Below are 56,865 nucleotides of genomic sequence, written 5' to 3' on the forward strand. Positions count from 1 at the left end.
GGCGCAGGGCGTGAAGAAGGCAGGCACGCTCGATCGCGTGAAGGTGATCGAGGCGCTGGAATCGGGGATCAGCATCGACGCGCCCAGCGGCAAGGTATCGATCGATCCGGCGACCCATCACTGCGTGCTCAACGTGAGCATCGCGCAGGTGAAGAGTCACAAGCTCGACATCGTTCAGACGTTCCAGAACCAGCCTCCTGTCGATACCAGCGCGGTGTGCAATCTCATCAAGAACCCGCGCGACAACCAGCAATACGTGATCAAGCTTTGAGGCGCGCGCCGCGCCTTCATGGAGAGGAGCTACGATGGATCTTGCCGCGATCGTTGTGATTCAGGTGCTCTACGCCATTGCGAGTCTCGTCGTGATCTCGTCGGGGCTTGCGGTCATCTTCGGCATGATGAAGGTGATCAATCTCGCGCACGGCGAATTCATGATGCTGGGCGCGTATGCGGCTATCGAGGCGATCCGCTTCGGCGTGAATCTGTGGGTTGCGATTCTCGTCGTCGCGCCGCTCGTGGTCGCGCTGATCGGCGTCGTGCTGGAACGGGTCTTCATCCGGCGCCTGTACGGCCGCATGATCGACACGATGCTGGCGACCTGGGGGCTGTCGCTGCTGCTGATCGGTGTCGTCACCTCGATTGCGGGTAATACGACAGCCGGCATTTCCGCGCCGCTGGGCAACTTCGCTATCGGCGGATACTCGGTGAGCAGTTATACGCTCGTCATCATCGCAGTCGCCGTGGTGCTCGGCGTCGCGCTGCGGTGGGTGTTGCTGCATACGTCGCTTGGTCTCATCGCGCGCGGCACGATGCAGAATCCGCAAATGGCCGACGCGCTGGGCATCGCGCCCGGCCGCGTGTATTCGGCGACCTTCGCCATCGGCGCAGCGCTGTCGGGACTCGCGGGCGCGTTGCTCGCGCCGATGACGGGCGTCGTGCCGACCATGGGCGGCGCGTTTATCGCCAAGGCGTTCATCACGGTGATCGGGGGCGGGCCGGCGATCGTTGCGGGACTGGTCAGCTCGTCGATGCTGTTCGGCGCGATCAATCAGGTCGCCACCTTCGCGTCGACGCCCGTGCTCGGCGAGGTCGCGCTGCTCGTTGGCGCGATCGTGATGCTGCGGCTTCTGCCGCGCGGCATCACCGGCCGCTTTTTCAAGGGGGCATTGTGATGACGCCAGTCAACGCGAACCGCACGATTCCCGTTGCCGATGCACTCTCGCGTTTCTCCCGGTCGTGGAAGAGCGCGGCACTCGCGCTCGCGGTCGGCTCGATCATGTTGATCGTGCTGCCGCGCGTACTCGATGACTTCGCGCTCGTGCAGGCAACCGTCTACGCCGTCATGGCGATACTCGCGCTGAGTCTCGGCTTCGTGTGGGGCTTTGGCGGCATACTTTGCTTCGGCCAGTCGGCGTTCTTTGGTCTCGGCGCTTACACGTATGCGATCGCCGTCACCAATATGGGCGACAGCACGGTGCCGTTCATGCTAGCCATCGTGTTGCCTGCGGCCTTTGCGGCGGTACTCGGCTATCTGATCTTCTATGGGCGGCTCTCGGACGTGTACATGGGCGTGATCACGCTCACCGTCACGCTGATTCTCTTCAACCTCGTCAACTCGACGGCCGGACCGGAGTGGAAGATCGGCAATGCGGCGCTCGGTGGTTTCAACGGTATTCCCAACATCGCGCCGCTCAATACGCCGGGCAACATCGACGATGTGATCAGTCCACGCGGACTGTTCGAGCTGTCGCTGGCGGCGCTGCTCGGCGTCTATTTTTTGCTGCGAGTGCTGCTCGCGTTCAAGATGGGGCGGGTAATCGTCGCGAGCAAGGAGAACGAACAGCGTCTGCTGCTGCTCGGCTACGACTCGCGCGTCTACAAGCTGTTGACCTTCGTGCTGGGCGCGGCCATCGCAGGGCTGTCCGGCTGCCTCTTCGCGAACTGGGGCGCGTTCACGAGTCCCACGGTGTTCGGCCTCGCGCAATCCGCGCAGATCATCATCTGGGTCATCGTGGGCGGGTTGGGCACGCTCGTCGGACCCGTGATCGGATGCGTGGCGATCCAGTGGCTCACGACGCAGATCGGCACGCAGCAGACCATCAATTCCAACCTCGTGCTCGGCGCCATTCTCGTCGTGTTCGTGCTGATGGTGCCGAAGGGCATCGTGCCGAGTCTTGGCGAGCTTGGCATGAAGCTCTTTGCCGCGGCCCGGCGCACACGCCGTTCATCGGACGACGCACGCAACGTCGCGCAGGACGATACACATAGCGCATCGCGCGAGGAAGCCGCATGACGCAGCCGCTACTGGAAACACGCAAGCTCAATGTCCGTTTCGGTGGCGTGCATGCGACGCGCGATATCGACTTCACGCTCGCCGAGGCGGAGTTGCGCTGTGTCATCGGGCCGAACGGCGCGGGCAAGAGTACGTTCTTCAAGCTGCTTACGGGTCAGGTCAAGCCGACATCGGGCGAGATCCTGTTTCGCGGCAAGGATATCACCGCGATGCAACCGCATGAGCCGGCGCGTCTGGGCATCGGTATCAAGACGCAGGTGCCGAGCCTCTTCAACGGCCTGTCGGTGTGGGACAACGTGTGGCTGGCGGCACGGCGGGTGAACACACCCTTGCAGACCGAACGCGTGACGCGGGAAGTGCTGGAGCGCGTCGGCCTGCTCTCGCATCGCGACGCGATCACCGGCTTGCTGGCCCACGGCGAGCGCCAGTGGGTCGAACTGGCTGTCGTGATCGCCGCCGACCCGCCGCTGATTCTGCTGGACGAACCCGCAGCGGGCATGAGCGACGCGGAAGTGGCTCGCACGGCTGACCTGATACTCGAGATCAACCGGCGCCATGCCCTCGTCGTGGTGGAACACGACATGAGCTTCATCCGACGCATTGCAAAGAAGGTCACGGTGCTGCATCAAGGCGCGATTATTCGCGAGGACACGCCCGAGCGCATCATGAGCGATCCGTTCATCCAGCAAATCTATCTGGGCAAGAAGCCGCATTGACGGGAGGCGCGATGCTTGAAGCAAACGGCTTGTGTGCGGGCTACGGCGCCATTCCCGTGCTATACGGCGTGACGTTGTCCGTCAGGAGCGGCGAAGCGGTCGGCATTCTCGGGCACAACGGCATGGGCAAGACGACCTTGTTGCGCACGCTGATTGGCGCGCTGCCCGCGACGGCGGGCACCATCCGCTTCAACAACGACGATGTGACCACGCTTGCGCCGCACGCGCGCGCGAAGCGAGGCATGGCGTATGTCCCTCAGGGGCGCGAGATTTTCCCGACGCTGTCTGCCTACGACAACTTGCGGCTCGGCCTCGTGAAGACAGGACGTAAGCCCGAAGCGGCGATCGACGCGCTACTCGAAGATTTTCCGCGTCTTCGGCCTCTGCTGGACCGGGCCGGCGGGGCGCTCTCGGGTGGCGAACAGCAACTGCTCGCACTGGCGCGCGCGCTGGCGGGCGAGCCGTCGATGCTGCTGCTCGATGAACCCACGGAAGGCATCCAGCCTTCGATCATCGAGGAAATCGCTGAGACGCTCGTGTCGTTGCGCGAAAAGCGCGGCCTGACGATCGTGCTCGTCGAACAGAATCTCGACTTCATCGCCGCCGTATCGCAGCGGGTGCTGGTGATCCGGCGCGGACGTATCGGCGATGAAATTCCGCGCGAGCATCTGACCGACCTCGACAAGGTCAGCGAGTACACAGGGGTGCATGCCTAGGCGCTCTTCAGTACATCGAGCGCGGCTGCACACGCGCCTTGCAATTGCTCGCGCATCAGATCCTGAACGTCCGCCGTACGGTTGACGATCGCATCGCGAATCCGCACCGCCTGCTCATACGATGCGCGCATCCGTCCGCCACGTGACATCGCGATACGCCGCAAGCGGCGCACAGGGCCGATCAGTGCGGCATGGTTCTGTTGCAGCGTGCGGTTGTCGGCGATCGTCATCACGATCGTATAGAAGCGATCCAGTGCATCGACATAGCTTGCGGGGTCGTCTGACTCGACGCTCGCCTGCATCGCGCTGATCACGTCATCCAGTTGCGCCGCGCCGAGCGCCGTGATGCGCTCCGACGCAAGCTGCACCGCGAGACATTCGAGCGCGGCGCGCACCGTATAGATCTCTTCGACATCGCGCAGCGACACCGCGCGCACATAAGCCCCCACACGCGGCAGGATCGTCACCAGCCCTTCGCGCTCCAGTTGCGCGAACGCTTCGCGCATCGGCGTGCGGCTGACATTCAGCTGTTTCGCGACCTGCACTTCCGATAGCCGGCTGCCCGGCGCAAGCACTCCCTCGACGATGGCCTCGCGCAACGCGGGTACGACCACGCCGTCGCTCAACGAATCGCCCGTGGTATCCAGCGTGCGCAGCCGCGCGTGATAGCGCGTGGCGATCGACTCCAGAGTAGGCGCATGGCGCGCGGGCGCTTTTTTAGATGCTGTTTTTGCGGTAGGCATTGACACCTCGAAATTCTGTGAATACGCTGTATACAGATTATACATCAGGAGACGACATGGATCGTGGTCCATTGCAGGCCCCCGTTCTGATCGAACAGACGGGCGACACGCTCACCTTCACATTGAACCGGCCGGACGCCGGCAATGAAGTGTCAGGCGCGATGTTCGACGCGATGTCGGCCGCGTTGCGTAGCGAGGCCGTCGAGCCCACGGCGCGCGTGTTGCGCCTCCGGGCGAATGGCGACGTGTTCTGCACGGGCCGCGAGCGGGCGGGGCGGGACGCCGTGTCGATACGCGCCGAAGTCGCGCGGCTGATCGAACTGAAGCGGCTGTTGCGCAACACGTCGCTGATTTCGATTGCGCAGGTGCAGGGCGATGCGCTCGGCTTCGGTTTCGGGCTCGCCATTCTGTGCGACTTCACGCTCGTCGCGTCGTCGACGCGACTCGGCTTTCCGGAGATGCGCTCTGGCCTGCCACCCGCCGCGATCATGGCCTATCTCGGCCGCTATGCGTTGCCCAAGGCGGTGTTTCCGATGGTGCTGTTCGGCGACGCGATCACACCCGAACTTGCCGTGCAGGCGGGCCTCGTCACGCGCGTGTGCGAGCCAGCGAATCTGCATGCCGAAGCGGATGCGCTAGCGGAACGCATTTTCTCGCTCGACGAAGCGGGTGCAAGGCAATGCAAGGCGTTTTTTCTCGCGGCACAGGAAAGCAGCGTCGAACACAACTTCCGCAGCGCAACCGATATGTTGACAGTCAATGCGTTGCGGCTGATGCAGAGCCGCTGAACACGGTAATGCATCTCTCACGCGATACAACACGACGTGCTACGGCGCGTGCGTCACTGAACGGGGACGTCACGCGACTTTGACACGTCGACAGGAGACAGACATGTACGTCAACGCAGGGCCAAGGCTCGACCGCTTGCCGATGTCGGGATTTCACCGGCGCATCATGTGGCTGATCGGCATTGGCATGTTTTTCGATGGTTTCGATATTTACGTGGCGTCGACGGTGCTCGGTGCGACGCTCAAGAGCGGCTTCTCCACGCTCGGACAGAATGCGCTGTTCGTGTCGCTGACTTTTCTCGGCATGATGCTCGGTTCGTTGGGAACCGGCTTTCTCGGCGACCGCTTCGGGCGCAGGTTCACCTATCAGGCGAACCTTGCGGTATTCGGACTGGCGTCGCTCGGTGCGGCGCTCGCGCCGAACATGGGTGTGCTGATCGCGTGCCGCTTCGTCATGGGACTCGGCCTTGGCGCGGAAAACGTGGTCGGTTACTCGACGCTGACCGAATTCGTGCCACCGCAAAAGCGCGGCAGGCTGCAGGGCCTGATGGCTGTCTTCGTGGTGTCGGGTTTGCCTGTCGCGGGGCTGATCGGCTTGCTGCTGATTCCATCGTTTGGCTGGCGCGCGATGTTCGTGCTCGGTGGACTTGGCGCGCTCGGCGTCTGGTATGCGCGCAAGGCCTTGCCCGAGTCGCCGCGCTGGCTCGATTCCGTCGGACGGCACGACGAAGCCGACGCGATCCTGCGTCGCATTGAAGCCGAAGTGACGGCGGCGCGAGGTGGCGAGCCGCTGCCGGCTCCCGTTTCGATGAAAGCAGGCTCGGCCGCGCCGCAAGTGCTCACGTTCGGTTCGCTTTTCAGCGGCGCGATGCTGCAGCGGATGATCGTCGGCTGCGTGACGCTGGTGGTCATCAACACGCTGTTGTACGGCTTCGTGACCTGGCTGCCGACGTTCTTCGTGCATCAGGGCTTCAGTATCGCGAAGTCGTTCGGCTTTGCGCTCGTGATGTCGCTCGGTGCGCCGATCGGCTCCGCAATCGGCGCGCTCACGGCCGATGCATGGGGCCGCAAGCCGACCATCATCGGTTCGTCGTTCGCGGCGATTCTATTCGGCGCGATGTATCCGTTCATCACGAGCCCTGTGATTCTGCCTATCGTCGGACTGCTGTTGACCATTCCCATCTACGTGCTGGTCGCGCTGCTGTTCGCCGTGTATGTGCCCGAACTTTTTCCGACCGAAGTGCGGCTGCGCGCGTCTGGCGTCTGCAACACGCTTGGGCGTGGCGCAACCATCGTGACGCCGTTCATCGTGGTGGCGCTGTTCGCGCAGCACGGCGTCGTCGGCGTGCTTGCCTTGATGATCGGCCTGCTCGCCGTGCAGATCGTGGTGGTCGCATGGCTCGGCGTCGAGCCGACGGGACAACGCCTCGAAGATCTTCAACCAGAAGACACACTCGCGCGCGACGCGCTTCATGCCGACGCGCACGCTTCGCCTCTCAAGTGAACAAACAGGAATGACGCAATGGATACGACGAACACCCAGCACTACGACGCACAATTGTTGATCGACGGCGAATGGACGGATGCCGAGAAGAACCATACGCTTGATATTGTCAATCCCGCGACGGGCGAAGTGATCGGCGCACTGGCGGCTGCGTCGGCGAACGACGTCGACCGCGCGGTGCAGGCGGGGCACCGTGCCTTCGAAGGCGGCGCGTGGCGCGACATGCCGATCCAGCAACGCGCGCGCGTGCTGAACCGCTTTGCCGATCTGTTCGAAGCGGATCTCGAACAGTTCTACAAGCTGGAGACACTGAACAACGGTCGCCCGATCTCCGAAACGCGCGCGCAGATTTCGCGGTTGCCGCAGTTCTACCGGTACTTCGCCGCGCTCGCCCTCACGCGCCGCAGCGACGTGATTCCCATTGAAGGACCGTACCTGTGCTACACGCAGCGTGTGCCGCTCGGCGTGGTCGCGCTGATGACGTCGTTCAATCATCCGTTGATGATTCTTTCGAAGAGCCTTGCGCCCGCGCTTGCGACGGGCAATAGCGTGGTCATCAAGGCATCGGAGCAGACGCCGCTGACAACCGTCCGGCTCGTGAAGCTGTTGCAGGAAGCGGGCGTGCCCAGGGGCGTCGTCAACGTGGTGAACGGCGAAGGGCGCGAAGCGGGCGCGGCGCTGGCACGGCATCCGCTCATCCGCAAGGTCGTGTTCACGGGCGGCACGGAAGTGGGCCGCACGATCGGCGAGGCGGCGGCGCGCAATTTCGCGCTGACCACGCTGGAACTGGGTGGCAAGGGCGCGGTGATTCTGTTCGATGATTTCGACATCGAGCGCGCGGTGAACGGCGCGGCGTTCGCGGCGTTCATCGGTGCCGGCCAAACCTGCGTGTGCGGCGCGCGCATCCTGGTGCAGAAGTCGATGTACGCGGAATTTCTCGAACGCTTCCGCGTGAAGGCGGAAGGTATACGAGTCGGCGATCCAGCCGATGCAAAGACCCAGCTTGGGCCTGTGATCTCGGATCGTTCGAGGCAACGCATTCTGGCGATGCTCGAGCGCGCGAAGGAGGCGGGCGCGAAAGTGCTGACGGGTGGACGCGTGCCGCAAGGATTGACGTCGGGCTACTTTCTCGAGCCGACGGTGATCCATGACGCCAGCCCGCAATCGGAGATTGGTCAGGACGAGGTGTTTGGGCCCGTCACTGTCGTCATGCCGTTTGAAGACGAAGCCGATGCAATCCGTATCGCCAACGGCACGCAGTTCGGCCTGGCTGCTTCCATCTGGACGCAGGACGTCGCACGCGCGCATCGGGTTGCGGGCAAGCTCGAGTTCGGCATGGTGTGGGTGAACGATCATCACCGGCTTGATCCTGCATCGCCGTGGGGCGGGTTTAAGAACAGTGGCGTCGGACGCGAGACGGGCGTCGAATCGTTCGATCAGTTCAGTGAGCCGCGCGCGGTGACGATCAACACCACGGGCAAGACAGTCGACTGGTATGCGGACGATGGTCAGTTGAAGCGGCTGAACTAACGGATAAGCGGGGTGAGTGGACGTGGCAGATCGTCAAGGTCTGCTCGTCCCGACATAGTTCGATTTGCCAGGTGAATGACCTTCCGCGGCGCCGCTCTGGTGCCCATCAGTCTGCGTAACGCAATCCGGGCGTCTTCAAAGGCTCGCGCATCTGCGTAAATACAAAATAACCGGATCGGCGACCAGGGAAAACGATCAATAAAAATCGAGGTCCCATTCCCGGATTTATGTTTGAGTGACCGTTGATATCAACGGCGTCACGCGAGCATGTCATTTCCAATCGGGGAACTGATCACATCTGTAAATCAATTCAGTAAACAATATGCGTTGGTCGCTCATTGACGCGGTATTGACATTCCGAAAAGCGACTTTCGTCGACCGGTCATGCGATCATGCACAATCTTGGGTATATCCCTTGTGATTGTGTACAAAACATTAAAAGAAGAATGAAACCATTGACGCAGCGAGAGAAACAGATCGTTTTGCTTATTGGAAATGGCTTACGGGGAGACCAGATTGCCGCCTCGTTGAAAATATCACCGCAGACGGTTCGAAAGCATCGCGCCAATATCGCGCAAAAGCTCGGGCTTTCAACGACCGTCCAGTTGGTCTCCTACGCCGTGACTGTTGCGCAATCGTCTTCAATGAATCCTTTTCCCCATCATTGCTGCAACACTCGGCAAACGTGAGATAGACGTACTGCGCCTCGTCGCTGCCGGATTGACGAGCAAGGAAATCGGGAAACAACTAAAAATCAGTCCCCGCACAGTCAGCAAGCATCGCGAAAACCTGATGCGAAAACTCCAGATCCATGACATGGCCGGCTTGATGCGGATTGCAAATTCACTGTGCTAATTGCCGGTCAATCGCGCTGCATAACGGACGTTTTCACACTACGCATTCTGAGGTATTTCTCTGAGCTATGAATAGCGCCATTGTGCTGACAACGGCACGCAGCAATTTGTGTGACCGCTATTCGGTTAATCCAGACGGAGAAAAGCCATGAATGCACCCGAACAAATCCAGCAACTTCATAATCAGGTTGCAGCGGCCGCGACCTTTTTTGGCGAGACGTTTCCCGAGATTCATCCGAATTACTATCCGGGGGCAGCGGCTGCACCTGTTGCACCACCGCCACCCGTCGACCAGAACACAGCCGGGCTGTTCAGCGCGGTGCAACTGAGCCGGGACGTTCCTGCCAATGTGCAGGCCGATCTGGAAACGGCGAGCCGCTGTATGTTGAACCTGACTTCGCTCGGTACTACGTATTGCCAGAGCCGGGCTGCAAAGGCGAACAATCCGGATCTCCTTTTCGACACTTCCGTCTGGAAACAGGTTCTGGTCAATTATCCGCTTCTTGGCCCGTTCAGCTTCCAGAACACGGGGTACAAAAAGACGATACGCGGCGTCGAACTGTCGTCGGAATTCCTTCAGTCGATCCTTGGCTTCGCGACCAAAGGGCCTCTGCTGGGCGCCTTCCAGTCGTTTATCGGATCGTTCGGCCAGAAGATCAGTGCGGGTGTCGATTCGTCGAGCAAGCCCTTCCATTTCGCGTCCAACACGGTGTTCATCGACGCGCAACAGGTCGGAAACACCTTGATGGTGATGCCGCACCTGAAGATGTACTTCTGCGATTTCACTTCCAAGGACAGAAAGGTCTACTCCAGTTGCGCGTCGGCAACGCTGATCGACGTCGACCTGCAGTACATCGAGGTCGACGCAATCTGGAACTTCGAGCTGTACAAGAGCGACGCGACGGTCAGGGCGGCATTCGACAAACTCGTCGGAGCGTCGGCCGTCAACAAGATCGAAGAAGCCACGACGTTCTTCAGCGACACGGTTAGCTAAGGCGTTTTTATCGGCCTGTCGAGGCGTCTCGCGGGCCGGCTCTGGCCGGCCCGCGACCCCTGTCTTCGCAAGCACGTTCAGCGCATCGATTTTGGGAGAACCACAATGAGTACAACGCCTCAATCGGCCTTCTTTCTGATCGCGAATGACAGTGACGATCTGCAAACCAGTCGCGACAGAACGCTCGATATCTTTGGCCTTGTCGATGGCCATGCCACGTCGCGCATGCAACCCGATGTGCCTGACTCTTATCAGTCTATCGCCCGGCAGGCGTTGCTGCGGATCCCGGCGCTCGGTCCATCGACGGGCAGCAGGTCTTCCGAGCAATCCGTGTCGTGTCTGGAAGGCGTGGCAAGGGTGCTAGGGAGGATGCCGTTCAGCCGGCCAGAGCAGCAAGTGAACTTTCTCGTTGAGCAGGGTTTGATTCCGCCTGACGACGAGTCTGAACAGGTTGCGCTGACGCTCTATTGCGGCGAGGTCTCGCCGGCTATCGTACACGGCGGTCCGACGATCCGCGTGTGGTTCGCGTTCGTCAACTGGACGCGCGGCGCCTATCCCGGATCGGGCGGTTCGATCTCGTGCGACGCAATCGGTGCAAGCGTTCTGGACAACTGGTTCACAGCCAATGCCAAGGCGTGGGCGACGATGACCAAAGCGGGAAATGGGCAAGCGGTTCGCGAATCCCATCGCCTTCTCGAATTGCCTGCACAAGACGACTGAAGAGCCAGATCCGTACGTTGTTTCGCTTATCAAAACGAGGTGAAGGAAATGCGTACTTCTCAAATTACGTTGAATCGTGTCACGCGTCGAATTGCGAGGCGCGGCGCGATAGGACTTGTGTGGTGTGCGGCTTCATTGGCGACGGTGTCGGCCGTCGCGCAAACCTGTCGTCCGCCTGCCAATGGACGTTGGGCGCAATGGCTGGACGCGCAGGAGGATGCGGGCGGCCATGCGCTTGCGTGTCACGTTGGTGTTTCAGTGAACGGACTCATAGGCCGCTTGACGAATCGCGGTGGTCACAATGGTCCCGCGTGCGCACCAAACGGAAATGCCGCGAGCGCGTGGTCGGATCGATCTGCATTGCTGAATGCGTTGAGACCTGTCATCGATCAGGAAGGGGATCGTTATGCAGACGGCGCTGCCGGAGATTACGTCATCAACGGTGTTGCGCGCACCACGGTGGGAACGGTTGTCAGCGCATCGGATGATGGCAAGAACCGCTCGCCCTGTCACGAAAACAAAGGGTACGTCTGCCAGAAGACGACGACATGGGTTGCAATCGTGCGTAAGACGCCGGGCGACTGTTATCTCTTAACGGCGTATCCGCGTTGAACCGGCAGGCTTGTGTTTCGCGATTTAAAGGCTATGCAAGATTGATCGCTACTTTATGGAGGTGAGCTATGAGTGCGGACGACAAAGAACTTCTTCAGACGCTCGTGAAGATTCTGCAAGTTGCGGGCGCGGCAGTCAACGGCAATGCGTCGGATGGTGACGAGCAGAAAGACAACCCGGTAGCGGCGTCGGCGGTCCCACAGGGCGAAGCGCCATCGTGCTCGATAAAGACGCTTCCCGACCGGCTTTTCGTACCGGCGGCCCAAACAGCAGTCAAGGTGAATCCCGTCAATGCCCCCGCGCTTGCTGTGTCGTCGATGCTTGCTGCGAACGTGCCCTTCGAGCCGATGGCCATCGCAGTCATGACGTCAAAGTACTGGGGGCCGACGCCGCGTCAACTGACGGTGAACTTCCTGGAAAGCACGCCCGCTGATCTTCGTGCGCGCATTCTGAGTCACATGAATGCGTGGGCGCGGGTATCGTGCGTCACGTTCGTCGAAACGCAGGGGGCGGCGGACGTTCGCATTTCTCGTGGCCCGGGAGGATACTGGTCGTATCTCGGCACGGACATTCTTCATATCCCTAAAGATCGGCCGACGATGAATCTGGAAGGGTTCACGATGAATACGGCGGAGTCGGAATACCTGCGTGTCGTTCGACACGAAACCGGGCACACGCTGGGCTTTCCGCACGAGCATATGCGCCAGGAACTGGTCGCGCGGATCGATCCGCAAAAAGCCTACGACTTTTTCTACCGGCAGTACGGCTGGAACAAGACGGCAGTGGATCAGCAGGTGCTCACCGCGCTTGATCAGCAGTCGATCTTCGCAACCCCGCCCGATCAGACGTCGATCATGTGCTATCAGCTTCCAGGAACCATCACCAAGGATGGACAGCCTATTCAGGGCGGCCTGGATATCAACGGCACGGATTACGCGTTCGCCGCGCAGATCTATCCGAAACCGGCGTCCAGCACAATGGATAAGCCAGACGCTGCGCAGAAGCCATCTGCGGATCGGGACGCCTGGAGCGCGTCGGAAGATGTGGAGGTAACGGTGTGAGGAAGCTATATTCTTCTGTCAGCCAAACGGGACTTGCAAGTGAGCGACGATGAGTCGATTGATAGAGCTGAGACTAACGGACTCGCTACCCGGGACATTGCATATTGAAGCCGGCGATGTTCTCATCGTGCCAGCGATGGGTGGGCACGTCCTTTCCGGGGCGGACGTGCTCGAATTTTTGGGCCCATTTCTTCCCGGCGTGATGGGGGAGGACGGACACGTCATCACGCCAGCGGGTCTGCCAAACGGGATCATGTTCGTGGCGCGGCGCGCGGGCCATGCGACGATTGATCTCGTTGCGGGAGACTGGCAGGCCCAACGGTTCTTCATCCTCGAAGTCGTCGTAGCGGCGAGCGGTTCGTGATGGCCGTTGAAGGTGACGGGCGGGTTTGCGTAAGCAACGCTTATGGATAGAAAAAGCGGCAGTTCAGACACGGCATTCCCATGTTGGCGGCAGCGCGTCTCATCACGGGCCGCTCTCACTATGGCGCGCGTCACCGCCGCGATCCTATCGTCAATCTGCTCGCCGTCATGGCGGTCGACTCAACGAACATGTTGCGCATAGATTTCGCGGTAGTTCCACCCCTCGTCGAAAATGAGTAGCCTGCCGCATCTTCCGAGAGTGCGATTCCTTCAGGTCGGACCTGGGTTTCTGTTTGCAATCCCCTGCAAACACTGCGACGCGAGGGCTTTCTCGACTTCCTGTACGGTCTTTGACGCAGGTCTATGCGGGAACCTGGTTTCATCGACGCGAGCGCAGACCAAGGCACAGAACGCAAGACAGAGCGACCTTCCCACTGACTGCGAAAGAGTTTCCCTTTTCCGCTCTGTTTTGCAGAGTTCGGCAAATATACACTCGCTCCAACCTTGCACGAACTGAGCCGCTGAGTTCCTGGTTTTTTCGTCACATCCAGATCGTTTCGGGAAATCGTCCTCTCCCTGTGGACTGTGTCGCGTCGCGGTGACGCTGATACGGCCCATCTGTCGCAGCCATTTATCCGGGTCAGGCATCGGGCACGCCTTGAGGCTTGAGCGCGGACATGTTCTGCGTGCCCTCTTGCCACGGAAAAGAGTGAGGACTCGTCGGCCGAGTCGAACGAACTACAAAATCAAAGATGTAAGGTAGGACTACTACTAATGGAGGAGAGATGAGAAAGATATTTTGTGGACTTGTCGCGCTAACAGCGACCGCATCGGTAAGCGCGCAGAGTAGCAACGTCACGCTGTACGGTATCGTTGACAACGGCCTTCAATACGAGACCGGACTCCCCAAAGGCCATGTGTTTGGTGCGCAGAGTGGAGGTTGGGCCCAGTCCCGCTTCGGCCTTAAGGGAGCGGAAGACCTTGGCGGCGGTACTCAAGCGATTTTCCAGCTCGAGTCGCGCCTGAATACGCAAAACGGCACATTTGCAAACGGCTCTTTCTTCGAGGGTCAAGCCACAGTAGGGCTGCGTAATGAGACCTGGGGCCAGGTGAAGGCCGGCAACATGGGCTCGGCTGAAATCAGCCAGTATTCGGGGGACGTCGACCCGCAGGAGACAAAGAAGTACGCGATCGGGACGCTGGTGCGGGGCCGGATTTTTTCTCAGGCAGCCAACGGCATCGAATATCTGTCGCCGAAAATTGCTGGCTTTACGCTGCAAGGTCAGTATGACCTGACAAACTCTACGAAGTGGAACGCCGGCAACCCAGGTAGTGCGCCGGGTCAACTGGGCACGTCGAGCGGTCTAGGCAGCGCGCAGGGGCGTTCTGATGGCATCAAATTGTCGTATCAGGCGGCCGGTCTTTACTGGCAGGCGACGTATGACGAGGTTCGCGATCCGAATGGACAGTTCAGCAATGTCTATCTTGCCTCCCGGTCGATTCTCACAGGTGCCACCTATGCAATCGGTCCTGTTCTGCTCGTACTCGGTTACCAGCATCTGAGTGCGCCCGACGCATCCAATGCGGGGTATTTCGGCACGGCGGCCGCCCCCGCACTTCCCACCGGCGCAACATTGCCGACCAGCGTGAATCACGAATGGCTTGGCGCAATCTGGCAGACGACATCAGCACTCGCGGTGACAGGTGCCGTTTATCACGCGAACGCCAATCATGGCAACGGTAACGGGACGCTGTACACCTTAGGTGCAAACTATTCGCTGTCCAAGCGAACGCTCCTTTACAGCGAACTAGCCTACCTCCATAACAGTTCGACCTCGAATCTCGGTTTGGACAGTGGGCTCTATGGTCCGAACAGCAATAACGACCCGATCAATGGCAGTCCGACCAGTACCAATCCGAACTACGGGAAAAGCCAGTTCGGCGTAGTTACCGGCATTGCAACGCGGTTCTGACAGCGCAGAAAGGGTTCGGGCGGCACTCGTCGCTCAAACCCATTTGCTGGGCATCAACGAAATCGGCTCGCAATGTGTTCTGGAATATTCTCAGGCGTTACGACGACCACTGATGATGACGGCGATACAGCCGACGCCGGCAAGAGTTTATGAAAATGCATGACGTGCTGGCATGCCGAGCGCATGTCCTGTCGAATCTCGTGATGCAAGATCGCCTGTATCTTGCCTTCTCGGAGAAGTCGAACGTTATCCCTGTCGAGGTCGTGTCCGATAAAGCGAACGGGAGACTGCTGTCTTGCTTCGATTGCCCTGAGAATGGCGACGTTGCCGCCTCCCATGGAATAGACAGCGTCGATCTTCTTGTGTGTGGCGATGACATTGAGAACCCGCTCTTCAGTGAGCGAGTCGAGGCCATGACCACCGCTGGCATCGATCAACGTGAGCTGCGGTTGACGCGCCCTCAACGCGCGCCGGAAGCTTATTTCACGTTCCTCTTCGCCGCGGAAGCGCTCGTCGCTCATCGTTATCAAAACGTTTCCCGGCTGCGGAGCCAGCCATTGGGTAATGAGGTATGCCGCGGTGGCCCCGGCGACACGATTGTCCAGTCCGGCATAGGCAATGCGCCCCGACAATGGGACGTCCGTGAAGGTCGTGATGACAGGAATACCGCTCCGTTGCAACTCGCCTATCGCTTCTGCGATTTCGGGAACGTCGCGTGCCTTCAAAAACACGCCATGGCTGCCTCGTCGTCCAATCGACCGAAGCGTCTCCAGGACTTCATCCGTTGTCATCGTCTCGCGTAAGTGGAATCGCGGTCGAAAGACGGCAGGGTGTAGCACCGGCAGTTCGGCTTCGAGCGCGCTTCTTATCTCGTCGGCAAATCGCGCAGGCGCTTCTACGACTACGTCAACAATCAGCTTTCGCCCGGTGGTCGCGAGTTGCAGTTCCTGCTTCTCGAGTTCCCTGATGGCCTGCTCAACGCGCTTGCGGGTGTGTTCACGAACGTGGGCACGATCATTTAGCACCCGGTCGACAGTGGCAACACCGAGCCCCGCCTGAAGTGCGATCTCCTTGATAAGGAAGCGATGAGCCATATGGCACCTCACAATTGATGGATTATTGATGGATAAATGATACTCCAGACTCGTCCTCAACGACTATGCTTGAGGCGCAATGGAGAGAGACGCGAACACTGGGACAGGAAAGCCCTTTACACGGATGTTACAGGCGCATTCGCCCGTCCATCATGGGTTATCGGCCAACATATGTGCGCTGGTCGAAAAATTTCTAAGCCTCGCACACGATCGTCCATCCAGGGTAATCCCTCTTATTGATGGATTGTTGATAGATATCTCTTCTCGCATTGCTGAAAAGACGGTCTTCTATTCGCCGGTGGCGAGGACGTTCTGAAATGTGCTGATCGACAAGACCCGCCTTGCCGATATCGAGCAAATGACCTGGATGGTGTACCCGGATGGACCAGTTCAAGGAATTACAGCTGTTCGTTGAAGTTGCTGAAACGGGAAGTATCAGCCGGGCTGCGGAAGTCACGGACCTATCTATCTCCGCGGCGAGCCGCTACCTGATCTCGCTGGAGAGTCGACTCGGCGTGCAGTTGGTGCGCAGGACAACACGAAACCTCTATCTCACCGACGCTGGCGCTGAGTTTCATCGGCGTTGCAAATCCATACTGGCGGACCTCGGTGAAGCTGAGTCGGTAATCAAGGAAGCAACCGTACGGCCAAGTGGCGTACTTCGCGTGACAGCATCGCTTTCGTTTTGCATGTTGCACATTGCCCCCATGCTTCCGGAATTCACTGCGCGCTACCCGGAAATCACAGTCGATGTAATCGCAGCCAATCGCTACTACGACATCATCGAGAATGGCATTGACGTTGCCGTTCGCACGAAGGTCTTCGAAGCCGACAGCAACATCACAATACGGCGGCTTGCTTCGACGCGGCGAATATTGGCTGCAGCTCCCTCATACATCGAAGCTAATGGCTCACCACGGTTTCCGGCAGAGTTGGGAAGGCACAGATTGTTGAACTATGGGCTCGCCGACAATCCGCGAGAGCTTACCTTTCAGCGATGTGGCGAGTCGGTCGTCGTCAAGGTCAAGCCGCTACTTGAATCCAATGACGGCCAGATACTTAGAGTTGCCGCGTTGGACGGCATGGGCATTCTCGTGCAGCCCAAGTACATCGTATTTGACGACCTGAAAGCCGGCCGCCTCATACCCGTGTTGAACGACTGGGACCTCCCCAGACTCACGATGAACATTGCTTTCCAGACCCGCACGCATATGCCCGTGAAGGTTCGTCTGTTCATCGACGCGCTCGTGGAGCGTTTCCAGCAGAACGAATATGAGCGGCATTGGACGGCGTAATCCGGTGAGCGACCACAATGGAACTCCGCCCAGGTTCAGTTTCCCACCAACCGCGAAAGAGATTCCCTTTTCAGCTCTGTTTTGCCGGGTTCGACGAATATAGACTCGGTTCCAGGTTGTACGAAAACATTGACGGAGACACCCCATGCAGCAGCCAGCCTCATCGATCTTGCAGTCGGACTCGCCTTATTTCGGCGAAGCTCACTCAGCAGACGTGGTGAACGCCCGTATGGGCGAGCATATCGATGCGCGACTGCGGCAGGTCATGACAGTTCTGGTCAAGCATCTGCATGCCGCGGTCAAGGAAATTGAGCCGACGCACGAAGAGTGGTTCGCTGCTATCCGCTTCCTGACGGAGACAGGTCACATGTGTACCGACTGGCGGCAAGAATACATCCTGCTCTCGGACGTTCTCGGCGTCTCGATGCTGGTCGATGCTATCAATCATCGTCGTCCCAGCGGTGCTACGCCGAATACGATTCTGGGTCCGTTCTACATCGCCAACGCACCCGAATATCCGAACGGCGCGAACATCTGTCTGGATGGAAAGGGCGAACCCATGATTGTCGAAGGCCGGGTAACCGATATCGAGGGAAACCCGATTCCGAACGCGAAGCTCGAAGTGTGGCAGACGAACGACGACGGCTTCTATGATGTGCAGCAGAAAGGCATTCAGCCGGATTCGAATCTGCGCGGCGTTTTTGCGTCGGATGCTGAAGGGCGTTACTGGTTCAAGTCCGTCAAGCCCCGTCACTATCCGATTCCCTCGGACGGTCCTGTTGGGAAACTCCTCGGCGCAATGGGTCGGCACCCGAATCGTGCTGCTCACCTTCACTTCATCGTGACCGCGCCTGGCTTTGACCCGGTCATCACTCACATCTTCACGCCCGACTGCCCATATCTTTCCGAAGACGCAGTGTTCGGTGTCAAGCGTGAACTCATCGCCGAATTCAAGAAGATCGACGACCCGGAAGCGGGTGGACGCGTCGGGTTCTCATCGCCGTTCTGGACTGTGTCGTGGGATTTCACGCTCGCGACGTCCGGCAAGCACACGCGGGCAATTCCTTAGTCGTTTGGCACGCAGTGTGTGCCTTCGAAAAACCGATGACATTGAGAGACACAGGAGTACTACATATGAACGCGAAGAAAGAATTGCTGGCTGCGTACTGGACCCTTGCCGGCGACGTTTATCCGTGTGCAGCGAGCGAAATTAGCCCGTTCCCGCTTCGTGAGCGCTGCGAAGCGGCAATGCGTGCGGGCTGGAGCGGCATCGGTCTCATCCTCGATGACCTCGAGTACAGCATCGAGAAATACGGGCTGTCGGGCGTCAAGAACATTCTCGACGACACAGGCATGAAGTACTTCGAGCTCGAAATTCTCATGGACTGGTACTTCGACGGCGAGGCGCGTGCCAAGTCGGACGATTGCCGTCGCCGTTTCATCGAACTCGGTGGAGAACTGGGCATGCGCAATCTGAAAGTCGGCGCGAGCCCATTCGACAAAAATCCTGCCGACTTCGCCCGCATGACCGACGAATTCGCAAAACTTTGCCAGGACGTGGCGACCGTTGATGCCACGGTAGCAATCGAATTCATGCCTTTCTCTCCGATCCGGAACATCGCGGAAGCGCTGATCGTTGCGGAAGGCGCCAACCAGCCCAATGGTGGCCTGATGGTCGACCACTGGCACGTAGCTCGCGGTGGCAGCCCTTATAGCGAGGTCGCTCGAATCCCGGCGCGCTTCATCAAGGGCGTGGAGATGGACGACGTTGGCGCGCAGGTCAAGGGTTCGCTGTTCGACGACTCGACGTTTAACCGCCAGCTTTGCGGCGAAGGCGCAGGCGACTGTCCCGCCTTTGTCGATGCGCTGGAGCAGGCAGGCTGCACGCTCCCGTACTACGGCGTGGAACTCATCTCCGAGGTACACCGGAAATTCCCGCTCGACGAGATGGCAAAGCGCGCTTTTGATTCCACCGTCGCGCAGTTCCCGGCAAAAAGTACGACTGCCGCCTGAAGCGCTTGACCTTAACCGACAAAGTATCTTTGGAGACTCACATGATTCGAATCGCCGTACTCGGTGCCGGCCGCATTGGTCGCATTCACGCTGGCAACGTCGCCGCTAGTCCGAATGCACAACTGGTCGTGGTGGCAGACCCGGTTGAAAGTGCAGCAAAATCGTTGGCTACCCGTCTGGGCTGCGAAGCCTCGACGGATCCCGCGGGCGTGCTCGAACGCAAAGATATCGATGCGGTCGTCATCGGCACGCCGACGGACACGCACATCACGTTCATGCTTGAAGCCGTCAGGCGCGGCAAGGCTGTTCTGTGTGAGAAGCCCATCGACCTCGACATGGAAAAGTCGCTTGCCGCGGCAAACGAGGTCGAGCGCCAGGGTGGCCGCGTCATGCTCGCTTTCAATCGACGTTTCGACCCGACGTCGCAAGCATTCCGCGACGCGATTGACGCGGGCGACGTTGGCGATGTGCGCCAGGTCATCATTTCGAGCCGCGACCCGGGCATGCCTCCCCGCGACTATGTCGAGCACTCGGGCGGCATCTTCCGCGACATGGTGATCCACGACCTGGATATGGCGCGCTGGTTGCTCGGCGAAGAGCCCGTCGAGGTAATGGCGATGGCCAGCCGCCTCATCGACGAGTCGCTCGAAAAACTGACCGACTTCGATACGGTGATGGTGCAGTTACGGACCGCGTCGGGCAAGCAATGCCATATCAACTGCTGTCGCGAAGCCGTGTACGGCTACGACCAGCGCATGGAAGTCTCGGGTTCGAAGGGAATGCTCCTTCAAGAGAATCTTCGACCGTCGACGATTCGGCGCTGGTCCAAGGAAGCGACCGACGTTCGCGAGCCGCTGCTCAACTTCTTCCTGGAGCGCTACGAGGCTGCGTACAAGGCGGAGCTCGAAGCCTTCGTCGATGCGCTGAACACGAACTCGCCGCTGCCGACGTCCGTGCAGGACGGTCTGAAGGCGTTGCGCCTGGCGGATGCGGCACTCGAGTCCGCGCTGTCGGGCAAAGCCGTCAAGGTGTAACCAGGAATCCGGAGGAGATAAGTCATGACCCGAAAGATTGGTCCCAACGAAACGCTCGGCGTGGCATGTCTTGGCATCACTCACCCGCACACGTCCGGGCGAGTCAAGGCTATCCAGCGTCGTACCGACGCGAAGATGCTCGGTGCGTGGGATACGAGCCCGCTGCTGACGCCGTTTGTCGACGCGCTCGGTCTCGAAGCCCGTTCGAAGGAAGACATCCTGGCAGACGAGAACGTTCATGTCGTGCTCGTCCACTCCAAGAGCGAGAAGATGGCCGACTTGACCATCGAGGCGCTCGAAGCCGGCAAGGCTGTTTTGTGTGAAAAGCCGGCAGGCCGCAGTTCGGCGGACGCAAAACGTATCGTTGACGCTGTGGAGCGCACGGGCGGCCTCGTCCAGGTCGGCTACTGCTGGCGCTTCGCGCCTTCCGTCGACGCCATGCAGACCGCGCTCAAAAGTGGCCGTCTCGGCAAAGTCGTGCAGGTGCGCGCACACGGTGGGTGCTCGCATGATGAGGCGGGTACCCCGCACATGACTCAACCCGGCGATATCGGTGGTGCGGTTTTCGTTATTGGCTGTCACCTGATCGACCGCATTCTTTTGCACTTCGGTGTACCGCGTTCGGTGAATGCCCGCATCACGAAGTTCCCTAACTTCCACGGCGACGAATCGCGCGAAGACGCGGCGGGCGCGGTGCTGAACTATGAAGACAAGATTGTCAGCGTCGACTTCATGTCCTGGGACGTTTTGCCGTGGACGGAAAGCTGGGACATCACCGCCTACGGGACGGAAGGCATCATGTCTTCCCGCTCGCTGCCCGCGAGCTACAAGATTTATGACGCGGGCAAGGGCGACCATCCGGAGGGCTGGACCGAGTGGCAAGAGACCAGCTTCCCGGAAATCTGGGCGACTAAAAAGACGGAATATTCACCCGACATCGCTGAAATCGGCAATCCGGTGTACTTCGACCGCGAGTCGAAGGAATTCTTCGACGCATTGCGCAACGGCACGCCGTCGGTTGTGCCCGCCACGCAGGCATACAACATCAGTCGTGTCATCGAGGCCATGTTCGCTTCTTCGAAAGAGGCGGGTGCCGAGGTCTTGATCGGCTAACAGGTAAACAGGCTGATGCCCGCGCGGCATCAGCCAGGTATTATTCCGCGCTTCATAAGCCGGAAATGTAAATACGGATTCCTAAATAGGAGACAGCATCATGAAGATTTTGAAGAGTGTCGCGGTCATTCTGGCTGCTTCGGCAGCGTTTGCAGCAACCTCCGGTACTGCTTTCGCTCAAGCGAAAGGCGTGGTTGGGATCTCGCTGCCGGACAAAACCGAATCCCGCTGGATTACCGACGGGAAAAGCATGGTCGACGCATTGAAGGCGAAAGGCTACTCAGCCGACCTGCAGTATGCAAACTACGACGTTCCGACCCAGGTCAACCAGGTCGAGAACATGCTCGCGAAGGGTGTCAAGGCGCTCGTCATTGCGCCTATCGACGGCAAGACCTTTTCGGACGCGCTGGCGCTTGCCCAGAAGAAGGGTATCAAGGTCATCTCATACGACCGCCTGATTAGCCAGACCAAGGACGTCGACTACTACGCCACTTTCGACAACTACGGCGTCGGCGTTCTGCAAGCGCAGAGCATCGTCAGCGCCTGGCAGAAGGCCGGCAGCAAGACCCCGTTCAACATCGAAGTGTTCGGCGGGTCCAGCGACGACAACAATGCCCGTATGGTCTACGCGGGCGGCATGTCGGTCCTGAAGCCATATATCGACAGCGGCAAGTTTGTGATTCGGAGCAAACAGATGGCCTTCGAAAAAGTTGCCACACGTAACTGGGATGGCGCGACCGCTCAGGCCCGGATGGACAATTTGCTGAGCGCATTTTATGGCAAGGACCACCTCGACGCGGTCTGGGCGCCGAATGACGCGCTGGCCATTGGCATTATCTCGTCGCTCAAAGGCGTGGGATACGGTTCGGGGCAACAGGCAATGCCCGTCATCACGGGACAGGACGCGGACGTTCAGAACGTCAAGAACATCGTTCGCGGTGAGCAGACGTCGACGGTGTTCAAGGACACGCGCAAGCTGGCCGGCGTCGCAGCGGACATGGTCGACAACGCATTGAGCGGCAAGCAGGTGCCCATCAACGACACGAAGAGCTACAACAACGGCGCGAAGGTTGTTCCGACCTACCTCGTGAAGCCGATCCTGGTCGATAAGGCTAACTACCAGTCGGAATTGGTCACCAGCGGCTACTACACGCAGGCCCAACTCAAGTAATGCATCGGAACGTCAGCGTGGCGGGATTCTCTAGCGGGACCCGCTTCACGCAGGCGCGCCGCCGAGCGTGACCAATCAGAGGAATTTGACCATGGATACCATTCTGGAGATGCGCGGAATTCAGAAGAGCTTTGGCGCTGTCAAAGCCCTGAATAACGTCAATCTGAGGGTCCGTCAGGGCGAGATTCACGCCATTTGTGGAGAAAATGGCGCCGGAAAATCGACCCTGATGAAAATCCTCAGTGGCGTCTATCCACACGGCTCTTATTCTGGCGACGTCCTTTACGACGGTCAGGAACGGGCGTTCGCCGATATTTCCGATAGCGAGGCGGTCGGCATCATCATCATCCATCAAGAGCTCGCGCTCGTACCGATGCTCTCGATTACCGAGAACATCTTTCTCGGTAACGAGCAGTCGAAGCGCGGCATCATCGATTGGCAGGTATCGCGTGCGAAGGCCAAGGGACTGTTGGCGAAGGTAGGGCTCACGGACTCGCCGGACGCACCTGTCGGCACGCTCGGGATTGGCAAGCAGCAGCTCATCGAGATTGCGAAGGCATTGTCGAAAGAGGTTCGTTTGCTCATTCTCGACGAGCCTACGGCAAGCTTGAATGAGAAAGACAGCGACACGCTTCTCACTCTGCTGCTCGAGTTGAAAGCGCGTGGCGTCACGTCAATCATCATCTCGCACAAGCTCAACGAAATTTCGCGCGTCGCGGACGGTATCACAGTCATTCGCGACGGCTCGACGGTCGACGCACTCGATTGCAGTGTGGAGAGTGTGAGCGAAGACCGCATTATCAAGGCGATGGTCGGCCGGGAAATGTCCGACCGCTATCCGCCGCGCACACCGAATATCGGCGAGGTGATTGTCGAAGTCAAGGACTGGCGTGTCCAGCATCCCACGCAGCGAGACCGCGCGGTGATCAAAGGTGTGAACCTGACGGCGCGCAAGGGTGAAATCGTCGGTATCGCCGGGCTGATGGGTTCCGGGCGTACAGAACTTGCGATGAGCGTCTTTGGTGGCACCTACGGGCAAGACATCACGGGCCAGGTGCTGATGCATGGAAAGCAGGTCGATGTTTCCTCGGTACAAAAGGCCATCAAGGCGGGCATCGCTTACGTGACGGAGGACCGGAAAGGCAACGGTCTGCTTCTCGACGACAACATCAAGCGAAACATCACGCTGGCGAACCTGTCCGGCGTCTCCAGGATGGGTGTCGTCAACGAGCACGAGGAGACAACAGTTGCGACCGAATTTCTCAAGAAGCTTCGAATCCGCGCGCAAGGCGTCACCCACGTCGTTGGCAACCTCTCGGGCGGTAACCAGCAGAAAGTCGTGCTGAGCAAATGGCTGTTCTCCGAACCTGAGGTGCTCATCCTTGACGAGCCCACGCGAGGCATCGATGTAGGGGCGAAGTACGAGATCTACAACATCATCAATCAGGCGGTTGCGGCAGGTAAGTGTGTGGTCATGATTTCCTCAGAAATGCCCGAACTTCTCGGCATGTGTGACCGCGTCTATGTCATGAACGAAGGCCGGTTTGTCGGCGAATTCACCGCAGAAGAAGTCTCGCAGGAAAAGATCATGCGAGCGATCATGCGAAATGGAGGCATCGAAAATGCGTAAGGCACTCTCTCCGGTGGCCGTCGAAGGCGGCGAGGTCAAGAACAGCGAAGTCTTCGGAATGGTCAAGCGTCTGGGCAGCGAATATGGCCTGCTCCTGTCGCTCGTCATCATCATGGTGTTCTTCCAGATTGCGACCAATGGCGTGCTGATGCAGCCGCTCAACCTGACCAATCTGGTGCTTCAGAACAGCTACATCGTCATCATGGCGCTCGGGATGCTCATGGTGATTGTCTCGGGGCACATCGATCTTTCTGTCGGCTCGACGGCGGGTCTGGTGGGCGCCCTGGCAGCGGTGTTGATGGTCCAGTACGAGGTCAACTATGTTTGGGCGACCATCATCTGTATTGCAGCCGGCGCGCTGATCGGCGCTATGCAAGGTTACTGGATTGCATTCTGGCGGATGCCTTCGTTCATCGTGACGCTGGCCGGGATGCTGGTGTTCCGTGGCTTGACAAACCTCGTGCTGCAGGGCCAGTCCATTGGCCCGTTCCCGGAAGCATTCGGCGCGATGAGCTCGGGTTTCATCCCTGACCTCTTTCACGGACAGGCGCTTCATATCACGTCGATTCTCCTCGGTGTGTTTGTCGGTGCGCTTTTCTTTGTGATTGAGCTTCGGCATCGCGCTGGCGCGGCAAAGCATGGCGTCGAAAGCAGTTCTTTCTCAATGTTCGTGACGAAGAATGTCGTCCTTACGGCGCTGATTGTGTTCTTCTGCTACCTGCTCGCATCCTATCGTGGCTTGCCTACCGTGCTCGTCATCATGGGTGTGTTGATTGGCGTGTACACGTTCATCATGAATCGTACGACCATTGGCCGCCGCATCTACGCAGTTGGCGGCAATGCGAAGGCCGCGCGACTCTCAGGCGTCAGCGTGCCGGCAGTGAGCTTCCTGACTTTCGTGAACATGGGCGTGCTTGCCGCATTGGCAGGGCTGATCTTCGCCGCTCGTCTGAATAGCGGCACGCCGAAGGCTGGCACCGGGTTCGAACTCGATGTCATTGCAGCATGCTTCATTGGTGGAGCGTCTGCATCCGGTGGCGTCGGGAAGGTCGTCGGCGCGGTGGTGGGCGCGTTCATCATGGGCGTGATGAACAACGGAATGTCCATCATGGGCATCGGTGTGGATTATCAGCAGGTTATCAAAGGCATCGTTCTGCTCGCGGCAGTGTTCGTCGACGTGTACAACAAGAACAAGGCGTAACTGCTTTCTACGTTAGACCAGCTTTAGAGCCTGGCAGGGGCCGTATAAGCAACGTGCCTCTTGCTTGAACGCGTACTGGGTCATGAGATTGCATCTCGAGAATTTGACCTGTTCAACAGCAACATTAACGGAAGCAAATATGGTCAAGCATATCGTGATGTGGAATGTTCGCGGTGACACGCCCGAGCTAAAGAAGGAGTCAGCGATGCTCGTGAAGTCGGCTTTCGAGAGTCTGAGTGGGAAGATTCCCGGGCTTACCAGGCTCGAGGTGGGGCTGGACGTAAGTGCCGTCGACTATGCATGCGATGTCGTGCTGTACACGGAGTTCGAAACCCAGGAATCGCTCGACGCATACGCCTCGCACCCTGAGCATCTGCGGGTGAAGCAGGTCGTCGGTGACATTCGTATCGCTCGCCACCAGGTCGACTACGTTTAGGCGAACTGCACCGTATGACGACACAGGGAGCTAATCTCATGTATGAGTTCACCTATACCACGCAGGCGTCGAGAGTTGTGTTCGGCGCCGGAAGCATGAAGTTGATTCAACAGGAAGTCGAGACGTTGGGCGCACGGCGGGCGTTGGTTCTTTGTACCCCGGAACAGAAGGCTCAGGCGGAGGTAGTCTCGGCTCTTCTCGGTCCTTCCAGTGCGGGAGTCTTCGACGGCGCCCAGATGCATGTTCCCATCGAGAACGCCCGCCGCGCGCGAGAACATGCGAAGTCAGTTGACGCGGACTGTGCCGTTGCGATTGGCGGCGGATCGACGATTGGTCTCGGCAAGGCCATTGCGCTTGAATCGTCGTTACCGATCATCGCGATACCGACGACGTATGCCGGGTCGGAGATGACGCCCATCTACGGCATTACCGAAAATGGCCTGAAGAAAACGGGCCGCGATGCGAAGGTCATCCCGAAGACAGTCCTGTACGACCCGGAATTGACAATGGGGCTCCCGGTTCGTCTTTCGATAGTCAGCGGCCTCAACGCGATCGCCCATGCCGCCGAAGGGCTGTACGCCAAGGACGGAAATCCCGTCATGTCGCTGATGGCGGAAGAGGGCATTCGCTCTCTTGCCATCGGCCTGCGTGGAGTGAACAAGAACGGCAAGGACAAAGCGGCGCGCAGCGAATGTCTCTACGGTGCGTGGCTGTGCGGGATGGTGCTCGGCAATGTTGGCATGGCGCTTCATCACAAGCTGTGCCACACCTTGGGTGGAACATTTAACCTGCCTCATGCGGAGACGCACGCAATCGTGCTGCCTCATGCTCTAGCTTACAACAGTCCCGTTGCGGATGAGGCTATGGAGCGGATTGCCAGGGCATTGAACGTAGCGTCGGCGGCCGACGGCCTTTACCAACTCAACGAAGAGCTTGGGGTTCCGCGAGGCCTTCGCGAGATTGGGTTGAGGGAAACGGACCTCGATCATGCGTGCGAGGTGGCATTGTCAAACCCATACTGGAACCCGCGACCGATTGATGAGAAACCGCTCAGGGCACTGCTGCAGCGTGCCTGGGAAGGCGCACGCCCGTCCGCGTAATTTTTGGAAGGCGGGCGTCTGGCAGGCACACGGCAGCGTTAGTGACACGAATCGAATACGCGGGCAATGAATTTATGTCATACCATTGCGGACACGCTGGGGAACAGAAGCGTTTTCAAAGAATGCATCAGGCCGATGACGCGAGTCGATCTACCCCTATAGCACCAAATCTGGCGCCGCCATTACATAAACATGTCATGCAGCCTGCACTTCCGGGCGCCGATCCCGGCGGTATAATTTTTCTCCGGCACGGCCGCGTGAGCGTCGCATCCAGCGACATCATCGCGGGCCGGCTGTCCGAGGTCAGGGGAGGCGCCTCCTGACAACAGAGGGGTTCGATGGAATCCGCAGGTGAACTGGTGTATCTGGTTGACGACGACGAACGGGTGCGAGAGGCACTCGCTGCGTTGCTGCGTGCAAACGGAAGAACTGTCCACGCGTTCAACTCCGGCAGAGCATTTCTCGACACACCGCGTCAAAAAGCCGTTGCATGTCTGATCCTCGATATGAGAATGCCGGGCTTGAGTGGCCTGGACGTCCAGAAACTGGTCAGCGCGGACGCTCATATCCCCGTCATTTTCATCACGGGGAGAGGGGATGTGCCATCCACGGTGCTGGCCATGAAGGGCGGCGCGGTTGACTTCCTCACCAAGCCCATCGACGAAGACGCGTTGCTCAACGCGGTCGATGCGGCGCTCGCCAAAGCCCATGTGCTTCGCGCGGAGGCGGCTGATACAGCGGCGCTCCACGCGCTCTATCAATCGCTGACACCTCGTGAGCAGGAACTCTTGCCATTACTCGTTAGCGGCTTGCTCAACAAGCAGGCGGCGGCCGTCCTTGGTATCACCGAATACACCGTCCAGGTACATCGAGGCCACATCATGAGAAAAATGCGCGCAGATTCATTCGCCACGCTGGTCAGGCAGGCAAGCAAACTGCAGCTTGAAGCATCGCCGACACGATAGTCCAGAGCCTGGCGCCAGTGCCAGTTCCTTGTTGGACCCATGAGCCGGAAAAACAATGTGCGCGTCCGCGGTTCGAACCGTTGCCGTGATTGATGATGACCGTCGCGTCCTGGCGGCACTGGCCAACCTGCTGGCTTCTGGCGGGTATGGAACACGGGTCTATGAATCCGCAGTGGATTTCTTTTCCGAGGGTTACTCGGGCCTGTTATGTGTTGTCACCGACCTGGGAATGCGGCACATCGACGGCATTCAGGTGCTCGATAGAACGGTTCAGTCGGGCGCCACCACGCCCGTCATCGTTATCACAGGCAAGCCGACCGGGCATACGGAAGACTACTATTTGCAGAGAGGCGCATTGGGTTTCTTCCGGAAACCTGTCGATGGCGACGCGCTGCTAGACCTGCTGGATAGAATTTAAGTAAGCCTTGGGGAAACACAACTCGCCGCGCGATTTACACCATCCCTTACTAAGGCGACACTACATATTCATGTAATGCGCGGGGCTTCATTGCCGCGCTATTGTTGCGAACTCGACGCTTTGCCCGGGGGCTGCACGCCTTGAAACGACACGTTCCATTCGCCAAAGACTCACATGCAAAGCGTGCGCGCGGGACGGCGGCGATCGCCGCGGTTCTCGTCTCGGGGTGCGCGAATTCGCCATCCCTCAGCGTACTCGGCGCGTACTTTCCGGACTGGCTGTTCTGCCTCGTCGCGGGCGTGGTGCTCACGGTCGTCGTCCATCTGATCGTCAAACGCATGCGGGCCGAGCTTGTCTTGTGGCCCGCGGCGGTGGTGTATCCCACGCTTGTCACTTTCCTTTCACTCGCTGTCTGGTTGATGCTGTTCCAACATTGATCTTCAGGTAATGCAATGGCGACAACTGCCAACCGGACAAAGAAGCGCGCGTGGCCGGCCATCATCCTGGTCGTGCTGACGCTGCTATTGGTGGTCTTCGTGATCCGCCAGCTGGAACGCGCGCCGCGCACCGACGACGCCTATGTCTACGCGGATACCATCGACGTCGTACCTGAGGTGAACGGCCGTATCGTCGAGTTGCCCGTGCATGACAACCAGGCGGTGAAGCAGGGCGATCTGCTGTTTCGCATCGATCCGCGTCCGTATCAGGATGCGCTGACGCGGGGCAAGGCGTCGCTCGTTGCGCTCGACAGGCAGATCGAGTTGACCCAACGCACTGTCAATGCGCAGCAGTACAACGCGGAGTCGGTGCGCGCGGCTGTCGAGCGCGCGCGAGCCGCAGCCGCTCAGGCGTCCGATACGCTACACCGCATGGAGCCGCTGTTGTCACACGGTTATGTGTCGGCGGAGGACGTCGACCGTGCGCGCACCGCGCAACGCGCCACGCAGGCCGAACTCAGCGCCGCGCAACTGCAGGCGCAGCAGGCGGCAGCGGCGGTGAGCGGCGTCGATGCGCTGGTCGCGCAACGCGCCGTTGTCACGGCGGAGATCTCGCTTGCGGAATTGAACCTCGAGTATGCGACGGTGCGAGCGCCTTTCGACGGACGCATTGTGTCGTTGAAGACGGCAACGGGCCAGTTTGCAACGGCGCTCAAACCTGTGTTCACGTTGATCGATACGCGCCACTGGTACGTGGTCGCGAACTTTCGTGAGACGGAACTCAAGGGCATCAGGACGGGGACGCCCGCGACGGTCTATCTGATGAGCGATACGGGCCAGCGCTTTCGGGGCACCGTCGATTCGATCAGTTACGGCATCGCGTCCGACGAAGCCGGTCTCGCCTTGCCCGGCGGATTGCCGCGCATTCAACGCACGCTTAACTGGGTCCATGTGTCGCAGCGGTTTCCGGTCAAGATCCGCGTGGACGATCCGAACCCCGAGCTGTTCCGCGTCGGCACGTCGGCGGTGGCGGTGCTGCACCCGGGCAACGACGGCGCAAGCCATTGAGGAGCGCCCATGGCCGCCGCCGACTACTTGCCCGCTATGCCCATCAAGCTGCGCAATGCAGGCGATTTCCTGACCCGCGAGCTTGCGCCTTTTCCTGGTCGGCTCAACGTGATGTTGCGTTGCATGCTGACCAGCGCAATCGTGATCGTCGCATCGATGGCGCTCGAAGTGCCGGAGCTTCCGCTGTCGCTGCTGGTGGTGTTTTACGTCACGCAGGCGAACGTGGTGGTGACGCGGTTGGTCGGCATCATGTTCATGGTCGGATCGACGCTCGCCATTGGCCTGTCGATCCTGCTGCTGAAATTCACATTCGATTATCCGTTGCTGCGCATCGTCGTCGCGAGTGTGGTGTTTTTCGGCAGCGTGTATCTGCTGCGCGTTCTGAAGATCGGCGTGGTGTTTTTCATCGTCGCGATTGTCGTGATCTATGTGCAGAGTTTCGTCGATCAGACCGATCAGGCCGACCTGCTGATTCGCGCCGTGTTGTGGGTATGGGTCGCCGTCAACTATCCGATCGCGCTGGCGCTCGTGGTCAATACGCTGCTGTTGCCCGCCGAACCGCAGTTGCAGCTCAAGGCGGAAATCCATCGGCAGCTTGCGGCGCTGGACATACGTCTGACGCAACTGATCGACAACACGCCGAACGTCACGCCGATCACGCTAGCGGCCGTCCAGCAAGGCGCGCTGACGTTGCAAAAGCTGTTGCGGTTCACGACGATGCGAGACGCGCATTTTCGCGAGCATCAGGCGGCGCAGCTTGCATGCATCGCGACCGTGTCGCGTCTCTATCGCGGCGCGAGCGAGTTGCCCGATACGTGGCCGGCGCCGTCGCCGGCGCGGCGTGCGATGTTGTCCGAGTTGCGGGCGAACGTCCGGGCACTCGACGAAGCGGTGATGTCGGGTGAACCGTATCGTCACGTGAGCACCGCGACACCAGAAGAGCACAATGCAGCCGATACGATTCCCGCCGCAGGCGAGTTGCAGCGCGCGCTGCATGCGTACGCGGATCTCGCCGCGCGAGGTGCGGAGACGGGCAAACCGGCCGCCGCCGAACCGATGGTGGCGCCCGATGCATGGACCAATCCCGCGTACCTGCGCTTTTCGTTGAAGACGCTGCTCGCCGTGCTGGCCTGCTACGTGTTCTACAACGCGGTCGACTGGCAAGGCATACACACGATCATGCTGACCTGCGTGATCGTCGCGCTGCCGAGCCTCGGCGCATCGACGCAGCGTGCGCTGCTGCGCCTGACGGGGGCCGCCATTGGCAGTGCGCTGGCGCTTTTCATGGTGGTGTTCGTCATTCCCCATCTCGACGATATCGCCGGCCTGCTGTTGATCACGCTGCCCGTCGCCGCGCTCGGGGCGTGGATATCGGCGGGCTCGGAGCGGATCGGCTACGCGGGCATCCAGGTGATATTCACGTTCTCGCTCGCCGTTCTCGGGCAGTTCGGCCCAACCACCAATCTGACTGAGATCCGCGACCGGATGGTGGGCATTCTGCTGGGCGTCGGTGTGGCGACCTTCGTGCAGATGTCGTTCTGGCGGGAAGGCGAGGGCGACGCGTTGCGGCAGAGACTCGCTACCATGTTGCGCGCGATCGCCGCACAACTGCGCATGCCCAGCGACGATGCAGGGGACGAGTTGCCGTACGCGCAGCGCCAGTTGCAGGCATGGGCGGTATTGGCCGATTGCGAGGCGACGCTCGCGCGTGTTGCACTCGAACCCGGCTGGCAGGAAGCCGAGCATGCGCAATGGACATTGCGCGCGCAAACCGTGCTCGCGCAGGGACGCGAGATCATGCTGGCAGGCGATGCGCTGCGCAGTACGCTGGTCGCGCAAGCGGGAGCGTCGAACTCGCAAACGGTCGATACCGTGCGCTCGACGCAAGAACAGGCGCGCGTCGAACTCAACCGGTACGCGGACGAGCTTGCGGCCAGCCCGCCCGACGCCCGCGCGCCGCGACGCAGCGAGATCGCTGCACAAGAAGCTGTCGAAGCGGCGGATAGACCGCTCATCGCCGCAGCGGACGAACTGTCGCGGCAAGTCGCGGGGTTGCCGGACTGGCGTGCCGAGGTACAGGACGGGGCGTCCGTTGCGGCGCCCTCATCACAGCCCATATGAACATGAATCAGCGATCGGTTTTGCGTGATGGGCGGTGGCGTCGACGCGTGTTATGCGTGGCGTGGCTATCGTCCGCGCTGTCGGGATGCGCGCTGATCCATCACGACACCACGCCTTATACGGAGATTGCCCCTGAACAGATCAATCTCGCGGACGACATCCATCTCGCGCGCGATGGCTGGCCCGCCGCGCGCTGGTGGACACGGTATGGCGATGAGCAACTCGACGCGCTGATCGATCAGGCGCTCGCCAACGCCCCGACGATGGTGATTGCGCGCACGCGCGTCGCGCAGGCCAGGTCGGATGTCGAGCTGGTCAGCGCAGGAACGGGCTTGCAGGTGGTCGCGCTGGCGTTGCTGGATCGCGAGCATGTTTCCGCAAACGGCTTTCTTGGCCCGTTCGCACAGAATGAACCGGCTTTGGGGCTGACGGGGCCGTGGTACACCGAGGGCGTTGTCGGATTGGGCGCGAGCCTGAATGTCGATCTCTGGGGCAAGCAGCGCGCACAGGTCGCCGCATCGCTCGGCGTGAACAACGCGCGGCTCGCCGAGACGTCTGCCGTCGAACTCGAAATCTCGGCGGATGTGGCGCAGCTTTACTACGGCATTCAAACGACTTATCAGCTCATCGATCTGCTAAACGAACTGCACGAAACAGCAGAGTTCGCAGTGCAGGCACACGAGGCGCGCGCCGCGCGCGGCCTCGAAGCACGCACCTTGCTCGAAGAAGCGCGAGCGCAGCAACTGGCCGTCGAACGGCAGATCGTGTCGGCGCAAACGCAGATCAAGCAGTTTCGCGAATCGATGCGGGCGCTGGTCGGCGCGGGCCCCGATGGCCTGCCCGCCATCGAGCCCGTCGCGCTGCCGCGCTCGCAGGCCGCGTTGCCGCCGGCGCTTTCGTATGAACTGCTGGCCCGGCGCCCCGATCTGCAGGCGATGCGCTGGTATGTCGAATCGTCGTTCGACCGGATCGATGCGGCCAAGGCGGCGTTCTATCCGAGCTTCGACATCAAGGCGTTCTTTGGCGTCAATGCCTTGCATCTCGCCGACCTTTTCACGCATGCGAGCCAGCAGATCAATCTGATTCCGGGCCTGTATCTGCCGATCTTCGACGGTGGCCGGCTCAACGCGAACCTTGGCGGCGCACGCGAGGGGAGCAACCTGTTGATCGAGCAGTACAACCAGGCCGTGCTCAACGCGGTGCGCGATGTCGCACAGACGGGTAGCCGCCTGCAGGCGCTCGACGCCCAGACGGAGCTGCAGAAGCAGCGGATCGAATCGATTGCGTTCACGAGGGACAGCGTCGAAGCGCACTATCAACGCGGACTGACGAGCCGGCTCGCGGCGCTTCAGGCACGCCAGCCGGTGATCGCCGAACAGGTTGCGCTGCTGGAGCTACGGGGGCAGATGCTCAGTCAGGAGATCGCATTGACCAAGGCACTCGGCGGCGGCTATCGCGCTGCAGCACCCGTCGAACTGAAGCCGCGTTGACCCGCGCCGCGCGCCGATGCACTTCAAAACACAAAACGGCTATCTTGCAGACCGCATCAACTGGGCATGCACGACAAGCATTGGAATCAGATAAGCCGGTTGTGCCGGTCGCAACAGACGGTAGCCGCGCCCAGGCACAGATACGAGCAACCTGCGATGTTCGCCCATCATTTTGCGGATCATGCAGATGTGGACACGAAGGTTGTTTTCAGCGACCACCGTGTGCGGCCAGACCTGGTCTGTGAGCTTTTCCTTTGTCACCAGCGCGCCATTGGCTTCGATAAGCACGAGCAAGACATCCATCGCTCTGCAACCAAGTTCGACAGGAAGACCGTCGACGAACACTTCTCTACGGTCCGGGAACACAGTCAGGTTTTCGATGCGAATCATGGTGTTGCATATCCGATTGGTTGAGACTTGCGCGGCCCGTTGACGGCAAGTACGTGCCCAGGAGATCAGGTTGATGCGTACACGCGCGGTCCTCGGTTGTCCCAGTATCGCTTCCAGACTCGCAAAGGGTTCACCCTGCTCCAAGCGTAAGGCTAGAGATGATAGGCGGCAGTCCGAAGGACGGCTATTACATGAATCTGGAATCAGCCGGGCATGGCGAGAAAAGGAACAGAAGCGGATCGTGTAGGGTTTAGCGTGGCCGCAGGCCAGCTCGTTGAGCCGCTACCTGAATGCCGTAGACAGTGGAGCCCGTTGTCACTCCCGTCATCAACACGCCGAGCAAACCCAGTAAAACCGCGATGATCCGGCCAAGCGTGGTGGTTGGTACGACGTCGCCGTAGCCGATGGTCAGCGCAGTGACCGCGCAAAAATACAGTGTCTCGCCCAGCGACGAGTGGACGCGCGTAGCCATATTGACGGCCCCGCCACCGTAGTACATTGCAATCGACAAAACGAAGAAAAGCACGACCATGATGGCCAGAATACTGCGCAGGTGCCAGAGAACCTTTGCGACTTCGACAACTGCATCGTGCGGCGAGAGGCGGACGTGAAGATCGTCCTTGATGTCAGTGTTCATGTTTCTTGAAACTATCAGGTTAACTTGAACGCTCTTCGAGAGCGCGCCGTAAACAGCAAGGCTCTTCGCGCGAAATAGATTGGAGTTCGTGAAAGAGCAGATGCTGGAAAGCCATCATCCACTATTTAACCGGTGGCAGCGAAACAATAAAGATTGCGCCGTAGTCGGGGTTGTTGCCGACTGAAATTTCGCTCGCTGTGAAGCTTCGCAAGGCCATCACGCGATCTCCTGCTGGCGCACATCACTGTCAACAACTGTGTCAACTCGCAGCGCCTGGGATCGATGTTAGTTCGCAGGAAGTTGGCGTTCCATTACATGAAACTGGAGTCGCGTCGAATCTTCGGACGAGACTTGGCGCTGGCGTAGAACCGACAGTGGTCGATCAGATCTGGCGGCAGACGCGGCGGGACGACTTTCGTCGAGAGGAAAACGCGCGGCGCGTTCGCGGGCGCTTCAACAGTCACACGCATTTTGCAATCACACGCATGGTTATCGGGGCACGCTTGCCGCCATCCCCCGTCGAATGCGCGCGTCTCCCCAATAAGGGGGATGGCGGGCCGCGTTGCGCCGCGAGACCATGGATCTACCGGATGCAGGTCGACGCGCTCCCCGCGCGGGCAGTGCGCCTTTCGATCCCCGCCGGGCGGCTGACGGAGGCTTCGCCGGAAACGGCGCGTTTCGCGCCACGTGATACGCCGCATTGAATCGCATCGCAGGGTATCAGGCGGGAGCCGTTCGGTGCGCAGCCGTAGACGCCGCTGCGCCGGCGCTGCTTGTTAGTCGACATCGTGCGCCCGTTACCGATAGATAAATTGCCGTGCTAGCCAAAGTACCCAAAATCAGCAACCCCTTGCGAGAAAAGACCGCCTCCCTCGCTGCCGATCTGACCGATGTCGTCGAGCGCACGCTCGCGACACTGACGCCGCTCGACGGATACCGCTTGTTGCCGCCGGCCGCCAAAGAGGATGTTCACGAATCCGTCGCGCTGTCGGCCAAAGTATGGTTCGAGACGCTGTTGTCGGGCGAACCTCCGTCCGCGCAGCACATGAACGTGTTTCGGGAAATCAGCCAGAAACGTGAGCCTCAACGCGTACCGCTGCAAAGCCTGCTTCAGGCGCTGCGCCTCGGCTTGCGGGAAATCTGGAGCACCTACGTCGCGCTGGGAGAACTGGACGAGCATATTGGCAAAGAGCTTCTGGTCGACGTCTCGCTGTATCTCTTCGATTACTTCGATCTCGTCGCGCAGATCATCGTCCACGCTTATCTGGCCGAGCAATATCGTCAACCGGGTTGGACGGAACTGGCCGTCGCGATCGAGGAGGGCGCGCGCCAATCCGAAAACGTGCGGCACCACCTCGTCGCGCTGCTCGGGAAGTTGTCGGACGAGCCGCATCTGTTGTCGAGGCTGGACCCCGGTCACGCGCAAGATCAACGCAGCGCTGAACCGGCCGGTGCGCAAGTGATGAAGTTCTTTGGTATCGATGTCGATATCGACGACAGCGCAGACGTCGCGAAGGCGTTGCGCGACGCGCAGGAGAAGCTTTCACAGGCGTCACGGCTCGCGGCTGTCGCCGAACTGTCCGCCTCCATTGCTCACGAACTCAACCAGCCCCTTCAGGCCGTCGTCGCGCATGGGCAAGCATGCTTGCGGTGGCTCGCTGCCACACCGCCCAGGATCGAGGAAGCCAGACTTTCGGCCGAGCACGTTGTTCGCGACGCGAATGCCGCCGCCGATGTGGTAAGCCGCATCCGCGCGCTCTTCAGGCATGCAGCACCGCAAAAGGCGGATCTCGACATCAACAAGCTGATCCTTCAGGTATGCACGCTGATGGCCGACGATATCCAGCGCAACGCGATTTCGCTGGAGACGATACTGTACGAAGACGTGCCGAAGATCAGAGCCGACGCGGTTCAGATTCAGCAGGTGCTCGTGAACCTCGTGCGCAACGCAATCGAAGCGTTAGCGGCAACGGAGGAACGGCCGAAGCTGCTGGTGGTCCGCTCGCGTCGCGATGCGGAGAGTGTCGTGATCGACGTGGAAGATCGCGGCGCGGGACAGGTGGACTTCGAGAGGATCTTCGAGCCGTTCTTCACTACCAAGAAGACAGGGATGGGCATGGGCCTGGCGATCTGCCGGTCTATTGTCGAAGCACACGCTGGCCGGATCTGGGCTGTGCGCAATGTGTCCCGCGGCGTGACGTTCAGCTTCACCCTCCCGATCGAGCGTTCGAACGCAACAGCGCGTTGACAGTGGCTGCTGGTATCGCGTGACTTCGCATCGGACGAGCAAGGTGAACCGCATGGCCGCGTCCTTTGCGGCTTCGACGCGTGCGCGTCCTATGCGATCGTCCAGGCAGACTTCGAAGAAACGCGGGACACTGTGGGTCGTTTGACTGCGAGCCTGGACAATCTGCCGGGCAGAGAGACTGATCCCCCACGCGATTTGTTCCGATGAATCTCCCTTCGCTGCGCGACTGGATTTTTTCACTAAAGACCTTTCTTGCAGGGATGCTCGCGCTTTACATCGCGTTCTGGTTCGACCTTCCGAGGCCGTACTGGGCGCTGGCATCCGTCTATATCGTGTCGAACCCGTTCGTCGGCGCCACAAGGTCGAAGGCGCTGTATCGCGTGATCGGCACCGTGCTTGGCGCGCTCGCTTCCGTCGCCCTCGTGCCGCCTTTCGCCGAGACGCCTTATCTGTTGAGCGCAGTGATAGCGTTGTGGACGGGCGTGTTCGTCTACATTTCGATCTCGACGCGTGCGGCACGCAGCTACGTGTTCCTGCTCGCCAGCTATTCGCTGTCTGTCATCGCGCTACCGGCGCTATCGAACCCGCTGAGCATCTTCGACGTGGCCGTGGCGCGAACTGAAGAAATCACGCTTGGCATCGTCTGCGCGAGCATCGTCGGCAGCGTATTTTTTCCGAGCCGGCTCGCGCCGACGCTGATCGAGCGAACCGATTCATGGTTCCGCGACGCGACGCTTTACGCGAAAGAGTCGCTGGCGGGCCGGGCCGTGGGCGCGCTCGTTTCGGGAAGCCGCCAGAAGATGGCGACGAGCGTGCGCGGCTTCGAATTCCTGTTGAGCCAGTTGGCCTACGATCACGTCAGCCCGGCGATTCTCGCTCGCAGCGAGGAACTGCAAGGCCGGATGCAACTGATACTGCCTATCACCTCGGCACTTGCAGATATCCTCGCGGCCGCACAGAAATCGGAGCCCGGCGTTCCCGTTAGCCTGAACGAACTGCTGCGCGATACCTGCCGCTGGATGGACGCGTCGCTAGGCGAAGACCCCGAGCACGGGGCGTCGCTGTTGCGGATGCGTATCGCGCAACTGGACCCGGCCCGCAACGAGTTGACGACCTGGCAGGCGGCATTGTTATCCAGCGCGCTGTCGCGCTTGCGGCAAGTGGTGGATCTGTGGGCCGATTGCCGGAGCTTGCGCGACATGATCGTGTACGAAAAAGCGAGCTGGCGACCGCGCTTTCGTCATTGGCGGGTCGGCACGCGTCACGCGTTTCTCGACCGGGGTCTTGCTTTGTTCTCTGCCAGTTCGGCCGCGCTGGTCATCTTCGTTTCGTCGAGCATCTGGATTGCTTCGGGCTGGCAGGACGGTGCGGCGGCCGTGTCGTTGGGCGCTATCGGTGTCTGCTTTTTCGCCGCGCTCGACGAACCCGTGCCCATGATGATTACTTTTCTGAAGTGCGCGACGATGGGCGTCGTCATTTCAGCGTTCTATCTGTTTGTCGTGTTGCCGAGTGGTCAGGACTTCGGCGTGCTGGTCATCTTCTTCTCATTCCTGTTTGTGCCGCTGGGCTTGTTGATGCCACGTCCAAAATGGGCGTTGATATCGACGCTCGTAGCGTTGACGACGGCCACTTTTCTTGGCATCGACAGCGCCTATGACGCCAACATCCTGAGCTTCCTGAATGCCAACCTCGCGGGGCTGGCCGGTGTGATGTTCGCTTCGGTGATGACGGGCGTGATCCGCCCGTTCGGAACGGATGCGGCGACGGCACGGCTCACCCGGTCCAGCTGGCGGGACGTCGTTCTCAGCGCGTCCACGTTATCGATCGATCAGCAGCGCGATCTGAACGCCCGCATGCTCGACCGGCTCGTGCAGCTCATTCCGCGCGTGGCGCCGAGCGAGGACGACAAGCACCCGTCGACGGAAAGCCTGCGCGACATGCGCGTTGCGCTCAACACACTCGACCTGCGCAGACTCTCGGGCAAGTTCTCCGGAGAATTGCCGGTCGTGTTGAATCGCGTGCTCGACGATGTGCGGTCGTACTATGAACGATGCGTCGAATCGGGCGATCGGCAAGGCGTACCGTCGGCGCTTGCGGTCGACGTCGATGCCACCATCGGGCGGATTCTGGCGGACTTCGCGGCCGATCCCGGTGCGCCTGGCTACAAGCTGCGCAAAGGTGCGCTGCACGCGCTCGTCGGGCTCAGGCTGTCGCTGTTTCCAGCGACGAAACCTGGCGACGCGTCCTGACCCGAGTGCCCGATAGCGGCAACGGATTGCGATCAACCCGCCGCAAACAGGTCGTTGAACTCGTTGACCCACGCGTGCTCGCCGGGTCCCGGATTGGCGCGCATCGACACGGCGGGACCCACGAGGATTTCGTTCGCATCGGTGCCCAGTTGCCCGATTGCGCCTTCGATGAACGTATCGAGCGGCATCGCGCGTTCTTCTTCGGTGCTGTTCAGCAACTCTGTGCGAACCCACGGCGGCGCGATTTCAATGAACGAGACCTTGCTGTCCCGAAGCAGATAGCGCTGCGACAACGTGTACGAATGCAAGGCGGCCTTGGTCGCGCTGTACACCGCAGCGATAGCAAGCGGCACGAAGCCCAATACCGAGGTCACGTTCGCGACGACCGCGTCGTCGCGCGTCTTCAGATGCTCGATCAGTGCGGATGTCATGCGGATCGGCCCAAGCAGATTCGTATCGACGGTCGTGCGCATCAGGTCGTCGTCGACGGGGCCTTGCGCGCCATCGGGATACATGACGCCGGCGTTGTTGATCAGCACGTTGAGGTCGGGATACTCGGAAATCAGCCTGGCGGCAACGGCCTGAACGTCAGCGGGATTGTTGATGTCGAGCGACACCGCGCGCATGCCGGGATTCGCATCGATGGTTGCCTGCAGACGCTCGGCGCGCCTGCCTGAAATGATGACCTGGTTGCCGCGCTTGTGCAGCGCCTCGGCAAGTCCGCGGCCAATGCCCGAGCCGCCGCCCGTGATGAAGATGGTGTTGCCTGTGAGTTTCATGTTCGACTCGCTGTGAAATGAAGGTTGCTGTTAGCGCGGAAAGCTGTTGCCGAACATCGGCAGTCCGCTCTTGGATTCGGATTGGCTTGCTTCGTCCTGCAACACGTCCCAGTGCTCGCCCAGCACGCCGTTTTCTATGCGCAGGATGTCGGCAGCAATCCATGCGACGGGGCGCCCGTTACCGGAAAAGCGGCCATGAACGATCACGTAGTCGCCGTCCGCGACGATCACGCCGGGTTCGTATCGCAACGTCGGCGGCAGTGTCCGGATCAGGTTGAACAGACCATCGCGGCCCGGCTCGATATGCGCGCTGTGCTGGATGTAATCCGGCGACCAGAACCGTTCGGCGGCCGCATAGTCGCGCTGGTTGAAAAGCGTGTCGAATGCTTCGAGCACGAGGGCCTTGTTGGCTGCTTCGGTGGTGTGGGTCATGAATATTTCCTGTCCGGTTTGAAGGATTCACCGAAAACACAATGGTGATTGACATTGAGTTTGGGTGATTTGCCTACCGAAGTCAATGGTGGTCACCATTGTATTTTTCGAAGGGCGTTATAATTGGGTCGACAACGGCGTGGAGCATCGAACGATGGGAGTCTCAAAACAGAAGGCGGTGGAGAACCGCAAGGCCATCATTGCGGCCTCGGAGAAACTGTTCCGTGAGCATGGGATCGACGGCGTGGGCCTGAGCGCGCTGATGAAGGCCGCGGGTTTTACGCAGGGCGGGTTCTACAACCACTTCGAATCGAAAGAGGCGCTCGCGGCCGAAGTCGTGGCGAGCGCGATGGACAAGGCCAACCGCGACCTGAAAGAAGCGATCGCAGCGCCCATTACGCGTGGCGGCAACCGGTTGAAGCGGCAGGTGGATTTCTACCTGTCCGGCACGCATTGCGGCGATATTGAACAGGGCTGCGCGGTCGCCGGGCTGACTGCCGACGTTCGGCGGCTCGGCACTGAGGCGCAATCGAATTTTGCAAACGGCCTCGAAACGATGATCGAAACGTTGACGGCGCTCGTCGCCGAACAGCGCGACGAAAGCGTGGACGCGGACGAAGCACGCCGGGAGGCGATTGCGTTCTACAGCGAGATGGTGGGCGCGCTTATTCTGTCGCGGGCGGTCGGCGGGGCGGACCCCCGGCTCGGCGAGGAAATACTGAAGGCGAGCCGGCAGACCTTGCTCAGGAACTTTGCGCTGGAAGGCAGCCAGGGCAAGCGCTGACGCATGCGGTGCAGGCGCGGTAATAGTGCTGAAAGGCCTTCCGGCGTACTATCGCTGCATGCGACACGTCCAGGCGGGAGCCGCGATGAACGAGAGTTCGGTGAGAAGATTCCGTCAGGACGAATGGAGCGAACGGCTTCTGCTCGCGATGAAGACGAGTCTGTCGGTGGCCCACGAACTCGGGTTGTCACCTGACGCCGTCCTCGACTGTGCCGCCAGGCATCTGCAGTTCGATGATTTCATGTCTTTCGCCTCCGCGATTCAGGGCGCCTCCCGGTTGCACAATTGCTGTGGGCGGCGCGACAACATCCCCGCAACCGAGGTCGCCTACATCAAGCGTCTCGCGTCGCGGGTCGGGAGCGACAGGAACGTGCTCGCGGGCACGCCGACGATGTACCCATCCGATCTCCAGACCCATGTCGAAGCGCCCGCCCAGGCATACGATAAGGTCGCTGCCGCCGTTCAGGCGTTGAAGGATGATGTGCAGCGCGCTTTTTCGCAGCGTGACGCGTTGACGGGCGCGGACATGGAAGACGCATCGGAATTTGCAAGGGCGCTCGCGGCGCTCATGCCCGTCGACGACAATGAGAAGGCATACGAGCGCGCGTTGTCGACCGTGTTGCATGTGCGATTCGCGGTGCAGTACCAGCCCGTCCATCGCAACGTGGATGACGCGGCGCGTCATCAAGGCACGGGCGGACAAGGAGAGCCTGCAAGCTTGTCACCTCCGCCTGGCGGATGGATGCAGCGCGTCAAGGATGTCGTTCACTATCCGGGCAGGCTGTACAAATAGGCAACCAGGCGTCCGCTGAAGCCGCACAGTCAAGCAGTCCGACAGGCCGCGCCAAACCGGTCGCTCCCGCACGTATAGCGAGATTTCTCCATGGACTACGTTGAAAGCCTGCGTGTTTTCCGGTCAGTGGTCGAATTGAAAAGCTTCGCGCGGGCAGCCGACATGCATGGCATGGCCCGGCCGGCGGTGTCGCGGGCCGTCTCGGCGCTGGAGGAGCGCGTAGGGTGCCGGCTGCTGCACCGGACAACGCGCCAGGTATCGCTCACCGAGGCAGCCGAGCGATTCTACGAAGGCTGCGTGCGCATTCTAGATGATCTGGACGCACTTGAAGCGGACGTCGGCAATCAGACAAAAGAGGCGGGCGGCGTGCTGCGCCTCGTCGCCCACACCACTGCGACGATGGAGCGCCTCGTTCCGCTGATTGCCGAATTCAAACGCGCACATCCGAAAGTCACGTTGGACCTCACGCTAACCGAACGCCCCGTCGACCTCGTGGCCGACGGCTACGATCTCGGCATCGTCGTGCCTTATATGTTGACGAGCGAGACGGCCGTGGTGCGGTTGCTCGAGCGCATTCCCTTCATCATCGTCGCGACACCGCAGTATCTGCAGCGGGCGTCCACGCCGAAGCACCCGTCGGAACTGGCCAATCATCTCTTCGTGGCCATGTCGCCGTCGCTTCGGCGACCGAGCGTCGGCTTTCGGATCGAAAACGAGGAACTGACGATTCCCCTTCGTTTCGACGTGTCATCGAACAGTCCCGCGTTCAACCGGGAAATGGTGCTGCAGGGTTTCGGCATTGGAATCGTGCCCGTCTCGCTCATCGAGAACGAACTGGCGTCCGGCACGCTCGTTCGTCTGCTCGCCGATTTTGAGCTCACCGACATTGGCATCGAGATCCGCCTGGCTTACAGCAACCGGACACTGCTGCCCGCCAAGGTGCGCGCGTTCATCGATCACGCGACGGATTTTTTCGAGCGTACGGCGCCGCGCTGACGGAACTCGATTGATGCATCTGGAAACAACAGTTTGATGGCGTGCCAGGCATCGATTCCCACGCGTCGTTTGGCTATTCTGTGCGCATGCACTTTCAAGTGCTCTTTCTTGAAGTCGAGCGTTATCAGAACAGGTGCCAGATGCACGTATTTATGTCTTACGTATTGATCGCAATCGGTGTGGGCGTTTATTTCACACCTTCGATGATCGCCAGTCGCAGGCTGAAGCAGGAAGCGGCCCGCGTTCTGCTCCTCAATCTTGTACTTGGATGGACCATAGCCGGATGGATCGGCGCACTCAGCTGGGCAACGAAATCATTCGGCACCGATTCACGCAGCGCTGAAAACGCCGCACGGTTGAAACGCCGCTCGCTTGAGGCGGAGCGCGACTGAAGAAAGCCTGTCAGCGAGCCGGAAGATGTATTTTTAATGTTAAGGATGCCGAATATAAATAGAACACGGTATCAAATAATGTCCCGTAGAAATGAACCCGATCTCATCCGAAACTGATGACTGCTTTGCCGTACGGCAGGCAGCGCGGCATATCTCGAAGCTGTACGAACGCCATCTTTGCAAGGTCGGCATTACGCCGACGCAGTTCAGCATCCTGAGCATGCTGAATCGCCATCCGAAATCAACGATGGTTCAACTGGCGGACGCGCTCGTGACCGACCGGACGACGCTGGTACGCATCCTCAAGCCGCTGCTGCGCGATGGCCTCGTGATGGCGCCCGCCGAGGAGCGCGTCAAGCGACGTTTGCGCCTCACGCTCACCGAAAAGGGCCATGAAAGATTCGAACAGGCGACCGTTCATTGGCGTGCTGCTCAGGCGAATTTCGAAGTCGTGTTTGGCCAGCAGCAGGCCGTGCATCTGAGGAACGAACTGTTCCGCGTCACGCGCGACGTGCCCAACGGCTGATAACGACACGGCAACAAACTGATGCATTCCCGAGCATTGATGAGCGCCTCAACGAACCCTAGCATGTGCATATACACTTTTTAACGGATGCCAAAGCATGATCACGCAATCGAACATGAGGACATTGGAAAGCAGATCGAATGGAGGACGAAGCGGGTTGTTCGCCGGCAAACCGGCTGCGTTGCTCGCTGCGGCAGTCGCGGCATTCAGCCTGGCGGGATGCGTCAACTACGCCGGCATCAAGAGCGACAAGAAGATCGAGTCTCCTTCGACCTATGAAACGAAGCAGAGCTTGCCGGACCAGGGCGGTCAATGGCCCGCACTCGATTGGGCGCAGCAGTTCGGCGATCCACAACTGCCGAAACTGATCGACGAATCGCTGAAGGACAACCCGACCATCGATCAGGCGCGCGCCCGCATCGAGAAAGCGACGTCCTATGTCGGCAGCGCGAAATCCTTGCTCTATCCCAACGTAAGCGGTAGTTACTCGTGGACCCGCGAACACTTCTCGGCCAACGCGATCGTGCCGCCACCTTATGCGGGCTCGACGCAGAGTGAAAACAATCTGCTGGTCAGCGCGTCGTGGGACCTCGACCTGTGGGGCAAGAATCGCGAGCGGCTTCGTCAGGCGGTCTCTCAGGAAAAGGTGGCTCAGGCGGAAGCCGAAGAGGTTCGCGTGACGCTTGCCGCGTCGGTCGCAAGCACCTACAACCGCCTCGCGCTCCTATACGCATTGCGCGATGTCGAGAGCCGCGAAGTGCGCAATCGCGAAGACATCGGGCGGATCACGGATGGACGCGTCGGCGCGGGCCTCGACACGAACGTCGAAAAACAGACTGCATACGGCGAGACGGCAACCAGCCGTTCGAGCGTCAGCGATCTCGACGGGCAGATCACAACGGTGCGTTACCAGTTGGGTGCGTTGCTGGGGCAGGGGCCGGACCGTGGACTAAAGATCGCCAATCCTTCATTCGGCGCGAGCCGTGTGGTCGCGTTGCCGGACGACCTTCCGGCCGACCTCATCTCGCGACGGCCCGACATCGTGGCTGCTTACTGGCAGGTCGCTGCGGCCATGCACGACGTGAAGGAGGCGAAGGCCGAGTTCTACCCGGACGTCAACCTTTCGCTGTCGGCGGGTCTCGACGCATTTGGGTGGGGACGTTTCCTCACGGCATCGAGTCGTCAGATGCAGGCGGGACCGGCAATCCATTTGCCGATTTTCGATGCCGGGGCGCTGCGATCGCAACTGAAGGAGCGCTATGCGGACTTCGACTACGACGTGGCGAACTACAACCACACGTTGATCAACGCGCTGTCGGATGTTGCCACGCAGGTTTCGCAGATCCAGTCGACCGATCGGCAACTGGTCGACTCGCAGCAGGCGCTGGACGCACAGACCAAGGCGTATCAACTGGCACTGGTTCGCTACCGATCCGGACTGAGCCAGCAACTGCAGGTGTTGAACGCGGACGACAACCGTCTCGCAGCCGAAAAGTCCGTCATCAACCTGCAGATGGCGCGCCGCGAACAGCAAATCGGCCTGATCAAGGCGATGGGCGGCGGCTTCGACGCAACGCAAGCCGGCCTCGCGTCGAACACCGACACACCGATTCCAACACCTTCGAACGTCAAGACAACCGACTAACCCATTCGAGCCGCCGCCATCAAACGATGGACGGCGTCGATCAAGCCTTGCTGGAGTTCAACGATGAATGCACCTCAATCGCAACCCCAACCCCAACACGTAAGCGAGCCGCCGAAGAAAGCCGGAAAGCGCAAGCTGCTGCTGGCGTTGCTTGCCGCCACGCTGGCTGCATCCGGCGCAGCGTACGGAGCCTACTACTACACGGTCGCGCGCTTTCACGTCGAAACGGACGATGCGTATGTGAACGGCAACGTTGTTCAGATCACCCCTCAGGTTGGAGGCACTGTAATCGGCGTCAACGCGGACAACACGCAGGTCGTGAAGGAGGGCGAGCCTGTCGTGCAGATCGACCCTGCCGATGCACGCATTGCCTTGCAACAGGCCGAAGCGAACCTTGGCCAGACTGTTCGGCACGTACACGGCCTCTACGTCAACGACGACAAATACCGCGCGGATATCGCGCAGCGTCAATCGGATCTGTCGAAGGCACAGGACGATCTGCGTCGCCGGCTTTCTACGGGTATGACGGGCGCCGTGTCGGACGAAGACATTTCGCACGCACGCGATGCCGTCAAGTCGGCGCAGGCCGCGCTCGACGCCGCGAAGCAGCAACTCGGCGCCAACCGCGCGCTGACGGCCAACACGTCGATCGAAGCACACCCCGACGTGCAGGCCAGCGCCGCCCATGTGCGGGATGCGTACCTCGCCTACGCACGGACCACGTTGCCGGCGCCCGTCACGGGCTACGTCGCGCAGCGCAGCGTCCAGGTCGGGCAGCGCGTTTCCACCGGAACGCCGCTGATGTCGGTGGTGCCGCTCAATCAGGTATGGGTCGATGCGAACTTCAAGGAATGGCAGCTTCGGCACATTCGTGTTGGCCAGCCCGTCGAGCTGACGGCCGATGTCTATGGCTCGTCGGTCGTCTATCACGGCAAGGTCGCCGGCTTCACGCCGGGTACGGGGTCGGCGCTGGCGCTGTTGCCCGCGCAGAACGCGACGGGCAACTGGATCAAGGTCGTCCAACGGCTGCCCGTGCGGATCGAAATTCCTCCGCAGGAACTGGAGAAGAATCCGCTGCGCGTGGGCCTGTCGATGAACGTCAACGTCGACGTGAAGGATACCAACGCGGCTTCGCTGACGGCCGTCGATCCCCGTTCGACCTACAAGACCGACGTATTCGCGAAGTACGGCGACGAGGCGAACGACGCGATCGCACACATCATCGCCGCGAACGAGTGACGCGCTTGCATCTGGACCGGGCATGCGAAGGACGCGCTGCCCCTTTTTCCGTATTCACGAAGGCCAGCATCACCATGTCTGGATCACTATGACGACCAAACAAACGAATCATCCTCCGCTGACGGGAGCCAAGCTTGCCTTAGGCTCGTTCGTCGTCGGCCTGGCAGGTTTCATGACCGTGCTCGACTCGTCGATCGCGAATGTCGCGATACCCACCATTTCCGGCAATCTCGGCGTTTCCGTCGATGAAGGCACGTGGGTCATCACCGTTTTTGCCGCAGCGAACTCGGTCGCGATACCGTTGACCGGCTGGCTGACGCAACGCCTTGGACAGGTGCGGCTCTTCGTGGGATCGATCCTGCTGTTCGTGCTTGCGTCGTGGCTGTGCGGCATTGCGCCTTCGTTGCCCATTCTGCTCTTTGCCCGGATACTGCAAGGCGCTGTGGCGGGGCCGCTGATTCCGATGTCGCAGGCGCTGCTGCTGAGTTCGTGGCCCAAGAACAAGTCATCGCTGGCACTCTCGCTGTTCTCGATGATCGTCGTGACGGGACCGATCGTCGGACCGGCGCTCGGCGGCTGGGTCACGGACAGCTATAGCTGGTCGTGGATCTTCTACATCAATATCCCTGTCGGATTGTTCGCGGCGGGCATGGTATGGATGCTGTACCGGCATCGCGATACGCCGTCAAAGAAGATCCCGGTGGACAAGGTTGGATTGCTGCTGCTGGTCGTCTGGGTGGCGGCGTTGCAGGTGATGCTCGATAAAGGCAAGGATCTCGACTGGTTCTCGTCGAATACGATCATCATTCTGACGATCGTCGCGGCCGTCGGTCTTGCGCTTTTTATCGTGTGGGAATTGACGGACAAGAATCCGATTGTCGACCTCACGCTCTTCAAGCAGCGCAACTTTCTTGGCGGCACGGTTTCTATTGCCGTCGCCTACGGGATCTTCTTCGGGACGCTTGTTTTGCTGCCGCAGTGGATGCAGGAGTACCTCGGCTACCGCGCAGTCGATGCGGGACTCGCAACCGCGCCGCTGGGCATTTTCGCTGTGATCGGCGCGCCGATCATGGGCAAGATCCTGCCGCGTTCCGACGCGCGCATTATCGGCACGTTTGCGTTCATCGGCTTCGCGATCGTCTACTACATGCGCTCGTTCTTCTATACGGATCTCAGCGAGGGATACATCATCTTGCCTACGCTGCTGCAAGGTATTCCGATGGCGCTGTTCTTTGCACCGCTGACGGTCATCATCCTCTCTGGCCAGCCGCCTGAGAAGGTTCCCGCCGCAGCCGGGCTGTCCACTTTCGGGCGTATGTTCTTCGGCGGGATCGGCACGTCGGTGGCGAACGTGATCTGGAATAACCGCACGATCTTTCACCATGAAATCCTGACGCAGCAGTCGAGTCCGACCAACCCGATCTTCAACCAGCAGCTCGACACCTACCATTCGCTGTTCGGCCTCGGCAAACAGGCCTCCTTCGCGCTGTTCGACCATACCGTGCAAACGCAGGCGGCAATGATGGGATTGAACGACGTGTTCTACGGGGCCGCCATCGTCATGATCATCATCATTCCGCTGATCTGGATCACGAAACCAGGCAAGTCCGGAGGCGCCAGCGATGCAGCGGCAGGGGCGCACTGAAGCATGCGGGTCGCGCGCGTTGATTGTGTCGTGCAGGCTCTCCGTCAATTGTAAATTTTCTGGCAGTTGCCACGATATTTTCCGGGCAACGTATAGGTATGGCGCCGGGCGCTGAGCGCAGCGGGTCAGATCGTACGTAGTCGTCGTCTGATCCGTTGCTATGTTTTGCTGTACGACATAATCATAATGGTTGGAGACGAGGCATGATGAAGGTCAGGAGAATGCTGTCCAAAACCGCTCGGAGAAGCGGAATAGTGGCGGGAGTGATATCGACAGCGACACTGTATTCAGTTCCATCGAATGCACAATCGTTGGTGACGTTTTACGGCGTCGTCGATACGGGCATTCGCTATACGACTCACGCGGACCCGCAGGGCAATTCAGCCGTTCGACTCGCTAACGGCGGCGCGACAGAGAGTGTGTTCGGATTCAAAGGAACGGAAGATCTCGGCGGCGGCAACAAGGCGGTATTCGAACTCGAAGATCGCTTTTTTCCGAACAGCGGGGTGATCGATCCCGCTTATCCGTTCTTCAATACGGCGTTCGTCGGCTTGCAATCCAGCACCTATGGCAAGCTGACGATGGGGCGGCAAATCAACCCCCTTTCCGACGCGGTGTTGAGCGCGTTCATCACCAATCCGTGGTTGCCCACCTTCTATCAGTTTCGTCCTGAAGTCATGATGGCGCAGGGCGTCTGGACCAGCAACATGGTCAAGTATGCGGCGCGCTGGCAATACCTGACGGCCGAAGTATCGTATGCGTTCGGCGGCAATGCGGGCGCGTTCGGCTCGGGCAGTCAGATCGGTGCATCGCTGATTTTTCTGCCTGGCGCGCCGTTACGCCTGGCTGCCGGATACCTCGATTCGCGCGATGCCGTGAACACATCGGCGCACCTGAAGTCGTGGACGGCGGGCGGTTCCTATGCGTTCGGCGGCACCACGGTGATGGCCGGCTGGGCCGTGAACCGGCAGGACGCAAACTTTGTCGGCAACTTCCCGAATGGGCCGTTCAGCGTGCCGGAATTGACCGCGCTCAAGTTCAACACGTTCGCCGCGCGCAAGATGTTCTTCGGCGGCATCACGCAACTGGTAGGCGATTCCACGCATCTTTCGGCCAACGTGTGGCGCACGATCCAGACGGGGAAGACCCAGGCCGCCGACGGCAACACGACGCAGTTTCAGCTGGTCGCGGATTACAACTTGTCCAAACGCACGGATACGTATGTGGAAGCTGATTACTCGCTGTATCGCGGCGGCATGGTTGGCGCGCAATTCCAGGGCATCAGTGCGTTGAGTTCGGCATACGGTACGACGCAGCTGGGCATTATGGTCGGGTTGCGGCATACGTTCTAGGCCGCGTGAAGCCGGGCGGGAGCGATCAATGAGATTCCTGAAAGGAGCACAGCATCTCCTTCGAACAGATCTCGATCCGGCCATACCGGAGAACGATCGCGCCTTGCTCCGCCATCGCCTTGAGTTCGAGCGAGAGCGTCTGGCGCGTGATGCCGAGCATCATCGCAAGCGTGTCGTGGGAGACGGCAACCTCCGGGCGGCTCTGCGACAGCATGGTCACGTCGCCTGCAGCGAGCAGCAGCAGCCGGCGGGCAATACGGGCACGCGTCGAATGCAAGGTCGCGTCTTCGACCATGCGATAAAGCCAGTTCATGTGGATGAGTTGCAACTCAGCAACCGCGCGGAAGAAGGCCTGGTTCTGCATCAACTCGTCGAACGCCTGGGCCCTGACGACGAACAGGCTCGATCGCTCGAGCGCGACGACGTCGCGCAGGCGCGGCTGCCGGCTGGTCATCGAAGTCTGTCCAAACCAGTTGCCCGCCTCGATCACGGCGAGGATCGCTTCCTTGCCGTCTTCGCGCAGCGTGCAGGCCTTCAGCTTGCCGCACTTGAGCCCGAAGAAACCATTGGGCGCGTCGCCGCGCCGGAACAGGTATTCACCGGCGTGCAACGTAACCGGCTCGCAATGGCGCATGAGCGCCTCTTGCCCTGCAGAGGGCAATCCACTGAACCACAGGTTCGTCCTCATTGCTTCGGACGTGTCGGTGACGAGCGCCATGTGAATCGATCAACGCAATGCCCGCTACGCAGGCAAGCGTTGGCTCCTCACAGTTGCACCGCGCGAAGCAGCGCGCAGTTCGGCCAATAGTGCGTCGCCCGTCCATGAGGGACGTACCTCGCTTTGCTCGGCTTCGTGTACGAGCTGGCAGAGGCGCGCGTTCACGGGTGCATCGAGCCCGAGGCGTTGGGCGAGCTTCACGACTTCACCGTTGATCCAGTCGACTTCCGTCGCGCGTCCCGCCGCGAGATCGTCGGACATGGACGAGCGCGCGAGCGGGTCGATGGTCAGCATCGCGCGTGCAAGACGTGCGAACCACGTGTCGGGCAAGCCGAGGAAGCGCGGCATCCATGCGGGTGGAATGGCCGTCAAACGGGCCGGGCGAATGCCGGCGCGCGCGAGCAGCGCGAGTGTTTCTTCTTGCGCCATGCCGAGGCAGCGCCGATACGCGCGCTGCGACAGCTCTTCTTTCAGCGGCCGGTTCGACAGCGCGTTGATGGCGTTGTTCAGGTTGAGCAGCAGCTTGGCCCACTGCACGGGGAGCATGTCGGCGTGCTGTTGCAGCGGCAATCCCGCCTTCGCGAAGTCGCCGGTGAACGGCTGCAATGCGGGCGCGCGCCGGACCTCCAGCTCGCCGCCCGATCCCTGATGGTAGGCACCCGGCCCGCGTTCAATGACGTTGAACGGCACCATCCCTTCGAGCACCGTCTGGTTTGGCAAGGCAGCACGCAGGATGTCGGCGTTGCCGACGCCGTTCTGGAAGCTGACCACCACCGTCCCGGGGCGCAATACGCCTGCCAGTTCGGCCGCAACCGTCGGCGTGGCCGCGGACTTGACGGTGACGAGCACCAGATCCGCGGCGGCGGCCGCCGTGAGGTCCGTCGATACATCGATGCGCTCGGGCGGCACCGACCAGCGGCGCTCGCCGAACTGCGACAGCGTCAACCCGTGCTCGCGCAACTGGCGGCCGATGCGTTCGCGCGCAATGAAAGTGACGTCGCTGCCGCCAGCGAGCAGCCGTCCGCCAACGTAGCAGCCAATGGAACCCGCGCCATAGATACAGATCTTCGCCATGCCTTGTCTCGATCGAGCCGCTGACCAATTCTGCCGATGCGCTGGGCGGCAAGCACGGCCCATAACGTCGTGCCGCCCGGTTCCCGCATCGGTGCTTTCAATCGCTATGCGTCAGTCCGCATAGCCGGGGTTCTTCCGGTCGAGCCGCCGCAGCAGTCCCGGCCACACGAGCTGTCCGGCGCTCACGCCGCGCGTGGCTGCCGTCACCTGATTGCGGATGCCGTCGAGGATCGGCTGAGCGATCGGCAGGAGCTTGTCGCCACCTGCCTGCGCGCGGACCTGGATCATGCACGACGCCTCGAAGAAGTACATCGCGACGAACGCATCGGCAGGCGTCGCGCCGACCGTCAGCAGACCGTGGTTGCGCAGCATCAGATACGCGTTGCTGCCGAGGTCGCGCACGAGCCGGGGCTTTTCTTCTTCGTTGAGCGCGATGCCCTCGTAGTTGTGATAGCCGAGCGACGCGAGCACCACCAGCGATTGCTGCGACAGCGGCAGCAAGCCCGCTTCCTGCGCCGACACCGCGACGCCGTTGACCGAGTGCGTGTGCATCACGCACAGCGCGTCTTCGCGCGCCGCATGCACTGCGCTGTGGATGTTGAAGCCGGCGGGATTCACGTCGTATGGCGAATCGGACACCTTGCGGCCGTCCAGATCGATCTTGACCAGCGACGACGCGGTGATCTCGTCGAACATCATCCCGTACGGGTTGATGAGGAAATGGTGCTCGGGACCGGGCACACGCGCCGAGATATGCGTGAACACGAGGTCATCCCAGCCGAACAGCGCGACTAGGCGGTAGGCCGCCGCGAGATTGACTCGTGCTTCCCATTCGGCGGGGGACACTGCGTGCTTCAGGCTGACATCGGTTGAGCTCACGGCGAGACTCCTTGTTCAATGGTTGGTGCGTTGAAAACAGCGCTTCTGACTGCGCTGGCGGCCAAAGCCGTGAACGCATGATGTCGGCAATCCCGCGTAAAATCTGTCGCATAGCCGACACGTCGAGAAGTGCATGGATTCCAGGCTGCTTCACTATCGTCCTCAACTCGAATCGACGCCCTGGTTTCGCGGCCTGCCCGTCGAACTGCAGGACTATCTGATGAGCCACGCCACGCTGCTGCGGCTCGAAAAAGGCCAACTGCTGTACCGGTGCGGCGATCCCTCGTATGGCCTGTATGCCGTGCTCGAAGGCGCGCTGTCCGTTGGCACGGTCGGCATCGACGGCAAGGAATCCCTGCTCGCGGTCCTCGGCCCGACTGCATGGGTCGGCGAAATCTCGATGTTCGACGGCTTGCCGCGCCCGCACGACGCGATCGCCGTCAGCCGCGCACTTTTCATGCACGTGCCCGAAGCCGCGCTGCAAAACCTGCTCGACACCACGCCGCGCTACTGGCGCGAATTCGCGCTATTGATGGCGCAGCGCCTGAGGCTGTCGTTCAAGAGCACCGAATCGCTGGCGCTGCAGCCCGCCGCGCAACGCATCGCCAGCCGCCTGCTGCTGATCGCCGAAGGCTATGACGGCCTCAACGCGGTGCAGAGCAAGATCCGGCTCTCGCAGGACAGCCTTGCATCGATGGTGTCGCTGTCACGGCAGACCACGAACCAGCTGCTCAAGAGCCTCGAAAGCCAGCAGATCATCAGCCTGAAGTTCGGCGAAATCCAGATTCTCGACATCGAACGGCTACGCGCGGCCAGCGTCGGCGCTTCCAGACTGTAGGCTCGACGTAAGCCGACAGCCCGCTTTTGACAGCGGTTGACCGCGCCGCCTCCCTCCATTCCCTCCAGACGCAGTGTGCCCATCCGGCCGCCGCTTGGGACTCCCCTGTTCAGGGGATGTTGCATCCCTCCGAACAAACCGATCATGGCCTCACTCGCGATGCACTCGGCGCGACAGGCCTCGACGGACCTGTGTGTGCCCGACTCATCGCCCGACTTGTGAGGAGACAACGATGCAGGACGCCGGGCACGATTCGACGCCAACACCCTACGCTTATCCGCTGCTGATCAAACAGTTGCTGCACACGACGTTCATTCAGGCGCCGGACCAGGAAATCGTCTACCGCGGCCAGTTGCGGATGACTTACACGACGATGCGCGAGCGCATCGCGCGGCTCGCGAACGGCCTGCACGATCTGGGCGTGCGCCACGGCACCACGGTTGCCGTGATGGACTGGGACAGCCATCGCTATCTGGAGTCGTACTTCGCGGTGCCGATGATGGGCGCCGTGCTGCAGACGGTAAATGTGCGGCTCTCGCAGGCGGAGATCGCGTACACGATCAACCATTCGGGCGCGGAAGTCCTGTTCGTCCATACCGACTTCCTGCCTGTGGTGGAAGCGATCAAGGATCAGCTCGACACGGTGCGCGCTTTTGTCTGGATCGACGAACCGGGCAGCGACGCGTGCGAACACACCATCCCGTTCGCGACGGAGTACGAGGCGATGCTCGCCGCGAGCGCGACGCACTACGACTTTCCCGATTTCGACGAGAACACCCGCGCCACCACGTTCTACACGACGGGCACGACGGGCTTGCCGAAGGGCGTGTACTTCTCGCATCGCCAGCTGGTGCTGCACACCATCACGCTGATGGCCGCGCTGGCGAGCCCGGTAGCGGGTCAGCGCTTTCATCGCGGCGACGTCTATATGCCGCTCACGCCGATGTTCCATGTCCACGCGTGGGGCATGCCCTATATCGCCACGGTGCTCGGCGTGAAGCAGGTTTATCCGGGCCGTTATGTGCCCGAGCGTCTGGTGCAGCTGGTGCGCGACGAAGGCGTGACGTTCTCGCACTGCGTCAGCACGATCCTGCACATGCTGCTCTCGTGCGATGAAGCGAAGCATGTCGATCTCGGCAAATGGAAGATCGTGATCGGCGGCGGCGCGCTGCCGCACGGACTCGCGCGCGCCGCGCTCGATCGCGGTATCGACGTGTTCGTGGGCTATGGCATGTCGGAGACCTGCCCGGTTCTGAGTCTTGCGCAACTCCCGCTGCACACGGAACCGCTCGATCTCGACGAAGAAGTGCGGCTGCGCTGCAAGACCGGCTTTCCCGTGCCGCTCGTCGATTTGCGCATCGTCAACGAACAGATGGAAGACGTGCCGCGCGACGGCAAGGCCTACGGCGAGATCGTGGTTCGCACGCCGTGGCTCACGCAGGGCTATCTGAACAATCCGGAAGCGTCCGCGCAGTTGTGGGCGGGCGGCTATCTGCATACGCAGGACATCGCGAACATCGACACCACGGGCAACGTCCAGATTACCGATCGCATCAAGGATGTCATCAAGTCGGGCGGCGAGTGGATTTCTTCGCTCGAAATCGAAAGCCTGATTTCGCTGCATCCGGGCGTCGCGGAAGTCGCGGTGATCGGCATCAAGGATGAGAAGTGGGGCGAGCGTCCCGTCGCGCTCGTGGTGCTCCGGCAGGACGCGCAGGTCAGCGAAGACGACGTCAAACAACACGTGCTGGGTTTCAGCAAGACGGGCCAAATCTCGAAGTACGCCGTGCCGCAGACCGTCAGGTTCGTCGACGCGCTGCAGAAGACGAGCGTCGGCAAGACGAACAAGAAGTGGTTGCGCGAGCAGTTCGCCTGACCCGATCCCTCTCAAGGAGCAAGCACGATGAGCATCAAGGATTACAGCATCGCGACGATCGATAGTTGCGTGGGCCGCGAACTGGGCGTGTCGGATTGGGTCACCGTCGATCAGCCTCGCATCGACGCCTTCGCCGCCTGCACGGGCGACCGGCAATGGATTCACGTCGATGTCGAGCGCGCGAAACGCGAGAGCCCGTTTGGCGGCACGATCGCGCACGGCTATCTGACGCTTTCGCTGCTGGCGGCGCTGGCGATCGAGATCGGCTTGATTCCCCCAGACGCATCGGCGGGCCTGAACTATGGGCTCGACAAGGTGCGCTTCATGACGCCCGTCAAGGCAGGCGCGCGCGTGCGAAGCCGCGTGACGCTGATGTCGGCGGAAAAGAAAGAGGGCGGACGGATCATCATCAAGACGATGAACGAACTGCAGATCGAAGGCGAGGAGAAGCCGGCGCTGATCGCCGAGTCACTGGCGATGCTGGTGGCGTGAGCGAAGCGACATGGATGGAGACTGGAGAAGAAGATGGCGGAGACTGAAATGAGCATCACAACAAGTACAACACAACGCACAGCGCAAAGCGCCCCGCCGGACGACCTCGCAGCATCGGCTGCGGAGGGCATGCTGGGACCGAACCCGTTCGTCGGGCTGCGCCCGCGCGACATTCTGGCAACGGTGCAGCAGATCGGCGCGCAGGCGCTGCGTCAGCCTTCGCTGGTCGTCGAACAGGAAGCGGCGCTGGTGCGCGATCTGATAGCGGTGCTCGGCGGCAGCGCGGACAGCAAACCGCCGCAAGGCGACAAGCGCTTCACCGACCCCGCGTGGCAGGACAACGCAATGTATCGGATGACGATGCAGGGCTACGTCGCGTGGCGCAACGCGCTGACGGGATTCGTCGACCGTTCCGCGCTCGACGCCAGAACGAAGGAGCGCGCGCAGTTCGTGCTGTCGCTCTTCACCGATGCCGTGTCGCCGACCAACACGCTGCTCGGCAATCCGGCGGCGCTGAAGAAGGTAATCGATTCGGGTGGCGCGAGTCTGCTTGGCGGCGTGCGCAATCTCGTGACGGATATGCTGCAAAACCAGGGCATGCCCGCGCAGGTGGACAAGACGGCGTTCAAGGTGGGCGAGAATCTCGGCACGTCGCGGGGCGCGGTGGTGTTTCGCAATGACGTGCTGGAACTGATCCAGTACGCGCCGGCAACGGAGCATGTCTATGCGCGAGCGCAACTCATCGTGCCGCCGCAGATCAACAAGTTCTACGTGTTCGATCTGTCGGAAGGCAAGAGCATCGTCGACTATCTGGTGAAGAACGAATTCCAGACATTCGTCGTGAGCTGGCGCAACCCGACTGCGGAGCAAAGCCATTGGGATCTCGATACCTACGTTGCCGCGCTGCTCGAAGCGATCGCGGCGATCCGCGAGATCACCGGGAGCGACGACGTCAACTTGCACGGTGCGTGCTCGGGTGCGATGACGATTTCGGCGCTGCTCGGCCACCTCGCGAGCCGCGGCGACAAGAGCGTGCATGCCGCGACGTTGATGGTCGCGGTGCTCGACAACACGGCGGACTCGCAACTCGGTCTGTTCGCCACGCCGGAAGCGATTGCGGCCGCGAAGCAGAACAGCGTATCGAAAGGCGTGCTGGCCGGTGAGGAAATGGGCCGCGTGTTTGCATGGATGCGACCCAACGATCTCGTCTGGAACTACTGGGTCAACAACTATCTGCTCGGCAAGGCGCCGCCCGCGTTCGACATCCTCTACTGGAACAACGACGCGACCCGCTTGCCCGCGCGCATGCATGGGCAACTGCTCGATATTTTCACGGGCAACCTGTTCAGCAAGCCGCGTGCGTTGACCGTGCTCGGCACGCCGATCGACCTGTCCGACGTGAAGTGCGACACATACGTAGTGGCGGGC

General features: G+C 60.5%; 56 protein-coding genes (2 of these 56 only partly in view). 47 read left to right on the forward strand and 9 right to left on the reverse strand.

Features of this window, described 5'->3' with window-relative positions; genetic code table 11:
• The 5 genes in view from BLT65_RS23000 to BLT65_RS23020 are tightly spaced (at most 34 nt apart) and all read left to right on the forward strand, a layout consistent with a single transcriptional unit that may run on beyond the window.
• Nucleotides 1–271: the final stretch of an urea ABC transporter substrate-binding protein gene (locus BLT65_RS23000; RefSeq protein ID WP_042305445.1), read on the forward strand. It extends 956 nt beyond the left edge of the window; the window shows 271 of its 1,227 coding nt (coding positions 957–1,227); the start codon falls outside the window, past its left edge; the stop codon is at nt 269–271.
• A gap of 34 nt (nt 272–305) precedes the next feature.
• Nucleotides 306–1,172, forward strand: a complete 867-nt coding sequence (locus BLT65_RS23005) for a branched-chain amino acid ABC transporter permease (protein ID WP_091781319.1) — start codon at nt 306–308, stop codon at nt 1,170–1,172.
• The gene (locus BLT65_RS23010; RefSeq protein WP_091781322.1) at nt 1,172–2,293 is read left to right on the forward strand and encodes a branched-chain amino acid ABC transporter permease; all 1,122 of its coding nucleotides are present in this window, start codon (nt 1,172–1,174) and stop codon (nt 2,291–2,293) included. The genes BLT65_RS23005 and BLT65_RS23010 overlap by 1 nt, the downstream gene beginning before the upstream one ends.
• Nucleotides 2,290–3,009, forward strand: coding sequence for an ATP-binding cassette domain-containing protein (locus BLT65_RS23015; RefSeq protein WP_091781325.1), 720 nt, complete (start codon nt 2,290–2,292; stop codon nt 3,007–3,009). Before BLT65_RS23010 ends, BLT65_RS23015 begins: the two co-directional genes overlap by 4 nt.
• 11 nt (nt 3,010–3,020) lie before the next feature.
• Nucleotides 3,021–3,725 carry an ATP-binding cassette domain-containing protein gene (locus BLT65_RS23020; protein WP_091781328.1) on the forward strand — a complete coding sequence of 235 codons (705 nt, stop codon included), beginning with the start codon at nt 3,021–3,023 and terminating at the stop codon, nt 3,723–3,725.
• Here the strand turns inward: BLT65_RS23020 and BLT65_RS23025 are convergent.
• The gene (locus BLT65_RS23025; protein ID WP_091781725.1) at nt 3,722–4,468 is read right to left on the reverse strand and encodes a GntR family transcriptional regulator; all 747 of its coding nucleotides are present in this window, start codon (nt 4,466–4,468) and stop codon (nt 3,722–3,724) included. The genes BLT65_RS23020 and BLT65_RS23025 overlap by 4 nt on opposite strands.
• Before the next feature lie 56 nt (nt 4,469–4,524).
• On the opposite strand from BLT65_RS23025, the gene BLT65_RS23030 reads away from it, so the two are divergent.
• From BLT65_RS23030 to BLT65_RS23080, 11 genes are all read left to right on the forward strand, one after another.
• The gene (locus BLT65_RS23030; protein ID WP_091781331.1) at nt 4,525–5,256 is read left to right on the forward strand and encodes an enoyl-CoA hydratase/isomerase family protein; all 732 of its coding nucleotides are present in this window, start codon (nt 4,525–4,527) and stop codon (nt 5,254–5,256) included.
• Between the two features lie 103 nt (nt 5,257–5,359).
• Nucleotides 5,360–6,760 (forward strand): MFS transporter, encoded by a 1,401-nt coding sequence (locus tag BLT65_RS23035; protein ID WP_091781334.1) that lies wholly within the window; start codon nt 5,360–5,362, stop codon nt 6,758–6,760.
• A gap of 18 nt (nt 6,761–6,778) precedes the next feature.
• Nucleotides 6,779–8,290, forward strand: coding sequence for an aldehyde dehydrogenase (locus BLT65_RS23040; protein ID WP_091781337.1), 1,512 nt, complete (start codon nt 6,779–6,781; stop codon nt 8,288–8,290).
• 446 nt (nt 8,291–8,736) lie between these two features.
• The gene (locus BLT65_RS48750; protein WP_158660560.1) at nt 8,737–8,979 is read left to right on the forward strand and encodes a response regulator transcription factor; all 243 of its coding nucleotides are present in this window, start codon (nt 8,737–8,739) and stop codon (nt 8,977–8,979) included.
• Nucleotides 8,954–9,145, forward strand: a complete 192-nt coding sequence (locus BLT65_RS23050) for a LuxR C-terminal-related transcriptional regulator (protein WP_091781343.1) — start codon at nt 8,954–8,956, stop codon at nt 9,143–9,145. Before BLT65_RS48750 ends, BLT65_RS23050 begins: the two co-directional genes overlap by 26 nt.
• 147 nt (nt 9,146–9,292) lie before the next feature.
• Nucleotides 9,293–10,138 carry a hypothetical protein gene (locus tag BLT65_RS23055; protein ID WP_091781345.1) on the forward strand — a complete coding sequence of 282 codons (846 nt, stop codon included), beginning with the start codon at nt 9,293–9,295 and terminating at the stop codon, nt 10,136–10,138.
• Nucleotides 10,139–10,243: 105 nt separating this feature from the next.
• Entirely contained in the window at nt 10,244–10,858 is a 615-nt protein-coding gene (locus tag BLT65_RS23060) for a hypothetical protein (protein WP_091781348.1), read from the forward strand.
• Between the two features lie 360 nt (nt 10,859–11,218).
• A complete protein-coding gene (locus BLT65_RS47970; protein ID WP_244186557.1) occupies nt 11,219–11,470 on the forward strand; it encodes a hypothetical protein in 252 nt (83 codons plus the stop codon).
• 68 nt (nt 11,471–11,538) lie between these two features.
• Nucleotides 11,539–12,531, forward strand: a complete 993-nt coding sequence (locus BLT65_RS23070) for a M12 family metallopeptidase (RefSeq protein WP_091781355.1) — start codon at nt 11,539–11,541, stop codon at nt 12,529–12,531.
• A gap of 49 nt (nt 12,532–12,580) precedes the next feature.
• The gene (locus BLT65_RS23075) at nt 12,581–12,895 is read left to right on the forward strand and encodes a hypothetical protein (RefSeq protein WP_091781358.1); all 315 of its coding nucleotides are present in this window, start codon (nt 12,581–12,583) and stop codon (nt 12,893–12,895) included.
• A 784-nt stretch (nt 12,896–13,679) separates the two neighbouring features.
• A complete protein-coding gene (locus BLT65_RS23080; protein ID WP_091781360.1) occupies nt 13,680–14,867 on the forward strand; it encodes a porin in 1,188 nt (395 codons plus the stop codon).
• A gap of 53 nt (nt 14,868–14,920) precedes the next feature.
• Here BLT65_RS23080 and BLT65_RS23085 read toward each other — a convergent pair whose 3' ends face one another.
• A complete protein-coding gene (locus tag BLT65_RS23085) occupies nt 14,921–15,961 on the reverse strand; it encodes a LacI family DNA-binding transcriptional regulator (RefSeq protein WP_091781363.1) in 1,041 nt (346 codons plus the stop codon).
• Between the two features lie 380 nt (nt 15,962–16,341).
• Here BLT65_RS23085 and BLT65_RS23090 point away from each other — a divergent pair, with 380 nt between their 5' ends.
• From BLT65_RS23090 to BLT65_RS23165, 16 genes are all read left to right on the forward strand, one after another.
• The gene (locus BLT65_RS23090) at nt 16,342–17,256 is read left to right on the forward strand and encodes a LysR family transcriptional regulator (RefSeq protein WP_091781366.1); all 915 of its coding nucleotides are present in this window, start codon (nt 16,342–16,344) and stop codon (nt 17,254–17,256) included.
• Between the two features lie 145 nt (nt 17,257–17,401).
• Nucleotides 17,402–18,325: an intradiol ring-cleavage dioxygenase gene (locus BLT65_RS23095; protein ID WP_091781369.1), complete on the forward strand. Its 924-nt coding sequence runs from the start codon at nt 17,402–17,404 to the stop codon at nt 18,323–18,325.
• An 83-nt stretch (nt 18,326–18,408) separates the two neighbouring features.
• The gene (locus tag BLT65_RS23100; protein WP_244186558.1) at nt 18,409–19,269 is read left to right on the forward strand and encodes a sugar phosphate isomerase/epimerase family protein; all 861 of its coding nucleotides are present in this window, start codon (nt 18,409–18,411) and stop codon (nt 19,267–19,269) included.
• Nucleotides 19,270–19,310: 41 nt separating this feature from the next.
• Complete coding sequence (gene iolG / locus BLT65_RS23105; protein ID WP_091781375.1) at nt 19,311–20,303, forward strand: inositol 2-dehydrogenase; 993 nt, start codon at nt 19,311–19,313, stop codon at nt 20,301–20,303.
• A 24-nt stretch (nt 20,304–20,327) separates the two neighbouring features.
• Nucleotides 20,328–21,416: a Gfo/Idh/MocA family protein gene (locus BLT65_RS23110; RefSeq protein ID WP_091781378.1), complete on the forward strand. Its 1,089-nt coding sequence runs from the start codon at nt 20,328–20,330 to the stop codon at nt 21,414–21,416.
• 100 nt (nt 21,417–21,516) lie between these two features.
• A complete protein-coding gene (chvE, locus tag BLT65_RS23115; protein WP_091781380.1) occupies nt 21,517–22,587 on the forward strand; it encodes a multiple monosaccharide ABC transporter substrate-binding protein in 1,071 nt (356 codons plus the stop codon).
• Nucleotides 22,588–22,678: 91 nt separating this feature from the next.
• Nucleotides 22,679–24,217 (forward strand): multiple monosaccharide ABC transporter ATP-binding protein, encoded by a 1,539-nt coding sequence (gene mmsA / locus BLT65_RS23120; protein ID WP_091781382.1) that lies wholly within the window; start codon nt 22,679–22,681, stop codon nt 24,215–24,217.
• Entirely contained in the window at nt 24,210–25,418 is a 1,209-nt protein-coding gene (mmsB, locus tag BLT65_RS23125) for a multiple monosaccharide ABC transporter permease (protein WP_081920788.1), read from the forward strand. The genes mmsA and mmsB overlap by 8 nt, the downstream gene beginning before the upstream one ends.
• Before the next feature lie 139 nt (nt 25,419–25,557).
• The gene (locus tag BLT65_RS23130) at nt 25,558–25,854 is read left to right on the forward strand and encodes a Dabb family protein (protein WP_042305461.1); all 297 of its coding nucleotides are present in this window, start codon (nt 25,558–25,560) and stop codon (nt 25,852–25,854) included.
• A 38-nt stretch (nt 25,855–25,892) separates the two neighbouring features.
• Nucleotides 25,893–26,954, forward strand: coding sequence for a maleylacetate reductase (locus BLT65_RS23135; protein WP_091781728.1), 1,062 nt, complete (start codon nt 25,893–25,895; stop codon nt 26,952–26,954).
• Between the two features lie 338 nt (nt 26,955–27,292).
• Nucleotides 27,293–27,919 carry a response regulator transcription factor gene (locus BLT65_RS23140; RefSeq protein WP_042305462.1) on the forward strand — a complete coding sequence of 209 codons (627 nt, stop codon included), beginning with the start codon at nt 27,293–27,295 and terminating at the stop codon, nt 27,917–27,919.
• Between the two features lie 85 nt (nt 27,920–28,004).
• On the forward strand, nt 28,005–28,337 hold the full coding sequence (locus BLT65_RS23145; protein WP_244186559.1) for a response regulator: 333 nt from the start codon (nt 28,005–28,007) through the stop codon (nt 28,335–28,337).
• Nucleotides 28,338–28,477: 140 nt separating this feature from the next.
• Nucleotides 28,478–28,774, forward strand: a complete 297-nt coding sequence (locus BLT65_RS23150) for a YtcA family lipoprotein (RefSeq protein WP_244186560.1) — start codon at nt 28,478–28,480, stop codon at nt 28,772–28,774.
• Between the two features lie 15 nt (nt 28,775–28,789).
• Nucleotides 28,790–29,842 carry a multidrug transporter subunit MdtN gene (gene mdtN, locus BLT65_RS23155; protein WP_091781386.1) on the forward strand — a complete coding sequence of 351 codons (1,053 nt, stop codon included), beginning with the start codon at nt 28,790–28,792 and terminating at the stop codon, nt 29,840–29,842.
• Nucleotides 29,843–29,851: 9 nt separating this feature from the next.
• Nucleotides 29,852–31,963, forward strand: coding sequence for an FUSC family protein (locus tag BLT65_RS23160; RefSeq protein WP_091781388.1), 2,112 nt, complete (start codon nt 29,852–29,854; stop codon nt 31,961–31,963).
• Nucleotides 31,960–33,453, forward strand: coding sequence for an MdtP family multidrug efflux transporter outer membrane subunit (locus tag BLT65_RS23165; RefSeq protein WP_091781390.1), 1,494 nt, complete (start codon nt 31,960–31,962; stop codon nt 33,451–33,453). The genes BLT65_RS23160 and BLT65_RS23165 overlap by 4 nt, the downstream gene beginning before the upstream one ends.
• Before the next feature lie 39 nt (nt 33,454–33,492).
• Here the strand turns inward: BLT65_RS23165 and BLT65_RS23170 are convergent, their stop codons facing one another.
• Both BLT65_RS23170 and BLT65_RS23175 read right to left on the reverse strand, forming a co-directional pair.
• Nucleotides 33,493–33,843: a winged helix-turn-helix domain-containing protein gene (locus BLT65_RS23170; protein WP_042305466.1), complete on the reverse strand. Its 351-nt coding sequence runs from the start codon at nt 33,841–33,843 to the stop codon at nt 33,493–33,495.
• 250 nt (nt 33,844–34,093) lie between these two features.
• The gene (locus BLT65_RS23175) at nt 34,094–34,480 is read right to left on the reverse strand and encodes a potassium channel family protein (protein WP_091781391.1); all 387 of its coding nucleotides are present in this window, start codon (nt 34,478–34,480) and stop codon (nt 34,094–34,096) included.
• An 850-nt stretch (nt 34,481–35,330) separates the two neighbouring features.
• Between BLT65_RS23175 and BLT65_RS23180 the strand changes: the two genes are divergently transcribed.
• Both BLT65_RS23180 and BLT65_RS23185 read left to right on the forward strand, forming a co-directional pair.
• Nucleotides 35,331–36,728 (forward strand): sensor histidine kinase, encoded by a 1,398-nt coding sequence (locus tag BLT65_RS23180; protein ID WP_244186561.1) that lies wholly within the window; start codon nt 35,331–35,333, stop codon nt 36,726–36,728.
• Between the two features lie 203 nt (nt 36,729–36,931).
• Nucleotides 36,932–38,977 carry an FUSC family protein gene (locus BLT65_RS23185; protein WP_091781394.1) on the forward strand — a complete coding sequence of 682 codons (2,046 nt, stop codon included), beginning with the start codon at nt 36,932–36,934 and terminating at the stop codon, nt 38,975–38,977.
• A gap of 32 nt (nt 38,978–39,009) precedes the next feature.
• Here the strand turns inward: BLT65_RS23185 and BLT65_RS23190 are convergent, their stop codons facing one another.
• A complete protein-coding gene (locus BLT65_RS23190) occupies nt 39,010–39,756 on the reverse strand; it encodes an SDR family oxidoreductase (RefSeq protein ID WP_091781397.1) in 747 nt (248 codons plus the stop codon).
• Nucleotides 39,757–39,786: 30 nt separating this feature from the next.
• Nucleotides 39,787–40,188 carry a nuclear transport factor 2 family protein gene (locus tag BLT65_RS23195; RefSeq protein WP_091781400.1) on the reverse strand — a complete coding sequence of 134 codons (402 nt, stop codon included), beginning with the start codon at nt 40,186–40,188 and terminating at the stop codon, nt 39,787–39,789.
• Nucleotides 40,189–40,342: 154 nt separating this feature from the next.
• Between BLT65_RS23195 and BLT65_RS23200 the strand changes: the two genes are divergently transcribed.
• The 9 genes from BLT65_RS23200 to BLT65_RS23240 all read left to right on the forward strand — a co-directional run bounded on the left by BLT65_RS23200 (nt 40,343) and on the right by BLT65_RS23240 (nt 49,560).
• Nucleotides 40,343–40,972 carry a TetR/AcrR family transcriptional regulator gene (locus BLT65_RS23200; RefSeq protein WP_091781731.1) on the forward strand — a complete coding sequence of 210 codons (630 nt, stop codon included), beginning with the start codon at nt 40,343–40,345 and terminating at the stop codon, nt 40,970–40,972.
• 85 nt (nt 40,973–41,057) lie between these two features.
• Nucleotides 41,058–41,765, forward strand: coding sequence for a hypothetical protein (locus tag BLT65_RS23205; RefSeq protein WP_091781734.1), 708 nt, complete (start codon nt 41,058–41,060; stop codon nt 41,763–41,765).
• A 90-nt stretch (nt 41,766–41,855) separates the two neighbouring features.
• Nucleotides 41,856–42,761, forward strand: a complete 906-nt coding sequence (locus BLT65_RS23210) for a LysR family transcriptional regulator (RefSeq protein ID WP_042305473.1) — start codon at nt 41,856–41,858, stop codon at nt 42,759–42,761.
• A gap of 41 nt (nt 42,762–42,802) precedes the next feature.
• Nucleotides 42,803–43,153: a superinfection immunity protein gene (locus BLT65_RS23215; RefSeq protein WP_244186562.1), complete on the forward strand. Its 351-nt coding sequence runs from the start codon at nt 42,803–42,805 to the stop codon at nt 43,151–43,153.
• 91 nt (nt 43,154–43,244) lie between these two features.
• The gene (locus BLT65_RS23220; protein ID WP_091781403.1) at nt 43,245–43,679 is read left to right on the forward strand and encodes a MarR family winged helix-turn-helix transcriptional regulator; all 435 of its coding nucleotides are present in this window, start codon (nt 43,245–43,247) and stop codon (nt 43,677–43,679) included.
• Between the two features lie 97 nt (nt 43,680–43,776).
• A complete protein-coding gene (locus BLT65_RS23225) occupies nt 43,777–45,324 on the forward strand; it encodes an efflux transporter outer membrane subunit (RefSeq protein WP_244186563.1) in 1,548 nt (515 codons plus the stop codon).
• A 63-nt stretch (nt 45,325–45,387) separates the two neighbouring features.
• A complete protein-coding gene (locus BLT65_RS23230; protein ID WP_091781409.1) occupies nt 45,388–46,563 on the forward strand; it encodes an HlyD/EmrA/EmrK family protein in 1,176 nt (391 codons plus the stop codon).
• A gap of 88 nt (nt 46,564–46,651) precedes the next feature.
• Entirely contained in the window at nt 46,652–48,208 is a 1,557-nt protein-coding gene (locus BLT65_RS23235) for a DHA2 family efflux MFS transporter permease subunit (RefSeq protein ID WP_091781412.1), read from the forward strand.
• A 221-nt stretch (nt 48,209–48,429) separates the two neighbouring features.
• Entirely contained in the window at nt 48,430–49,560 is a 1,131-nt protein-coding gene (locus tag BLT65_RS23240; protein ID WP_279634477.1) for a porin, read from the forward strand.
• A gap of 25 nt (nt 49,561–49,585) precedes the next feature.
• On the opposite strand, the gene BLT65_RS23245 is transcribed toward BLT65_RS23240, so the two are convergent.
• The 3 genes from BLT65_RS23245 to BLT65_RS23255 form a co-directional block, all read right to left on the reverse strand.
• Nucleotides 49,586–50,278 carry a Crp/Fnr family transcriptional regulator gene (locus BLT65_RS23245; RefSeq protein ID WP_233446642.1) on the reverse strand — a complete coding sequence of 231 codons (693 nt, stop codon included), beginning with the start codon at nt 50,276–50,278 and terminating at the stop codon, nt 49,586–49,588.
• A gap of 24 nt (nt 50,279–50,302) precedes the next feature.
• A complete protein-coding gene (locus BLT65_RS23250; RefSeq protein ID WP_091781418.1) occupies nt 50,303–51,352 on the reverse strand; it encodes a 2-dehydropantoate 2-reductase in 1,050 nt (349 codons plus the stop codon).
• Nucleotides 51,353–51,463: 111 nt separating this feature from the next.
• Complete coding sequence (locus tag BLT65_RS23255) at nt 51,464–52,231, reverse strand: class II aldolase/adducin family protein (RefSeq protein ID WP_091781421.1); 768 nt, start codon at nt 52,229–52,231, stop codon at nt 51,464–51,466.
• 133 nt (nt 52,232–52,364) lie between these two features.
• On the opposite strand from BLT65_RS23255, the gene BLT65_RS23260 reads away from it, so the two are divergent.
• The 4 genes from BLT65_RS23260 to BLT65_RS23275 form a co-directional block, all read left to right on the forward strand.
• Nucleotides 52,365–53,069 carry a Crp/Fnr family transcriptional regulator gene (locus BLT65_RS23260; protein WP_091781423.1) on the forward strand — a complete coding sequence of 235 codons (705 nt, stop codon included), beginning with the start codon at nt 52,365–52,367 and terminating at the stop codon, nt 53,067–53,069.
• A gap of 232 nt (nt 53,070–53,301) precedes the next feature.
• Entirely contained in the window at nt 53,302–54,945 is a 1,644-nt protein-coding gene (locus tag BLT65_RS23265; RefSeq protein ID WP_091781427.1) for a fatty acid--CoA ligase, read from the forward strand.
• Nucleotides 54,946–54,972: 27 nt separating this feature from the next.
• On the forward strand, nt 54,973–55,437 hold the full coding sequence (locus tag BLT65_RS23270; RefSeq protein ID WP_091781430.1) for a MaoC family dehydratase: 465 nt from the start codon (nt 54,973–54,975) through the stop codon (nt 55,435–55,437).
• Nucleotides 55,438–55,485: 48 nt separating this feature from the next.
• Nucleotides 55,486–56,865, forward strand: the 5' portion of a protein-coding gene (locus BLT65_RS23275) for an alpha/beta fold hydrolase (RefSeq protein ID WP_244186564.1). The gene runs 336 nt beyond the window's last position; only the first 1,380 of its 1,716 coding nucleotides appear in the window; the start codon lies at nt 55,486–55,488; the stop codon falls past the right edge of the window.

The sequence above is a fragment of the Paraburkholderia steynii genome (assembly GCF_900100565.1).
Taxonomy (GTDB): domain Bacteria; phylum Pseudomonadota; class Gammaproteobacteria; order Burkholderiales; family Burkholderiaceae; genus Paraburkholderia; species Paraburkholderia terrae.

What these genes read in the sequence shown, in the direction of transcription:
- BLT65_RS23175 (WP_091781391.1), bottom strand. Translation starts at nt 34,480, where the DNA reads ATGAACACTGACATCAAGGACGATCTTCACGTCCGCCTCTCGCCGCAC.
- BLT65_RS23005 (WP_091781319.1), top strand. Translation starts at nt 306, where the DNA reads ATGGATCTTGCCGCGATCGTTGTGATTCAGGTGCTCTACGCCATTGCG.
- BLT65_RS23030 (WP_091781331.1), top strand. Translation starts at nt 4,525, where the DNA reads ATGGATCGTGGTCCATTGCAGGCCCCCGTTCTGATCGAACAGACGGGC.
- BLT65_RS23260 (WP_091781423.1), top strand. Translation starts at nt 52,365, where the DNA reads ATGGATTCCAGGCTGCTTCACTATCGTCCTCAACTCGAATCGACGCCC.
- BLT65_RS23160 (WP_091781388.1), top strand. Translation starts at nt 29,852, where the DNA reads ATGGCCGCCGCCGACTACTTGCCCGCTATGCCCATCAAGCTGCGCAAT.
- mmsA (WP_091781382.1), top strand. Translation starts at nt 22,679, where the DNA reads ATGGATACCATTCTGGAGATGCGCGGAATTCAGAAGAGCTTTGGCGCT.
- BLT65_RS23025 (WP_091781725.1), bottom strand. Translation starts at nt 4,468, where the DNA reads ATGCCTACCGCAAAAACAGCATCTAAAAAAGCGCCCGCGCGCCATGCG.
- BLT65_RS23225 (WP_244186563.1), top strand. Translation starts at nt 43,777, where the DNA reads ATGATCACGCAATCGAACATGAGGACATTGGAAAGCAGATCGAATGGA.
- BLT65_RS23230 (WP_091781409.1), top strand. Translation starts at nt 45,388, where the DNA reads ATGAATGCACCTCAATCGCAACCCCAACCCCAACACGTAAGCGAGCCG.
- BLT65_RS23140 (WP_042305462.1), top strand. Translation starts at nt 27,293, where the DNA reads ATGGAATCCGCAGGTGAACTGGTGTATCTGGTTGACGACGACGAACGG.
- BLT65_RS23245 (WP_233446642.1), bottom strand. Translation starts at nt 50,278, where the DNA reads ATGGCGCTCGTCACCGACACGTCCGAAGCAATGAGGACGAACCTGTGG.
- BLT65_RS23095 (WP_091781369.1), top strand. Translation starts at nt 17,402, where the DNA reads ATGCAGCAGCCAGCCTCATCGATCTTGCAGTCGGACTCGCCTTATTTC.
- BLT65_RS23200 (WP_091781731.1), top strand. Translation starts at nt 40,343, where the DNA reads ATGGGAGTCTCAAAACAGAAGGCGGTGGAGAACCGCAAGGCCATCATT.
- BLT65_RS23185 (WP_091781394.1), top strand. Translation starts at nt 36,932, where the DNA reads ATGAATCTCCCTTCGCTGCGCGACTGGATTTTTTCACTAAAGACCTTT.
- BLT65_RS23010 (WP_091781322.1), top strand. Translation starts at nt 1,172, where the DNA reads ATGACGCCAGTCAACGCGAACCGCACGATTCCCGTTGCCGATGCACTC.
- BLT65_RS23130 (WP_042305461.1), top strand. Translation starts at nt 25,558, where the DNA reads ATGGTCAAGCATATCGTGATGTGGAATGTTCGCGGTGACACGCCCGAG.
- BLT65_RS23110 (WP_091781378.1), top strand. Translation starts at nt 20,328, where the DNA reads ATGACCCGAAAGATTGGTCCCAACGAAACGCTCGGCGTGGCATGTCTT.
- BLT65_RS23075 (WP_091781358.1), top strand. Translation starts at nt 12,581, where the DNA reads ATGAGTCGATTGATAGAGCTGAGACTAACGGACTCGCTACCCGGGACA.
- BLT65_RS23220 (WP_091781403.1), top strand. Translation starts at nt 43,245, where the DNA reads ATGAACCCGATCTCATCCGAAACTGATGACTGCTTTGCCGTACGGCAG.
- BLT65_RS23015 (WP_091781325.1), top strand. Translation starts at nt 2,290, where the DNA reads ATGACGCAGCCGCTACTGGAAACACGCAAGCTCAATGTCCGTTTCGGT.
- BLT65_RS23170 (WP_042305466.1), bottom strand. Translation starts at nt 33,843, where the DNA reads ATGATTCGCATCGAAAACCTGACTGTGTTCCCGGACCGTAGAGAAGTG.
- BLT65_RS23070 (WP_091781355.1), top strand. Translation starts at nt 11,539, where the DNA reads ATGAGTGCGGACGACAAAGAACTTCTTCAGACGCTCGTGAAGATTCTG.
- BLT65_RS23080 (WP_091781360.1), top strand. Translation starts at nt 13,680, where the DNA reads ATGAGAAAGATATTTTGTGGACTTGTCGCGCTAACAGCGACCGCATCG.
- mmsB (WP_081920788.1), top strand. Translation starts at nt 24,210, where the DNA reads ATGCGTAAGGCACTCTCTCCGGTGGCCGTCGAAGGCGGCGAGGTCAAG.
- BLT65_RS23035 (WP_091781334.1), top strand. Translation starts at nt 5,360, where the DNA reads ATGTACGTCAACGCAGGGCCAAGGCTCGACCGCTTGCCGATGTCGGGA.
- chvE (WP_091781380.1), top strand. Translation starts at nt 21,517, where the DNA reads ATGAAGATTTTGAAGAGTGTCGCGGTCATTCTGGCTGCTTCGGCAGCG.
- BLT65_RS23020 (WP_091781328.1), top strand. Translation starts at nt 3,021, where the DNA reads ATGCTTGAAGCAAACGGCTTGTGTGCGGGCTACGGCGCCATTCCCGTG.
- BLT65_RS23270 (WP_091781430.1), top strand. Translation starts at nt 54,973, where the DNA reads ATGAGCATCAAGGATTACAGCATCGCGACGATCGATAGTTGCGTGGGC.
- BLT65_RS23135 (WP_091781728.1), top strand. Translation starts at nt 25,893, where the DNA reads ATGTATGAGTTCACCTATACCACGCAGGCGTCGAGAGTTGTGTTCGGC.
- iolG (WP_091781375.1), top strand. Translation starts at nt 19,311, where the DNA reads ATGATTCGAATCGCCGTACTCGGTGCCGGCCGCATTGGTCGCATTCAC.
- BLT65_RS23265 (WP_091781427.1), top strand. Translation starts at nt 53,302, where the DNA reads ATGCAGGACGCCGGGCACGATTCGACGCCAACACCCTACGCTTATCCG.
- mdtN (WP_091781386.1), top strand. Translation starts at nt 28,790, where the DNA reads ATGGCGACAACTGCCAACCGGACAAAGAAGCGCGCGTGGCCGGCCATC.
- BLT65_RS23060 (WP_091781348.1), top strand. Translation starts at nt 10,244, where the DNA reads ATGAGTACAACGCCTCAATCGGCCTTCTTTCTGATCGCGAATGACAGT.
- BLT65_RS48750 (WP_158660560.1), top strand. Translation starts at nt 8,737, where the DNA reads ATGAAACCATTGACGCAGCGAGAGAAACAGATCGTTTTGCTTATTGGA.
- BLT65_RS23040 (WP_091781337.1), top strand. Translation starts at nt 6,779, where the DNA reads ATGGATACGACGAACACCCAGCACTACGACGCACAATTGTTGATCGAC.
- BLT65_RS23235 (WP_091781412.1), top strand. Translation starts at nt 46,652, where the DNA reads ATGACGACCAAACAAACGAATCATCCTCCGCTGACGGGAGCCAAGCTT.
- BLT65_RS23195 (WP_091781400.1), bottom strand. Translation starts at nt 40,188, where the DNA reads ATGACCCACACCACCGAAGCAGCCAACAAGGCCCTCGTGCTCGAAGCA.
- BLT65_RS23250 (WP_091781418.1), bottom strand. Translation starts at nt 51,352, where the DNA reads ATGGCGAAGATCTGTATCTATGGCGCGGGTTCCATTGGCTGCTACGTT.
- BLT65_RS23205 (WP_091781734.1), top strand. Translation starts at nt 41,058, where the DNA reads ATGAACGAGAGTTCGGTGAGAAGATTCCGTCAGGACGAATGGAGCGAA.
- BLT65_RS23085 (WP_091781363.1), bottom strand. Translation starts at nt 15,961, where the DNA reads ATGGCTCATCGCTTCCTTATCAAGGAGATCGCACTTCAGGCGGGGCTC.
- BLT65_RS23090 (WP_091781366.1), top strand. Translation starts at nt 16,342, where the DNA reads ATGGACCAGTTCAAGGAATTACAGCTGTTCGTTGAAGTTGCTGAAACG.
- BLT65_RS23210 (WP_042305473.1), top strand. Translation starts at nt 41,856, where the DNA reads ATGGACTACGTTGAAAGCCTGCGTGTTTTCCGGTCAGTGGTCGAATTG.
- BLT65_RS23240 (WP_279634477.1), top strand. Translation starts at nt 48,430, where the DNA reads ATGCTGTCCAAAACCGCTCGGAGAAGCGGAATAGTGGCGGGAGTGATA.
- BLT65_RS23055 (WP_091781345.1), top strand. Translation starts at nt 9,293, where the DNA reads ATGAATGCACCCGAACAAATCCAGCAACTTCATAATCAGGTTGCAGCG.
- BLT65_RS23190 (WP_091781397.1), bottom strand. Translation starts at nt 39,756, where the DNA reads ATGAAACTCACAGGCAACACCATCTTCATCACGGGCGGCGGCTCGGGC.
- BLT65_RS23165 (WP_091781390.1), top strand. Translation starts at nt 31,960, where the DNA reads ATGAACATGAATCAGCGATCGGTTTTGCGTGATGGGCGGTGGCGTCGA.